The sequence below is a fragment of the uncultured Shewanella sp. genome, from assembly GCF_947497935.1.
Taxonomy (GTDB): Bacteria; Pseudomonadota; Gammaproteobacteria; order Enterobacterales; family Shewanellaceae; genus Shewanella.
In genome coordinates, this window is the sequence record NZ_CANMIO010000001.1 from 57,672 (window position 1) to 115,342 (window position 57,671).

47 protein-coding genes (2 of these 47 cut by a window edge) are annotated in these 57,671 nt (G+C 46.1%); 26 read left to right on the plus strand and 21 right to left on the minus strand.

The annotated features are described in order from the left end of the window. The 3 genes from lysC to Q1A86_RS00245 all read left to right on the plus strand — a co-directional run. Window positions 1-1,358, plus strand: the 3' portion of a protein-coding gene (gene lysC, locus Q1A86_RS00235; RefSeq protein WP_299801609.1) for a lysine-sensitive aspartokinase 3. 13 nt of this gene lie to the left of the window's left edge; the window shows 1,358 of its 1,371 coding nt (coding positions 14-1,371); its start codon lies off the left edge, out of view; the stop codon is at window positions 1,356-1,358. A 35-nt stretch (window positions 1,359-1,393) separates the two neighbouring features. Then, complete coding sequence (locus Q1A86_RS00240; RefSeq protein WP_299801611.1) at window positions 1,394-2,500, plus strand: succinylglutamate desuccinylase/aspartoacylase family protein; 1,107 nt, start codon at window positions 1,394-1,396, stop codon at window positions 2,498-2,500. A 245-nt stretch (window positions 2,501-2,745) separates the two neighbouring features. Beyond that, window positions 2,746-6,546 carry a S8 family serine peptidase gene (locus Q1A86_RS00245; RefSeq protein ID WP_299801613.1) on the plus strand — a complete coding sequence of 1,267 codons (3,801 nt, stop codon included), beginning with the start codon at window positions 2,746-2,748 and terminating at the stop codon, window positions 6,544-6,546. A gap of 69 nt (window positions 6,547-6,615) precedes the next feature. Here Q1A86_RS00245 and asnC read toward each other — a convergent pair whose 3' ends face one another. The 5 genes from asnC to Q1A86_RS00270 all read right to left on the minus strand — a co-directional run bounded on the left by asnC (window position 6,616) and on the right by Q1A86_RS00270 (window position 9,483). Further along, window positions 6,616-7,077: a transcriptional regulator AsnC gene (asnC, locus tag Q1A86_RS00250; protein ID WP_299801614.1), complete on the minus strand. Its 462-nt coding sequence runs from the start codon at window positions 7,075-7,077 to the stop codon at window positions 6,616-6,618. Window positions 7,078-7,441: 364 nt separating this feature from the next. Continuing rightward, a complete protein-coding gene (rluA, locus tag Q1A86_RS00255) occupies window positions 7,442-8,119 on the minus strand; it encodes a bifunctional tRNA pseudouridine(32) synthase/23S rRNA pseudouridine(746) synthase RluA (RefSeq protein ID WP_299801616.1) in 678 nt (225 codons plus the stop codon). Window positions 8,120-8,226: 107 nt separating this feature from the next. Next, window positions 8,227-8,517, minus strand: a complete 291-nt coding sequence (locus tag Q1A86_RS00260; RefSeq protein WP_220759107.1) for a hypothetical protein — start codon at window positions 8,515-8,517, stop codon at window positions 8,227-8,229. A gap of 44 nt (window positions 8,518-8,561) precedes the next feature. Next, complete coding sequence (locus Q1A86_RS00265; RefSeq protein WP_299801621.1) at window positions 8,562-9,101, minus strand: methyltransferase domain-containing protein; 540 nt, start codon at window positions 9,099-9,101, stop codon at window positions 8,562-8,564. Continuing rightward, window positions 9,073-9,483 (minus strand): hypothetical protein, encoded by a 411-nt coding sequence (locus Q1A86_RS00270; protein ID WP_220759109.1) that lies wholly within the window; start codon window positions 9,481-9,483, stop codon window positions 9,073-9,075. Before Q1A86_RS00270 ends, Q1A86_RS00265 begins: the two co-directional genes overlap by 29 nt. A 505-nt stretch (window positions 9,484-9,988) precedes the next feature. Between Q1A86_RS00270 and Q1A86_RS00275 the strand changes: the two genes are divergently transcribed. Continuing rightward, window positions 9,989-10,978 (plus strand): 2-hydroxyacid dehydrogenase, encoded by a 990-nt coding sequence (locus Q1A86_RS00275; RefSeq protein WP_299801627.1) that lies wholly within the window; start codon window positions 9,989-9,991, stop codon window positions 10,976-10,978. 75 nt (window positions 10,979-11,053) lie between these two features. After that, on the plus strand, window positions 11,054-11,791 hold the full coding sequence (locus Q1A86_RS00280; RefSeq protein WP_299801629.1) for a dienelactone hydrolase family protein: 738 nt from the start codon (window positions 11,054-11,056) through the stop codon (window positions 11,789-11,791). Between the two features lie 182 nt (window positions 11,792-11,973). Here the strand turns inward: Q1A86_RS00280 and Q1A86_RS00285 are convergent, their stop codons facing one another. After that, window positions 11,974-12,498 carry a DUF3332 domain-containing protein gene (locus Q1A86_RS00285; protein WP_299801630.1) on the minus strand — a complete coding sequence of 175 codons (525 nt, stop codon included), beginning with the start codon at window positions 12,496-12,498 and terminating at the stop codon, window positions 11,974-11,976. Between the two features lie 305 nt (window positions 12,499-12,803). Here Q1A86_RS00285 and Q1A86_RS00290 point away from each other — a divergent pair, with 305 nt between their 5' ends. The 4 genes from Q1A86_RS00290 to Q1A86_RS00305 all read left to right on the plus strand — a co-directional run bounded on the left by Q1A86_RS00290 (window position 12,804) and on the right by Q1A86_RS00305 (window position 17,623). Next, entirely contained in the window at window positions 12,804-13,547 is a 744-nt protein-coding gene (locus Q1A86_RS00290; protein ID WP_299801632.1) for a spermidine synthase, read from the plus strand. A 398-nt stretch (window positions 13,548-13,945) separates the two neighbouring features. Further along, window positions 13,946-14,515: an alkyl hydroperoxide reductase subunit C gene (gene ahpC, locus Q1A86_RS00295; protein ID WP_299801634.1), complete on the plus strand. Its 570-nt coding sequence runs from the start codon at window positions 13,946-13,948 to the stop codon at window positions 14,513-14,515. Between the two features lie 293 nt (window positions 14,516-14,808). Beyond that, complete coding sequence (gene ahpF, locus Q1A86_RS00300) at window positions 14,809-16,431, plus strand: alkyl hydroperoxide reductase subunit F (RefSeq protein ID WP_299801636.1); 1,623 nt, start codon at window positions 14,809-14,811, stop codon at window positions 16,429-16,431. A gap of 88 nt (window positions 16,432-16,519) precedes the next feature. Next, complete coding sequence (locus Q1A86_RS00305; RefSeq protein WP_299801638.1) at window positions 16,520-17,623, plus strand: membrane-associated sensor domain-containing protein; 1,104 nt, start codon at window positions 16,520-16,522, stop codon at window positions 17,621-17,623. An 83-nt stretch (window positions 17,624-17,706) separates the two neighbouring features. Here the strand turns inward: Q1A86_RS00305 and Q1A86_RS00310 are convergent, their stop codons facing one another. The 3 genes from Q1A86_RS00310 to Q1A86_RS00320 form a co-directional block, all read right to left on the minus strand. After that, complete coding sequence (locus Q1A86_RS00310) at window positions 17,707-17,904, minus strand: cytoplasmic protein (RefSeq protein ID WP_299802238.1); 198 nt, start codon at window positions 17,902-17,904, stop codon at window positions 17,707-17,709. Window positions 17,905-18,458: 554 nt separating this feature from the next. Beyond that, window positions 18,459-19,883 carry a cytochrome C biosynthesis protein gene (locus tag Q1A86_RS00315; RefSeq protein WP_299801639.1) on the minus strand — a complete coding sequence of 475 codons (1,425 nt, stop codon included), beginning with the start codon at window positions 19,881-19,883 and terminating at the stop codon, window positions 18,459-18,461. Window positions 19,884-20,286: 403 nt separating this feature from the next. Further along, window positions 20,287-20,703: a hypothetical protein gene (locus Q1A86_RS00320; RefSeq protein ID WP_299801641.1), complete on the minus strand. Its 417-nt coding sequence runs from the start codon at window positions 20,701-20,703 to the stop codon at window positions 20,287-20,289. A 482-nt stretch (window positions 20,704-21,185) separates the two neighbouring features. On the opposite strand from Q1A86_RS00320, the gene Q1A86_RS00325 reads away from it, so the two are divergent. Both Q1A86_RS00325 and chrA read left to right on the plus strand, forming a co-directional pair. After that, window positions 21,186-22,361: a glycerol-3-phosphate dehydrogenase/oxidase gene (locus tag Q1A86_RS00325; RefSeq protein WP_299801643.1), complete on the plus strand. Its 1,176-nt coding sequence runs from the start codon at window positions 21,186-21,188 to the stop codon at window positions 22,359-22,361. Between the two features lie 169 nt (window positions 22,362-22,530). Continuing rightward, entirely contained in the window at window positions 22,531-23,718 is a 1,188-nt protein-coding gene (chrA, locus tag Q1A86_RS00330; RefSeq protein ID WP_299801645.1) for a chromate efflux transporter, read from the plus strand. A 107-nt stretch (window positions 23,719-23,825) separates the two neighbouring features. Here the strand turns inward: chrA and fdhF are convergent, their stop codons facing one another. After that, entirely contained in the window at window positions 23,826-28,118 is a 4,293-nt protein-coding gene (gene fdhF, locus Q1A86_RS00335; protein WP_299801647.1) for a formate dehydrogenase subunit alpha, read from the minus strand. Window positions 28,119-28,415: 297 nt separating this feature from the next. Next, a complete protein-coding gene (locus Q1A86_RS00340) occupies window positions 28,416-29,408 on the minus strand; it encodes an ion channel (protein WP_299801649.1) in 993 nt (330 codons plus the stop codon). A gap of 322 nt (window positions 29,409-29,730) precedes the next feature. Here Q1A86_RS00340 and prfB point away from each other — a divergent pair. The 3 genes from prfB to Q1A86_RS00355 all read left to right on the plus strand — a co-directional run bounded on the left by prfB (window position 29,731) and on the right by Q1A86_RS00355 (window position 35,369). Beyond that, window positions 29,731-30,829, plus strand: a protein-coding gene (gene prfB, locus Q1A86_RS00345) for a peptide chain release factor 2 (RefSeq protein ID WP_299801651.1) whose coding sequence is annotated in 2 segments (ribosomal slippage) — window positions 29,731-29,805 and window positions 29,807-30,829 — 1,098 coding nt in all. Because the reading frame shifts where the segments join, the coding sequence is not laid out codon by codon here. A gap of 12 nt (window positions 30,830-30,841) precedes the next feature. Continuing rightward, the gene (gene lysS / locus Q1A86_RS00350) at window positions 30,842-32,347 is read left to right on the plus strand and encodes a lysine--tRNA ligase (protein WP_299801653.1); all 1,506 of its coding nucleotides are present in this window, start codon (window positions 30,842-30,844) and stop codon (window positions 32,345-32,347) included. 478 nt (window positions 32,348-32,825) lie between these two features. Next, window positions 32,826-35,369: an EAL domain-containing protein gene (locus Q1A86_RS00355; RefSeq protein WP_299801655.1), complete on the plus strand. Its 2,544-nt coding sequence runs from the start codon at window positions 32,826-32,828 to the stop codon at window positions 35,367-35,369. A gap of 17 nt (window positions 35,370-35,386) precedes the next feature. On the opposite strand, the gene Q1A86_RS00360 is transcribed toward Q1A86_RS00355, so the two are convergent. Further along, a complete protein-coding gene (locus tag Q1A86_RS00360) occupies window positions 35,387-36,007 on the minus strand; it encodes a pseudouridine synthase (RefSeq protein ID WP_299802239.1) in 621 nt (206 codons plus the stop codon). 188 nt (window positions 36,008-36,195) lie between these two features. On the opposite strand from Q1A86_RS00360, the gene nagB reads away from it, so the two are divergent. From nagB to Q1A86_RS00375, 3 genes are all read left to right on the plus strand, one after another. Further along, entirely contained in the window at window positions 36,196-36,987 is a 792-nt protein-coding gene (nagB, locus tag Q1A86_RS00365) for a glucosamine-6-phosphate deaminase (RefSeq protein WP_299801657.1), read from the plus strand. 218 nt (window positions 36,988-37,205) lie between these two features. Beyond that, window positions 37,206-37,742, plus strand: coding sequence for an SRPBCC family protein (locus Q1A86_RS00370; protein ID WP_367277866.1), 537 nt, complete (start codon window positions 37,206-37,208; stop codon window positions 37,740-37,742). Window positions 37,743-37,857: 115 nt separating this feature from the next. Beyond that, a complete protein-coding gene (locus Q1A86_RS00375) occupies window positions 37,858-38,529 on the plus strand; it encodes a nitroreductase family protein (RefSeq protein ID WP_299801660.1) in 672 nt (223 codons plus the stop codon). 109 nt (window positions 38,530-38,638) lie between these two features. Here the strand turns inward: Q1A86_RS00375 and hmpA are convergent, their stop codons facing one another. Continuing rightward, window positions 38,639-39,841 (minus strand): NO-inducible flavohemoprotein, encoded by a 1,203-nt coding sequence (gene hmpA, locus Q1A86_RS00380; protein ID WP_299801662.1) that lies wholly within the window; start codon window positions 39,839-39,841, stop codon window positions 38,639-38,641. A 326-nt stretch (window positions 39,842-40,167) separates the two neighbouring features. Between hmpA and norR the strand changes: the two genes are divergently transcribed. The 4 genes from norR to Q1A86_RS00400 all read left to right on the plus strand — a co-directional run bounded on the left by norR (window position 40,168) and on the right by Q1A86_RS00400 (window position 44,587). Beyond that, window positions 40,168-41,766 (plus strand): nitric oxide reductase transcriptional regulator NorR, encoded by a 1,599-nt coding sequence (gene norR / locus Q1A86_RS00385; protein ID WP_299801663.1) that lies wholly within the window; start codon window positions 40,168-40,170, stop codon window positions 41,764-41,766. Between the two features lie 13 nt (window positions 41,767-41,779). Next, the gene (locus tag Q1A86_RS00390) at window positions 41,780-42,097 is read left to right on the plus strand and encodes a cupin domain-containing protein (protein WP_299801665.1); all 318 of its coding nucleotides are present in this window, start codon (window positions 41,780-41,782) and stop codon (window positions 42,095-42,097) included. Window positions 42,098-42,221: 124 nt separating this feature from the next. Further along, the gene (locus Q1A86_RS00395) at window positions 42,222-44,159 is read left to right on the plus strand and encodes a U32 family peptidase (RefSeq protein ID WP_299801667.1); all 1,938 of its coding nucleotides are present in this window, start codon (window positions 42,222-42,224) and stop codon (window positions 44,157-44,159) included. 53 nt (window positions 44,160-44,212) lie between these two features. Next, window positions 44,213-44,587 (plus strand): PH domain-containing protein, encoded by a 375-nt coding sequence (locus Q1A86_RS00400; protein WP_220759134.1) that lies wholly within the window; start codon window positions 44,213-44,215, stop codon window positions 44,585-44,587. 73 nt (window positions 44,588-44,660) lie between these two features. Here Q1A86_RS00400 and Q1A86_RS00405 read toward each other — a convergent pair whose 3' ends face one another. The 6 genes from Q1A86_RS00405 to yjjX all read right to left on the minus strand — a co-directional run bounded on the left by Q1A86_RS00405 (window position 44,661) and on the right by yjjX (window position 50,903). Then, window positions 44,661-45,854: an AAA family ATPase gene (locus Q1A86_RS00405; RefSeq protein ID WP_299801669.1), complete on the minus strand. Its 1,194-nt coding sequence runs from the start codon at window positions 45,852-45,854 to the stop codon at window positions 44,661-44,663. A gap of 110 nt (window positions 45,855-45,964) precedes the next feature. Then, complete coding sequence (locus Q1A86_RS00410; RefSeq protein ID WP_299801671.1) at window positions 45,965-46,411, minus strand: SufE family protein; 447 nt, start codon at window positions 46,409-46,411, stop codon at window positions 45,965-45,967. Window positions 46,412-46,840: 429 nt separating this feature from the next. Next, window positions 46,841-48,052: a cysteine desulfurase gene (locus Q1A86_RS00415; RefSeq protein WP_299801672.1), complete on the minus strand. Its 1,212-nt coding sequence runs from the start codon at window positions 48,050-48,052 to the stop codon at window positions 46,841-46,843. A 96-nt stretch (window positions 48,053-48,148) separates the two neighbouring features. Continuing rightward, complete coding sequence (locus tag Q1A86_RS00420) at window positions 48,149-49,192, minus strand: NADP(H)-dependent aldo-keto reductase (RefSeq protein ID WP_299801674.1); 1,044 nt, start codon at window positions 49,190-49,192, stop codon at window positions 48,149-48,151. A 142-nt stretch (window positions 49,193-49,334) separates the two neighbouring features. Continuing rightward, on the minus strand, window positions 49,335-50,270 hold the full coding sequence (locus Q1A86_RS00425; RefSeq protein WP_299801675.1) for a bifunctional helix-turn-helix transcriptional regulator/GNAT family N-acetyltransferase: 936 nt from the start codon (window positions 50,268-50,270) through the stop codon (window positions 49,335-49,337). A gap of 93 nt (window positions 50,271-50,363) precedes the next feature. Beyond that, on the minus strand, window positions 50,364-50,903 hold the full coding sequence (gene yjjX, locus Q1A86_RS00430; RefSeq protein ID WP_299801677.1) for an inosine/xanthosine triphosphatase: 540 nt from the start codon (window positions 50,901-50,903) through the stop codon (window positions 50,364-50,366). A gap of 567 nt (window positions 50,904-51,470) precedes the next feature. Here yjjX and Q1A86_RS00435 point away from each other — a divergent pair. Together Q1A86_RS00435 and Q1A86_RS00440 are read left to right on the plus strand one after the other, a co-directional pair. After that, window positions 51,471-52,838 (plus strand): aromatic amino acid transport family protein, encoded by a 1,368-nt coding sequence (locus Q1A86_RS00435; RefSeq protein WP_299801679.1) that lies wholly within the window; start codon window positions 51,471-51,473, stop codon window positions 52,836-52,838. A gap of 130 nt (window positions 52,839-52,968) precedes the next feature. After that, a complete protein-coding gene (locus Q1A86_RS00440) occupies window positions 52,969-54,336 on the plus strand; it encodes an L-serine ammonia-lyase (protein ID WP_299801680.1) in 1,368 nt (455 codons plus the stop codon). 120 nt (window positions 54,337-54,456) lie between these two features. Here Q1A86_RS00440 and Q1A86_RS00445 read toward each other — a convergent pair whose 3' ends face one another. Next, the gene (locus Q1A86_RS00445) at window positions 54,457-54,900 is read right to left on the minus strand and encodes a GNAT family N-acetyltransferase (protein WP_299801682.1); all 444 of its coding nucleotides are present in this window, start codon (window positions 54,898-54,900) and stop codon (window positions 54,457-54,459) included. Window positions 54,901-55,045: 145 nt separating this feature from the next. Between Q1A86_RS00445 and Q1A86_RS00450 the strand changes: the two genes are divergently transcribed. Beyond that, window positions 55,046-55,333, plus strand: a complete 288-nt coding sequence (locus tag Q1A86_RS00450) for a hypothetical protein (RefSeq protein ID WP_299801684.1) — start codon at window positions 55,046-55,048, stop codon at window positions 55,331-55,333. A gap of 169 nt (window positions 55,334-55,502) precedes the next feature. Beyond that, window positions 55,503-56,801, plus strand: coding sequence for a dicarboxylate/amino acid:cation symporter (locus Q1A86_RS00455; RefSeq protein WP_299801686.1), 1,299 nt, complete (start codon window positions 55,503-55,505; stop codon window positions 56,799-56,801). 184 nt (window positions 56,802-56,985) lie between these two features. On the opposite strand, the gene Q1A86_RS00460 is transcribed toward Q1A86_RS00455, so the two are convergent. Further along, window positions 56,986-57,399, minus strand: coding sequence for an META domain-containing protein (locus tag Q1A86_RS00460; protein WP_299801688.1), 414 nt, complete (start codon window positions 57,397-57,399; stop codon window positions 56,986-56,988). Window positions 57,400-57,477: 78 nt separating this feature from the next. Here Q1A86_RS00460 and Q1A86_RS00465 point away from each other — a divergent pair, with 78 nt between their 5' ends. Then, a protein-coding gene (locus Q1A86_RS00465) for a hypothetical protein (protein WP_299801690.1) crosses the window boundary here: on the plus strand, window positions 57,478-57,671 show its 5' portion. Its footprint extends 22 nt past the window's final position; the window shows 194 of its 216 coding nt (coding positions 1-194); it begins with the start codon at window positions 57,478-57,480; its stop codon lies beyond the right edge, outside the window.

The window sequence follows — 57,671 nt, forward strand, 5'->3', positions numbered from 1 at the left end:
CTGTTGTTCACTTAAATGTAGCCAAGTTCGGTGGTACCTCTGTTGCCGACTATGACGCTATGCAGCGCTGCGCCGATATCATCATTGCTAACCCGAAAACTCGGGTCGTGGTGGTGAGTGCATCAAGTGGGGTGACCAATCAGCTAGTGGCGCTGACTCAGGCCGAAACCAGTGTTGAAGAAGCTAAAGCCTTGATAAAGAAGATCGCCTCGATTCAATATCAAATCCTCGATAAGCTAGGTAACCCAAGTGATGTGGCTGCAAAAGTGGATCGTATTCTCAGCCATATCTCGACCCTAAGTGAGCGCTTAAAGCTGACTCGCAGTAAGGCGGTGATGGATGAACTCCTGTCTCAAGGCGAAATGTGTTCTTCAGTGTTCTTTGCCGCCGTATTGCGAGAGAAAGGCGCTAACGCTTCGGCATTCGATGTACGCCAAGTGCTTAGAACCGACAGTCATCATGGACGCGCAGAACCGCAAATTGAGATGATCGCCGAGTTGGCGAAGCTGCACTTAGAGCCTTTATTATGCGATCAAGTTATCGTAACTCAAGGCTTCGTAGGCGCAGATAGTGATGGACACACCACAACGCTTGGCCGCGGTGGCAGTGATTATTCTGCCGCACTGTTAGCCGAGGCGCTGCAAGCCGATGCGGTAGAGATCTGGACCGATGTTGCAGGGATTTATACTACCGATCCTCGCCTAGCCCCTAACGCTCGTCCTATCCCAGAGATTAGCTTTAACGAAGCGGCAGAGATGGCCACGTTTGGCGCTAAGGTGTTACACCCAGCAACCATCTTACCGGCCGTAAGACAGAAGATTCAGGTCTTTGTTGGCTCGAGTTGGGCGCCGGAGCAAGGCGGAACTTGGATCCGTCATCAGGTTCAAAGTGAGCCTGTTTATCGCGCCGTTGCGGTTCGTCGAGACCAAACTCTGTTAAATCTTCATAGCCTACAGATGCTACATGCTCAAGGCTTTCTCGCTGAAACCTTTGCCACACTTGCACGGCATAAAATCAGTGTCGATTTGATTACTACTTCAGAAGTGAACGTGGCACTGACGCTCGATAAAACAGGCTCAGACTCTAGCGGTCAAGGCTTGTTGAGTGAGGCGTTGTTGCAAGAGTTATCACAACACTGCCGAGTTAGAGTTGAAGATGGCTTGGCCTTGGTTGCGGTGATTGGCAACAATATTGCGTCAACAGCTGGAGTGTGTCGCCGAGTATTTGAAGTACTTGAAACCTACAATGTTCGTATGATCTGCCAAGGGGCTAGCCCACACAACTTATGTATTTTGGTGGATGAAGCTGAGGCCGCTAACGTTATTGGTGCCTTACATGAAAACTTGTTTGAAGCCTAGTTAACAGTCTAAGTGAACAGGGAATTGAGTCTTTTATGAAATTTACCCAATCGAGCCTTAGAGTCGGCGAGTTGGCGACGGGACAGGAGCTGAGTGTTCCTGTTTACCGGATCCCTGCACAAGCTCATGACGCTCCAAGTGTGTTTATTCAAGCCAATGTTCATGGCGCAGAGGTGCAGGGGAATGCGGTGATTTTTCAGTTAATGAAGCAACTGGAAAAGATGGATGTCAGGGGGGAGGTAACTTTACTGCCCTTGGCAAACCCTTTAGGGATCAACCAAAAAAGTGGCGAGTTTACCCTTGGGCGTTTCGATCCTATCACCGGGGTTAACTGGAATCGGGAATATCTTGATCATAAACTCGATGTCGCCAGTTGGTATCAAGAACATGCTCATTTAGAAGACAAGGCCTTGATTCAGGCCTACCGCTTGCTGTTAATTGAGTCGTGTCAGTCTCATCTTAACAATGAGTGGGGCGTAACTACGGGCAAACGCCTTGCGGTAACCTTGCAGTCGATGGCTCATGCTGCCGATATCGTTATCGATCTGCATACCGGCCCTAAGTCGTGTAAGCATATGTATTGCCCCGAATATGATGTTGCCTCGGCAGCGTATTTCTCGATTCCCTTTAGTCTGGTGATCCCCAATGACTTTGGCGGTGCCATGGATGAGGCGGCGTTTTGCCCATGGTGGCAGCTGTCTGAATATGCGCAATCACAGGGTAGAGCACTAGATGTGCCGGTATCGGCATTCACTCTGGAGTTAGCCAGTCAGGAACGTATCGATATGGATGATGCCCTTAGCGATGCCCAAGGGATCTTGGCTTACTTAAGCCATCGCGGTGTGGTTAGTGATGAGGTTGACCCTGCAAAAATGCCAAGGTATGGCTGTTATCTGAAAGATTATAAGAAATTTCACGCGCCAACGGCTGGTCTGGTTGAGTACAAAGCTGAGCTGGGGGAGTCTTTGCAAGCGGGTGAGGCCTTAGCAAATATCTTAAGGCTGGATCTGTATGGCACAGATAAGGAGTTCACTGCGCTCACTCTTAAGCAAGACTGTGTGCCTATCCTGCATTTTGCCTCGGCTTCGGTCTATCAAGGTACAGAGCTTTATAAGGTGATGACGAATCTGTTTGAGCTGTAGTCCGTAAGTTTGTCTTTACGGATCCCCTCCAAATTGTATCACTCTTAGTATTATTTGTTATTAAGTGTAACTTAATTGCTGTTGATTCGTTTGGTGAGTGTTTTTATTGTGCTACTAATGCTCTCGCCATAGTCATATGTTCTTTCTATTGACTCTATGGCATTGCATATCTTCTGTTAGAAGTTATTTGGCGATTATAAAGCAGGATAAAACAATAAAAACCAGGTGTTTTAAGGAATTGACAAGTGAAAACAAAAATTGCAATTGCAGTCTCTACTGCGTTGGTAACTATGTCTGCTAGTGCGTTAGCAGTAGAGTCAGATTACCATCAACAACTATCTCAAACTCAATCAGCTACAGCAAGATCGCATATTGCTGTTGTAGATTCCAAGTCTAAGTCGTACTCGGAAAACCAAGTAGTAAGAAATAACGCTATTTTTACCCCAGAGCCTAACTTGGATTCAGGTGTTTATCGATACTTCGTTCGTTTAATCGAAAGTCCTGTGGCTCTGTACCAAGGAGGAATTGAAGGTTATAAAGCGACATCGGTTGAAAAGGTTCAAGGCAAGAATAGAAAACTCGATGTAACGAGTGAGAGTGTAAAGTCCTACCGTTCTTATTTAACCTCACGTCAAGATAGCGTGATGCAAAAAGCCACTGCCATATTAGGCGAGTTAGATATTAAGCAGAGAACGACTCTCGCTTATAACGGTTTAGTCGTTGAAATGACACAAGAGCAAGCTGCTCAATTGGCTAATGTTGCGGGGATCGCCAATATTCAGCGTGAGATTTTACGCAAACCTATGACAGATGCAGGTCCCGCTATTATTAAAGCTCCAGCAGTCTGGAGTGGTGAAGCGACTGGCACTGAAAGTCAAGGCGAGGGGATGATAGTTGGTATTATCGATACCGGTATCAACACCGACCACCCCTCTTTTGCCGATATAGGCGGTGATGAATATGATCACAATAATCCATGGGGAGCTGGTGTTTACTCTGGCGACTGTGCTGGTGACTTCCCCGAGCTTTGTAACGACAAGCTGATTGGGGTTCATAGTTGGCCGGCAGTGACGGCAAGATATTTGGATTATGATATCGATGTACCTGCAAACGGTGAAGACCACAATGGTCACGGCTCACACACTGCAGGCACGACAGCGGGTAATGTATTGGTTAATACCAATGTACCTGACGTCGATGGCGGTGACACTGGGGTAATTTTTGAGTCGATGTCGGGGGTTGCACCCCATGCAAATATTGTATCTTATCAAGTATGTCTTCCTGGAGAGGATGATGATATAGATTTTGCAGGCTGCCTACCTTCGTTGACAGTTTTAGCCGTTGAGCATGCGATTGAAAATGGTGTTGATGCGCTTAACTACTCTATTGGTGGTGGTTCAAGTAATCCTTGGAATGATGCCGATGCCCTGGCATTTTTGTCAGCCCGCAAAGCGGGTATTCATGTGGCCACCTCAGCGGGTAACTCAGGACCTGGCCCTGAAACCGTCGGTTCTCCTGGTGATGCGCCTTGGTTAACCACAGTTGCTGCCTATACTCATGATCGTGATTTCTCTGAAAAGAGCATAGGGAGTTTCGTTGGTGGTGATACCGAAGCGCCCAAAGCACTTACAGGTAAGGCAATGACTGGTGAGTTCACCGGTGCGATTGTTTATGCTGGTGACTTTGAAAACAGTAATGATCCAGATAACGATCCCGCTCAATGTTTAGAACCTTTTCCCGCTGAAACCTTTGCCGAAGATACCATTGTTGTATGTGATCGCGGCGCGATAGCCCGTGTTGATAAAGGCCGTAATGTGCTAGCTGGAGGCGCTGCAGGTCTAGTGCTTGCAAATTTACAAGGTGGAGCTGAAAGCGTTGTTGCTGATGCCCATGTACTACCTGCTATTCATATTGATGCAGATAAAGGCGATTCACTTAAGGCTTGGTTAGCCAGTGGCGCTGAGCATAAGGCGACAATCACTGGGACAGAAGTTATTCACGATGACAAATTTGCGCGTATTGCTGCTAGATTTACGTCTCGTGGCCCAAATAAGTCGGTTCCAGATGTGATTGCCCCATCAATTGCTGCGCCGGGCGTGAGTATTTTTGCCGCTTATGCTGACGAGCAATCTGGTGGGTTTAAACAAAATCCGAATCCTAGTGATTACGGCTTCTTGAGCGGTACATCGATGGCCAGTCCGCATGTTGCAGGGGCTCTGACTTTACTTGCGAGTATCCATCCGGAGTGGACCCCAGCTGAAGTTCAGTCGGCGTTAATGCTGACAGCCAATCAAGAGACATATAAAGAAGATGGTGTTACGGCATCAGATTTCTTTGACATGGGCGCTGGTTATGCCGATGTTGAAGCCGCAGCTAAAACTGGGCTAGTGATGGATGAAAGCTATGTTGATTATGTTAAAGCAGATCCAGCTTTAGGCGGCCAACCATCACAGATTAACTTAGCGACTATCGCCAACGCTAAATGTGTGGGTGAATGCAGCTGGACTCGTACCGTAAAAGCGACTAAAGATGGTACTTGGACGGCAACGACTATGGGAGTGGCTGACGGCTTAGTGCTTAATGTTATCCCTGCAAGCTTTGAGCTTAAAGCGGGTGAAACTCAAGAGCTGACCGTTACCGCAGATGTGTCTGCGGCAAGCAATGGCTGGAATTTCGCTAACATCAAGCTGATGGCAGAGGGGATGCCGGAGGTTAAACTGCCAGTTGCGGTTAAAGGTCATAGTGATAACTTACCTGTAAGCTTTGCGATTACAGCTGGCCGTAGCGAAGGCAGCATCACCTATGCTGGCTTTACTTCGAGTGAGCTAACCGATATTACAGCTGGTGTGTATGATAAGTCTTCAGATCTTGTTGACCCAATTTCTTTAAGTGTGCCGGAAGACGGCTTTGACTATGTGGCTATGAACTTTCCTGCATTAGCGAATGTTATCGTCTCAATCTCATCAGAAACCGCACCAGATGTCGATCTGCGTATCTTGGATAGCAGCTTTAATAAAATTGGTAGCAGTGCTGGCCCAGACTCTGACGAGTCGGTTGCATTTACTAATTTGCCTGCAGGTGTTTACTACTTAGCTGTTGATGGATATAAGGCTTCAACACCAGGCGGAAGCGATGATGTGACCATGCGAATCACTTCTGTTTTAGCTAATGAAGAGTCACTGAGTGATGATGTTTCTGTGGCAGTTGAAGAGTCTGAAGGCGAGTTTAGTCTGACTTTCGATTGGGATAGCGATAATAGTGTGTCTGGTATTGTTATTTTGGAGTCAGGTGACAAGCTTCATCAAGTGCAAGTCCCTATTAGCATTACCCGTAAAGACGATGTCTCTCATATCCATAGCTTATCAGATGCGATGGTGGCGGGTGTAGCGAGTCGAGTTAGCTTTAATGTTGCACCTAACTTTAGTGATGCGGATAAAGCGTACTCGTTCACAGCGCAGATGTCTGCGGGTCATAAGGTTGCGAACATCTCTAATGGTGGTACCCAAGAGGGCAATACTATTACTTGGAGTGTGGTCCAAGAGGCGTCATCTGGCGAAGCTTTATCTGTAGGTTTCGACTTGATCCCAACGAAAGCGGGCTTAGCTTATGCTATGAAATTGACCAATGAGCTTGAAGGTAACATGGTTGAGGAAACGGTGAAATTTGGTGTTAGCGAAGTCGCTCCGGTGGCTAGGGTTGATGCGCCAAGCTGGGCTGTCGAAGGCATGGTTGTGAATGTTACTGGTTCAGCTTCTTACGATGGTAATGATGATGAGTTGACTTATGAGTGGCTACAGACTGGCGGATTACCCGTTTTATTTGATAAGAAAGCCGAGTCGTTTAGTTTTAAAGCACCGAATGTAGCTAGCGAAGGGGCTATTTTGTCATTCGAACTTACAGTGACCGATAGTAACGGTAACTCAGATAGTTCGACTGCAATCGTGTCAGTAACTGAAGCTAAAGAGCTGGATAAAGGTGGTTCTGTAGGCTGGATGGGGCTATTGCTTCTACCAGTAGTATGGATGCGTCGAAAATTGAAAGCTTAAGGCTAAAGCACTAAAGTCATAAACAATAAAAGGCTAACATGAGTTAGCCTTTTATTTATTAAAAAATTATTAAGGCTTAACCTCCCGTACGATGGGATTTTGTAAAATAATGAGTGTTTCGGTCGATTGGATCTCATCGATAGATTGGATACGATTAATCAATACATGCTGTAGTCCATCGATAGATTGGCACATAACCTTTACAAACATACTGTAGTTACCAGTGGTGTAGTAAGCCTCAACGACCTCTTCTAGAGCATTGAGTTTAGAGATGGCGGCAGGGTAGTCTCCGGCACTCTTTAAGTTAATACCGATAAAACAGCATACATCGTAACCTAAGGCCTTAGGGTTCACAGTGATCTGTGCGCCAGTGATGATCCCCGCCTGTTTCATTTTCTCAACGCGAACATGTATGGTGCCGGCACTGACCCCGAAGCGTTTAGCTAACTCGGCGAAGGGCGTTCTGGCTTCTTTCATTAATGCTGACAGGATTTGATTGTCGAGCGAGTCTCTTTGAAATGGGACTTCCATAATAAATAGGTCAATTGCTTATTAGTTAGCTAACCAATTTACGTATTTTTTGATGGATATTCTACTGATTTATCAGAGAAGTGAGTGACTGGCTCACCTTATATAAAGTGACCGTGCTAAATATAACCATTGCTCTTCTAGCTTTAGCTCATTGTTGATGAACATATTGAGGTTAGGATGAATAGCAAGTGATGGCTGTGAATAGGAAAAGAGGGAAGTGAAAAGAGTAAAGTCGAAGCTAAGTTATCAATGGCCTCATTCTCTCTATGTAGGAACTTGGCCATTTGATAAGATTAAATCGAGTAGTTTGGTACGTCGCGATTTAGGCGTTCGCAGCTGTGAGGCCACTTTTTAACCGCAGAGGCTATTGCTCGCCCTCTGCGTCCATAAAGGGCGCATCACAACTAAAGGTCATTTTCTCTTTAGTGTAAGGATGAGTAATGGTTAGCGATTGCGCGTGTAACAATAGACGCGGTGCGAGTCGTTTGGCTAACGGGTCGGCGTAGAAGTTATCACCTAAAATTGGGTGTCCCAGCGCCATCATATGGACACGTAGCTGATGAGAACGACCTGTGATCGGGGTGAGCTTAACTAAGGTTGAGCGTTTGCCATAGCTGATCACTTCATAATGAGTCTGTGAAGGCTTGCCTATCTTATGGTCCACTTTCTGTTTTGGACGGTTTGGCCAGTCACAAATAAGCGGTAAGTTAACTGTGCCGTGTGTCTCTTTGACATGACCCGCAACCCTCGCATAATAGGTCTTTTCGGTTTCTCTTTCTCTGAATTGACGCTTGAGCTCCGACTCGGCGCTGCGCAGCAAGGCTACCACTATGACGCCAGAGGTCGCCATATCTAGGCGGTGGACGATTTTTGCATTTGGAAATTCGGCCAATACTCGGGTGTAAGTACTGTCAGCATGGGCTGGATCTCGCCCGGGAACAGATAACAGACCCGACGGCTTATTAACGACCATAATGTCTCTGTCTTGATGTAAGACTTCAAGCCAAGGCGATGTGGGAGGAGAGTAGACGAAATCTGTCATGATTGAACCTTATTAAAAATGCGCGGCAAAGATACCTCTTAGGCCGTTCTTCATGCAAGCAGATTCGAGATAATCCGTAACAACTCGTCTGTATCATTAAGAAAAGACTATGAGAAGCCTTCTCCGTTAACATGCATGATGGCAAAGGTCCAAACCACAAATGCCAGTGCACAGTGGATCAAGGCATAAAAGGATTGGTCTAGGCGGCCCATGCTTCTGGCATCCCAGATCAGGTAGAGATGTAACAAGATAATGATGGGGAAAAGGGCTAATAACGGGTATAGGCTTAATACGCTGGCATCACCAAACACTAAGCGGCTGAGCAGTGCCCAAACAACCATAAACCCAGTGATCATCGGTGGCATCGCAATGCGATACTGTTCAGGGTATGGGAACATGCAGGCCTCCATTGCTTGCCATTTTATCTCGATGGATATTACTCCTAAGGCTTTTGAGCAATAAGCTGTGCCTTATAGCTCGCCTTGGGTAGTTCTCCGAATAGATCTTCAGCGTACTGGAGAGTGTGCCAATTGGCAAATATTGCTCGTAATTCATCCGCTTTGAGTAAGAAGTTGGGATTTTTCGGTCGACCTATTTGCGCTTGCTGTTCGGTAAAGGTTTCATAAATAATCAGCCCTTCAGGCTTGATACAATTCATGATTTGCTGGAAGAGAGGGCGGTGCAGATAATTAAAAACCAGTACAATATCGTAGTGCTCGGCGGGGAGGTTCGGCGCGCTGCCATCTTCGAGATCCCACTCAAGTAACTCGATATTGCTATCGTCTGCGGTGACATCTAAGCCAGCTAGATTACGGTCGAGGTAGCTTACATGGCAGCCTCTGTCGCTGAACCATTGGCCATTGCGACCGCTACCACAGGCTAGATCGAGTACCTTACAACCGGGTGTTAGGTATTGAGTGAGTGCTGAATACTGAGTAATAAGCGCTGCGGCATTAGCCTTTAACTTCTTTTCTTCCACCAATTCTGCGTCCATGTACTATTGAAAAGTGTCTAAGCCCAGCTGGGCCATGAGATACGACTACTGATAATAACACGATAGCGATCAGCAGCTCTGGCTTGTATGTGGCAAAGGGGATAAATAAACCGAGTAAGCCGAGCTTTACCAAGGTTAATACGCCCTTTAGTTGGATAAGCCAGCGCCAGTCACGCACAATTTCCCAAGCCATCATGGCTGCGCCTGTAGCCATGGCCATGATCCAGTAGACTAGCCATTGCTCTTGAGGAACGTGCAGTAAAATGCCACCGCCAGCTCCTGTGATCCCCAAAATATGCAAAGCGCGTAGGGCTGTCTTAGAAAGCCGTTGGACCATAAATTGTTTTTCGGTGAGTTCTTTTCTGGCCATATTTAAGGAGTCTTGAGCTGCTAGGTTGGCGTAAATCTTATCAGGAAATGACCATTTGAAAAGCGCTGAGAGATCACAAGCTCAGCTTTATGGACAGTTTTGATTATTTTGACGGAGATAATACGGGCGATGCAGCAAATTTGTGAGGCAGATATCGATACCTCTTTGTAGATAGTGTTAAGCTAGCGCCTATATGCTTACTCCTTGCTATTATTGATATTTTCATGCTCAGTCAATAATGGCTTCGATCTGAACGGCGGAGATAATTTATCCTTAACTCCTTAGCAAAGCCCTCAGAATAAGCTGGAAAGCGAGCTGTCAGGAGCTCGCTTTTTCTTTGCCTGTCATTTGCAGTCCCCACTCAAATCCATCGTTCTTTGCTGTCTTTTTTGCATTTAACATCTATATATTTAGAGGCAAAAAATAACCCTAAGGTGACTACTTTCTAATAGCGATTGGTATACACTGTTGAAGTTTCCCTCCTCATTTAGATAAGGTTTCTACAATGAAAATAGGCTTCTTTAGCGCTAAACATTACGACACCCAGTATTTTGATCGCACTAATGCCGCTTTCAGTGCCAACATTGAGTACTTCGATTATCGCCTTTGCATGCAAACGGTTAAGTTAGCCGAGGGCTTTGAGATCGTGTGTGCCTTCGTCAATGACTCACTGTGTGAAGAGGTGTTAGTGGAGTTAGCACAAGGTGGCACCAAGATTATTGCCATGCGCTGTGCAGGCTTTAACAATGTCGACCTAAAAGCTGCCGAGCGTTTAGGGATGAAGGTGGTGAATGTGCCAGCCTATTCTCCTGAATCTGTAGCAGAGCACACAGTGGCACTCATGCTGACCCTAAACCGTAAAATTCATAAAGCATACCAGCGCACCCGAGATGCGAATTTCTCATTGGAGGGCTTAGTCGGCTTTAACATGCATGGCCGCACCGTAGGTGTCATAGGTACGGGTAAGATTGGTCTAGCAACTATCAAGGTGCTTCAAGGTTTTGGTTGTAAAGTCGTGGCTCATGACCCCTACCCGAACCAAGCGGTTATCGATTTAGGTATCGAGTACTTGTCTCTCGAGCAGCTTTACCCCATCTGCGACGTGATTAGCCTGCATTGCCCATTAACTCAAGATAATCACCATCTGCTCAGTGAGAACAGTTTTAGCCAAATGAAACCCGGCGTCATGGTGATTAACACTAGCCGTGGTGGTCTGCTAAACGCCCTCGATGCAATGGAAGCGCTAAAATCTGGTCAGCTTGGCTCATTAGGTTTAGATGTCTACGAGAATGAGAAAGAGCTTTTCTTCGAAGATAAGTCGAGTGAGATCATTCAAGATGACGTCTTTAGACGCCTATCGGCATGCCATAACGTGATTTTTACTGGCCATCAGGCATTCTTAACCGAGGAAGCCTTGAGCGCCATTGCACATACGACACTGACCAACGTCACTCAGCTACTAGCGGGAGAACATTGCCCCAATCTGCTGTATTAAAATATCCTCATCGTTTACTCGCCGCAGATGTGGCGAGTGACAGTTTAATTACCAGCGTCTAAGGAAAGAGAGCCGATGATCATTACTCACGAAGTTCATGATATTTCGACCGCGACAGGTACCATGCGGACCTACCTATATCGCCCAGATTGTGAAGGGCAATTCGCCACCATTATTTTTTATTCAGAGATCTTCCAGCAAACTGCGCCGATAGCCCGCGCCGCAGCGATCCTCGCCGGTCATGGTTTTGTGGTGTTGGTGCCTGAGGCATTTCATGAGCTAAACCCTATCGGTACCGTACTTGCGTACGACGATATAGGTAAAGATAAAGGTAATGCCGACAAATTTGCTAAGCGGCTTGAAGATCATGACAGCGACACCGAGGCGCTGGTGGACTTTGCTCGCAGCTTAAGTTTTTGTAGCAGTAATATTGGTAGCATGGGGGTGTGTATTGGCGGGCACTTAGCCTACCGTGCGGCGCTTAACCCTGATATTCAAGGTGCCTTCTGTTTATACCCAACCGATATCCATTCCAACACCTTGCCTTGTGATAAGGGCAATGACTCCTTAAGCCGAACCGGCGATATCGCGGCGGAACTGGTGATGGTGTTTGGTAAGCAAGACCCTCACGTATCCAGTGAAGGGCGAAAGCTGGTGTACAACAAGCTTGAAGCTACCGAGGTTAAATTTAACTGGCTGGAAGTGAATGCCCAGCATGCCTTTATGCGTGATGAAGGGGATAGGTATGATCCCGCGCTGGCATTGCAGATGTATCTGCAGGCGGTAGCATTTTTTCAACGAACGCTTAAGTAGCGCAGAAAACTCATATTGAAAACCAATATTTAAAACGAATGCTCAAAGCAAATGTTCTGGCATAGTGTTGAAAAGTCATATTAAAAATGCGCATCGCTTCCATTAAAGCAAATAAAAAAGGGCCAGTATTACTGGCCCTTTTTAAATCACGGAGTAAGCATTATTAATGATACCGATAGGTATTAACCTTGCTGGTAAGCCGCAAGCTCATCTGTGCTTACGCGAGCGATGAAAGTGTTATCTAGATAGAAATCAACATGCTCGTCTTGCTTAACACCAGACATAACCTGCTGGCTGCCATCTTCATAAACTAATGTCATTGCCAAGGTATTTTCGTCAGTCGCAACCATTGAAGCACTCGTTAACTTAACGTTTTTTAGCGGAGCTGTGGTTAGGTCGCCATCAATATGTTGGTTTACTTTGAAAATCGCTTCAACTGGCATATCAACAACAGCAGGTGAACGGCCCGTTATTGGGTTAGTACCCGTCCAGAACTCGATGCTGTTAAGGATAAATAGATCGCCTGTTGCCGCGAAACCATAGATAGGGCTCATAAGAATGAATAGGCCAGCACGACCGTAACGATTGTCTACTGCACTTAGGTTAGCTTTAGTTACCATGGCACTTAGGCCCATTTGTCCCATACAGCCGGTAAGTTGAGTGCTTAGGATTGCAGTTAGCGCGACTGCAGAAATTGTCTTTTTCATGGATATTTTCAAGTGATTTTAGAATTGCGCAGATTGTATGTATCGACAAAAAAGGAAATGAGATCCAGGTCGCAACTCTGGGTTGGAAACTTGTTTTGTTTGTGGCGGCTTTGGTGGTGATTGTTTGCTTGGTGTGGTGCTTGTGTTTATATCTGGTTTGCTGCTGCTTTTTGTCGGTAGCTGTGTGTAAATTGTTGTGTCGAACAGGTAGCCATCCATGCGAGTGTCTTTAACCGCAGCATTTTATTGAAGCGGGTTTTTTCACGTTGTTTGGGTATAATAGCGCCCCAATTGTCGGAGCGCTCATGTCAGATTTTCAAGTTTTACACCAAACCCAAGATGAATATGGTCCACTTATCGTCCTCGAAGATAAGGAAACAAGGATCCTCGCTTTTGGCGAAAATGATGAGCAGAGTAAGTTACTCAAGGCTACGCCCCACATCCCACAGCACACCTATGTGCAAGCCATGCTACTGGTGTTGCTATATAGCCAACCTAAGAGCGCTATCGTACTCGGTCTTGGTGGTGGTGGACTTATCCATGCACTGCGCCACTTCGATGCAGGGATTAAGCTCACCGCTGTTGAGTTACGTGCAGATGTGATTGAGCTGGCTAAACGTTACTTCCAACTGCCGCTCAGTAAAAAGCTTAAAGTGATCAATCAAGATGCCAAGCTATTTCTTGGATCTGGCGATCATAAGCGGGTCGATGTGATCTTTGCCGATATTTATAGCGCAGAGGGTGTCGATGCAGCTCAGGTGTCTGAGTCCTTTATTGCGCAATGTGCCGCCTTGATTAAGGCCGACGGTTATCTAGTATTGAACTGTTGGAAAGAGCACAGCCAGAACCGTGAACTGCTTGCTTACCTCAATATGCATTTCGTCGAGGTGCGCGCCTGCCTAACGGGTAGTGGTAACTGGGTGGTATTTGCGGGTAAGGCTAAGCGAGAGATAAGTGCTAGCGGTCTAAAAACCAAGGCGCAGGCGTTATCGCAACAACTGGACTTTCAGCTCGGCAGATCCCTGACACGATTCGACGTTTGGCAATAAGCCAAATCTATATCCAAGGCTGAATTCAAAGCAAAAAGCTGAATAATGCTCTGTAGATATTGGTTTTAGTCACTTTATCCCGCTAACTCGTGTAAGTGTTAGCGGGCTTAACCTAAAACACTTAATCGATTTTTCCTTAATGCGTGCCTAAAAGCGCAATTTTTCCTCAACTTCCTTCTTCATAGTCATACCTAACTGCTTAATATCGCTGACTTGTTAATCCTATTCGGAAAATTAGATTAGAATGATAGCTTTTACCCGTTATCATAAATTTCCGACCTCCGTTACTATTCTTCCATCGAAAACGAACTGGCTTTAAGAGACTCATCATCACTCATTCAGTTTGTTGAATTTAAAGAAATAGTATTTTCAACTTTAATTTTAAAACGGAGCATTACATGCATCAGTCAATCATCAACTCTACAATCAAGCCATTCTCTGCAACTGCTTTTCACAAAGGTGATTTCCACCCAGTGACTGAGCAAGATCTTCTAGGCAAGTGGTCTGTTGTTTTCTTCTACCCAGCTGACTTCACATTCGTATGCCCAACAGAACTAGGCGACATGGCTGACCATTACGAGAAGCTACAGTCTATGGGTGTTGAAGTTTACTCAGTATCGACTGACACTCACTTTACTCATAAGGCATGGCACTCAAGCTCTGACACAATCGGTAAAATCCAGTACCCAATGATTGGCGACCCAACTGGTACTATCACACGTAACTTCGGTGTGATGATTGAGGAAGACGGTCTAGCACTACGCGGCACATTCGTTATCAACCCTGAAGGCGAAATTAAAGTTGCTGAAGTACATGACCTAGGTATCGGTCGTAGCGCAGCAGAGCTAGTACGTAAAATCCAAGCGGCTCAGTATGTAGCGACTCACGATGGTGAAGTTTGCCCAGCAGCATGGCAGCCAGGTGAAGAGACACTAGCTCCTTCAATTGACCTAGTTGGTAAGATTTAATCGGTAAGATTGAATTAGTTAAAAGATGATAGCGTGTTAGCGAGCCCCATCTCTCGCTAACACAAGTCATCAAGAGAACTCATCTCCACGGTTCAGCCTAGTGTCCCCCTGTAATCTAGGCTGAACAATCTCTTACTGAACTGATATTTAAAAGAACAATCGCCAGACCGTACACACTTTTTATTTTCTCTATCATTTTTTATTTTTATCGCGAGTGCTAGGCATGCGCCGAGGGTTATTGCTGCCTGCAAAACGCGGATCTCAGATTAGCTTTAAGATATTTAGGAGTCATCATGTTAGATGCAAACGTAAAGAATCAACTGAACACTTATTTGCAGAACCTCAAGCATCCAGTTGAGCTGCTTGTGTCTGTTGATGACAGTAAAAAAGCCCAAGAGCTTAAATCACTCGCGGCGGATATCGATAGCTTGTCTTCACTTATTTCGGTGAAAGAGCAATTAGGTGATCGCACCCCGTCGATGTCGGTGATTAACCCAGCTTTAGCTTCGCAAATTACCTTTGCGGGTCTGCCAATGGGCCATGAGTTTACCTCACTAGTACTGGCGCTTTTGCACAGTGGTGGCCATCCAATTAAGCTTGAAGCCGATGTGATTGAGCAAATTCGTCAGCTACCGGGTGAATATCGCTTCGAGACCTACGTTTCTTTAAGTTGTCAGACTTGCCCTGAAGTGGTTCAGGCGCTGAACATGATGGCGGCGATTAACCCCAATATCACTAACGTGATGATTGACGGATCCTTGTTCCAAGACGAGGTTAACGAGCGCAATATCATGGCGGTGCCATCTGTGTACTTAAATGGTGAGCAGTTCTCTATGGGCGCCATCAGCACGGTTGAGATCTTAAATAAGCTTGATGTAACTGCCGCTGGTCGAAAGGCCGAGCAGCTCAATGAGAAAGAGCCATTCGAAGTGTTAGTGGTTGGTGGTGGTCCTGCGGGCGCATCGGCAGCAATTTACGCGGCACGTAAAGGCCTGCGCACGGGCATTGTGGCCGATAAGTTTGGTGGTCAAGTTGCCGAAACCGTTGGCATCGAGAACTTTATCTCAGTTAAGGCGACCGAAGGTCCTAAGCTGGTGGCGAATCTTGAAGCCCACGTACATGAATATGATGTCGATATCATGAACAATCAGCGTGCCTTAAGCCTTAAATCTGGCGAGTTATTTGAGCTGGAATTGGAAAGTGGCGCGGTGCTTCGTAGTAAAACGGTATTGCTTGCAACGGGGGCGCGCTGGCGTGAAATGAACGTCCCAGGTGAGCAAGAGTATCGCGGCAGTGGCGTAGCATACTGCCCACACTGTGATGGCCCGCTATTTAAAGGCAAGCGTGTTGCCGTTATCGGCGGTGGTAACTCTGGCATCGAAGCGGCAATCGACTTAGCCAATATTGTCGAGCATGTTACTGTACTTGAGTTTGATACGACGTTGCGTGCAGATGAAGTGTTGCAGCGTAAAGCAAAGTCGATGGGCAATATCGATATCATTACTCAGGCGATGACAACCGAAGTGACTGGCGATGGTAAGCGTGTTAATGGCCTTAACTATACCGATAGAGCAACGGGCGAGAGTCATCATGTAGAGTTAGCAGGTATCTTTGTACAGATAGGTTTAATGCCAAACTCAGAGTGGCTAAAAGACACTATAGATATGACGGCGCGCGGCGAGATTATTGTCGACGGTAAAGGCGAGACTTCGGTTCCCGGTATTTTTGCCGCAGGTGATGTGACCAACTCAGCCTACAAGCAGATCATTATTGCCATGGGGAGCGGTGCTACTGCGTCACTCGGCGCATTCGATTACCTTATCCGTCACAATGTGGATGAGTCTCATACAAATAAAGTTGAGGGCTCTACACATAAGAAAGTTGAGGACTCTAACAGTGATAATGTTGCAGCTTAAAGCGATTACTCGTTAATATGAAGCCAGCAGATGCTGGCTTTTTTATTGGACGAGTTACAGAATAATAATGATAAGTGAAGAGATCCTTTTGAAGTCATATAAGTACGAAACCAAGTTAAAGAAAGAAACCTTCACTATTTTAAAGCGCGGCACTTTATGGGCAACCTATGTCAGTTGCGTACTGCTATCTGTTGTGTTGTTAAATAGCTATTTTTTTGATGCTTCTTATCTTGAACTTTATTCGTTGCAATTTAAGTTTATCCCGCTATTTATCGTGCTTTTACTGGGCTTTATGACGATAAAGCTCGCTGGATTTGAAAACGTGGGAGTAAGGCAAACATACCTCTATTTAACCTTGCTGGTTAGCGGTTGGGGTTATGTGCTTTATGGTTTAGCTCTGCTATCTGCCCAGAACATGCCGGGCATTGAGTCTTTAGCCGATATACTGGTGTTAGTGTTTGCACTGGCACTGTTTTCTAATCGAAATGTGATGGTATTAGCCATATTTCCTTTTTTAGCCTTTAGCGCTGCCTATCACTCTATACAGTATTCTCAGGTACTGGTTTACCCGCTGACTAAATTTATATGTTTTTTTGGCATCATATTATCGGGCCAAAAAATTATCTCGGGTTGGTTTTTCAAAGCGGTGAGTCGTAACATTGAAAAAAAGAAATTGTTACAGCAGTTTAAGCGCCTAGCTATGATTGATGGCTTAACTAATATCAGTAATCGTCGCCACTTTGACGAGGTATTATCTCAAGAGATAAAAGCGTCACTTAGAGGTGAGCAGCCACTATCAATGATCATGGTCGATGTGGATTTTTTTAAACCTTTAAACGATAGCCTAGGCCATCAAATTGGCGATAAATACTTAAAAAAGGTCGCTAGCGTGTTAAATAGCGTTGTAGAGCGGCCTAGAGATCTGGTTGCCCGTTACGGCGGAGAAGAGTTTGTGGTAGCACTTCCTGATACGGACTTAAAGGGCGCCATTAAGGTTGCACAAAAGATTAAGCAGGCAATAGCCGATGCAGAACTTGCACATCCAAGCTCATCAGTTTCAAACTACATAACGGTTTCGCAAGGCATAGCACAGTGGCACAAGGGGCTGGAGCAGAATCAGCTACTAGAGGTCGCAGATCACTTGTTATACCAAGCCAAATCTACGGGGAGAGATCGCTACCTTTCAGATTAAAAATTTTATAGTCACGCCTTCACTGTAAAAGCGCTCTCAGAGTAGGGAGCTCTCTGAGAGGAACTTAGTCTGTAAACCGTCAGTTAGGCCGTAGTGTTAATATTGTGGCCAATATTACCCACAGGCGCCTTCGCCACTTCAGGGGCAGCCGCATTGATCAAGCTTAATGCAATCTCCCCTTGAACTTCTTGTTGATCTTTAGCCATTTGAGCGACTTTTACGCCAACGCTACCATGACTCATGTTCGGTTCAATATTGGGGGCAGACAGTGAAATAGCCATAGCGGCCTCGATAAGTTGATTACTCATTAATGTTACTCAGTTATCGGCGCGGCACATCATCGCTTGAGGGGTGTCGTGTTACAGAGTGTATCTTTTAAAACAAGGTCCTAGGTTCGAGGAAGAACAAAGACGGAAAAGAAGGTGCTAGGAAAAACAAACGGCTGAGACGGTTCAAGCAAAGACGATAAGAGCCGGACGGCAAGCGGCCTAGGGAAGGTGACTGCGTCACTTACGGAAAGGAAAAGCAGGTTAGAGGGCCTAGGAAATGCAAAGAAAGGTCCTAGGAAAAAGCTGAGACGGGAAAGCATCTTCTTTTCTGTAGGTTGGGCTTTAGCCCATCAAGCTTACGATTTTATGTGCCAGTGTAGACGGCATAAATGCCGACCGACATTAAGCCATACAGCAGCAAAGGTGCTGTTTTGCTTTTGATTTTGCTAGCAGTTTCCTAGCAGGGCGTAGCCCGTCCTCGCAGCGTAGCGTCCTAGGATCTAGGTCCTTGTTTAAGAAAACCAAGGCCTCAGCTTAACCACAAGCTAAGGCCTTCGCTGAGCAAACTATGACTTTGCAGCTTGAGCCTTCTCAATACCCTTGCGAATAAGGGTAATGATAAAGGTCAACACGATAGAGCTTAAGATAAGGCCAATCGCTAAGGCCACATTCTGCAACGCCGTAGGGTCGATTGCTAACATGCCACCTAGGCCTATCATCATAATGCCCGACATTAGCTTAAGAGTCTGGCCCTCTTTCTCTGTGAGCTTGCGCTTACCCAGCGATACACTGAAGGCGATAACAATACATGCCAGCGGGATAACATAAACCACGTTGTACATCACCAGATACATATAACGCTCAAACGTATCTAAGTCATGCATCGATAGCACGCTGGTGTAGATCATCGGAAAGCCTGCGGTGCAGAGCAGCTCATAGGCATTGGCTAAGATAGATAACACCACAGTACCGGCAATCATGGCGGTCATGCTGCTGGCGCTGGTTAATTTGCCCATGCGTTTAATTAGGCCGGTTCGATTTTCTGCCGACATAGATAGGGTGACTTCACCCTTGGTAAAGAAGTAGTCTTTTATGTTCACCGCGCCAGCTACCAGCGCTAACATGCCTGCGCCGAGAATAATCCAGCCACCATCACTGCCTGCACCGAGAAGTTGGAAGATATTGAGCCAAGCGCTCATAAAGATGAAGTAGATAAAGCCTGAGAAGAATACGAAGATCCCGCCGACAATCAGCATACGGGTACGGCTCTTGGCGTTAACCATAATTGAAAGCAAAAATAGCAATACGAAGAAGGCACAAGGGTTAAAGGCGTCGACTCCCGCTAGCACCACTGTAAGTAAGGGGAGTGACATCTGCTCGGGGTGGACCACGCCTACCAGTGGTAGCTCAACAGGTTGAACATCTGAGCTGGCGATTTCGCTGGTGCTACCAAGGCCAAGATCGCATGTTCCTTCAGCACCGTCTTTGCCATCGCTTTCATTACATGTAGCAAATAACCCGCCAGCTGCTGGTGCAGCTGTGTACTTACCCTCTGCTTCTGGAGCGAGTTTTCCACCCAGTGAAACATAGTATGACTTTACACGCTGCACTAAAAACTCACCGGTAACAGCCTGGCTGGTATAACCGACCACCGCTTTTTCACCGCTGGCAAAATAGGGAACCGAGCGCGCCTCTGTGCCTGTCTGTTTGGCGACCTCTTGCCATACTTCCATGGTGTCTGGCGCTGTGATCATATGATCTTCAACTTCTAACCAAGGATAACGCTCGGGCAAGCTGTCGATAAAGGGGTGAGCCTCGGCGCAGTGGGGGCAGGTCTTAGACCAGAAGAAATAGAGTTTGACCTTAAGCTCTCCCTGAGCATTGGTGTAGTGCCAGATATTGTTTGTGGTTGTCGATTCCGTAGTGGCAAAACTGGGGAGAGAGAGACTCGATAGTAAAAGGGCAATAAAGAGAATAATAGACTTATGCATAGGAACTCCGACAGACTGATTGGCCATGAGTTAAGCGTTTTTCGTTACTAATACTCTATATTAATGATTCGTAAATGCTAAATTAATGTGTCGTTTTTGCAGCGGGAATCTCGAATCAATGACTTTTGGGAACTAGGGCCAATTTTCTGCCGAATAATTAAACTTTCTGCAATAATTGCAACAGCTTGATTAAGCTTTCATTGATGTAAGCGTTTATAGGGGAATGATTGCAAGCGTGTAGGGGGATTTTGTTTAATAATAGTGGCTTATTCTTTCTGGCTGAGTGCCGTTATAAAAAAGCACTCAGCATTAGGTCGCTCATTTTGTAGTGAATATGTTATCGCCTTGCCTGGTTTGCATCACAGGGATCGCTTTTAGCGCATATAGCCATTGAGATGGTGGTTTACTCGGCCTTGCCTGCGATCTGAATAATTTGGTCGTCAGTCTCATCAGGGCACCAAGCAACGGATACGCTTCGAGTTATATCATTACTTGCGGTTAATATTCGAGTGATAACTGGTACAGAAAAGTTCGCTTTGTTAAGCTGGTTTTTGACTCTTTCGATGCGACGTTCTGCCAGCCACTTATTGTATTTTCGCTTCTCTTCAGTCGATTGATTCTGACTAACGCTAAATTCCAATAATAAATAGCCTGTACCTGCCTGAGTATCTAGAGCAAGCTTATCGAGCAAAGAGGCGTACTGGCCTGCAAAATAGGAGCTATTTTTAGCGTAGGGAACATCAACAATGTGAGTCTTATTATCACATTGTGCAACCGCGCTTCCTGCGAATAGTAAACAAACCGCGACTATAGATTTCATCTTGAACATCCTTGATAACATAAAAATCTTTTGAAAAAAATCACACCATTAAAACTGTTGGTACTTTTAAATTCGAGGAGAATTTATGCCATTACTAACTGAAATGCAATCATCTTTAGATTAATAATTCTAATGATGAAATAAGTGCTTTTTTGGCGTTAATTCACCGATGAAATTGCCCTTGATTATTTTGGGTAGGAAGCAATGTTAGGGACTACATATAGCAATGGTGATTTAGCCCGCTTGATAGTTGCCTTTGACTGGAATGATTACTCAGAATCCTTAATAGAAGTGATTACTAAAAATGCTTGCTAGGTTCCATCGATAGAAAGGGGCAATTAAAGCATCGATTTTTTTCATTAACACAAGTATGTTGGAGTCATGCGTATTGATTACCGAATAGGCTTATCTAGAACTCGCTTGAGCATACAGATAGTTTATTGTTGTGAGAGCAAAGCAAGATACCTACTTAAGGAGTTGCAATGGCGACAGTCGATCTTCTAGTCATAGGCGGGGGCATCAATGGTGCTGGTATTGCCCAGTGCGCGGCGGCCGCAGGCTTCAGTGTGCTACTGCTTGAGAAGGAGACGATTGCAGCCCAGACTTCCGCCAATTCCAGCAAGCTCATTCATGGTGGGCTGCGTTATTTAGAGTCTGGCCAACTGCCGTTAGTGAGAAAGTCTCTGGCTGAACGCAAGGCCCTGCTTAAGCTTGCTCCTAGCTTAGTTAGTCCTATCCCATTCTATATTCCTGTATATGAAAATAGCCGTCGTAGTCCTTGGGCAATAAGAGCTGGGCTTAGCTTATATGCCCTGTTGAGTGATTTCGATGCACTTGGGCAATTCAAATCTGTTCCCTCTGTGCGTTGGTCGAAAATTAATGGACTCAAACTCAAAGGCCTCAAGGCTGTATATCAATATTGGGATGCGCAAACCGATGATAAGTTGCTGACCCAGGCCGTGATAAAGAATGCGCGCTCTCTTGGGGCTGATGTACTCGAGTATGCTCAATGTACCCATATTGAACATCTACAACGGCACTGTTTAGTGCGATATCAATATTCCGCCATGGAGCACGAGGTCGAGGCGCTTGCCGTGGTGAATGCAGCTGGTCCATGGGTTAATCAAGTGCTTGAAACCGTTTCGCCGCCGATAACCTCTATGCCAATAGAATGGGTGCAGGGCAGCCACTTACTGCTCGATATCCCTGCCAATGACGGTATTCTCTATCTAGAGTCTTGTTTCGACAAGCGTGTCATCTTCGTGATGCCCTGGAAGGGACTCACTCTTATCGGCACCACTGAAACGGTTTTGGCGTCGCTGGGTAGCCAGCCAAGGGTGACCCCAGAAGAGGTGAATTACCTACTGGGGATCTATAGTCATTACTTTTCCTGTTTTGGCGATGTAGACGCGTTAAAGGGGCGGGTGCTTGAAAGCTTTTGCGGAGTGCGAGTATTACCCAAACAGGCGGGTAAGGCATTCGATCGCCCAAGAGACACGATACAGAAAATCCAACCAAGTCATCCCAATCTACTCAGCCTCTATGGCGGTAAGCTGACGACATACAGAACCACGGCAACTGAAGTCCTCGACTGGTTAGAAGCAACGATAGGTAAGCGCCAGAGCTTAGCAGATTTTGATACGTTGCGGCTCGATTGATAGTTTACATAGGAGTCAATTGCGATAACGAGCTCCTTGTTAAGCAGCCTTTAAATGTTGCATTTTGTTACTGTGATTTGGGTTTCATTAAACTGTAACATTAATGTCATATTGTGCGGCAACTACTGAACAAATCAGCGCTGTTTCGGGCGCTTAAATATGGATAATTATGTTTCAAATTTTTCTTCGTTTCTTTTCGTTAGGCTTAGTGTCATTTGGTGGGCCAGCGGCGCATATCGGTTACTTTAGGCAAACCTTTGTACAAGAACTTAATTGGCTTGATGATAAACATTACGGCAGTTTAGTTGCTTTAAGCCAGTTTATGCCAGGGCCGGGCTCAAGTCAGGTGGGCTTTGCTATTGGTTATCACCGTGGTGGACTCTTAGGCGGCATTGCAGCCTTTCTAGGTTTTACGCTTCCCTCGTTTATCTTGTTATTTTTACTGGCTGTAACCAGTAGCCAGTGGCTCGATTATTCATTTACTCAAGGTATTATTCATGGCCTAAAACTGCTCGCCGTAGTGGTGGTAGCGGATGCGATTTGGATCATGTTCAAGCAGTTCTGCCAGCGTAAGCAAGCTAAGTTGCTGATGGTGATGAGCTGTGTGGTTATCTTGCTACAGCCTTCGATGTTAATGCAGTTTGGTTTGTTGATCGCGGCAGCAATAGTGGGGCGCAACTATCTGTCAGGGCTGTCAGAGGAGACAGTACAGACTTCTGCTGTTGCCCAGCAGAGCGTTAAGCTTAACTTCTTCTGGTTGAGCATCTTCAGTGGATTATTGATTGCTTCTCTCGTGATGATTGGCTTGTCGAAGTCATCTGGCATTGCGAGTTTAACTGAGTTGTTTAGCCAGTTTTATCAAGTGGGCAGCATGGTGTTTGGTGGCGGACATGTGGTGTTGCCACTGCTGCAGTCGAGTGTCGGTGACGCCGTGAGTAACGATCAGTTCTTAACGGGTTATGCCTTAGCTCAGGCTGTGCCCGGGCCTATGTTTGCCTTAGCGGCATTTTTGGGCGCTGAGATCTGGATGCAACAACCGCTCGTTGGCGCCCTAGTCGCTACCCTCGCTATCTTCTTACCGGGATTTTTATTGATGCTGGTGGCGCTCAAAAGCTGGCATGCCATTAGCGCTAGGCCACAGGTAACTGGCGCAATCGCGGGTGTGAATGCTTGTGTGGTGGGGTTCTTGCTGGCTGCGCTGTACAACCCCATCTTTACTAGCGCTGTGTTATCGCCGCTGGATATGGCTCTGGTGGTCTTAGGCTTTGGCTTATTTAAAGTCTTTAAGCCAAATATCTTTATCTTAGTGGCAGGCTTTGGTGTTACTGGCGCGCTGATTGGGGCGTTTGTGGGTTAGTTGTAACCTAGGCTTAATATCCAATAAAAAGGCGGTAAGAGCATGCTCTTACCGCCTTTTTTGTCAGCCTTACTCGAATAAGGCTTGTTTGAATCAGTCGCGTCGAGTTAGATGAAAGCGACTTCTTGTTCAGCCACTTTTTCCGCTTTAACGGCACAAACCTTAAACTCTGGGATTTTCGCTACTGGATCGAGCGCATTATTGGTGAGTTTATTTGCAGCCGATTCAGCAAAGTGGAATGGTAGGAACAGCACACCCGCTTGAGCACGTTTCGTGACAAAGGCCTGGATCTCAATTTCACCACGGCGAGTGCTCAGCTTTAGCATGTCGCCATTATTCACCGATAATTTCTCGGCATCAAATACCGAGATCATCACCTTGGCACTACCTAGCTGGTTAAGGCCTTCGGTTTTACGGGTCATGGTACCAGTGTGGAACTGCTCCAATAAGCGACCAGTCGATAAGATCAGCGGATACTCGTCACATGGCATTTCAGCGGGCAGGCGGTAATGCACTGCACGCATCTTACCTTTGCCGTGTGTAAACTGAGAGGTGTGCAAAATTGGCGTACCCGGATGCCCCTCTGCAGGACAGGGCCATTGCAGCCCTAGACGGCCATTTTCAGTTAGGCTATCGATCACTTTCCAAGTAATACCACGATACTGTGGTGTGACTTCGGTGATCTCATGCCAGATCTGCTTCTCGCTCTGGTAACCCCAGTCTTCGCCCATCTTGCTGGCGATAAGCCCGATGATCTCCCAATCATTCTTGGCTAAGCCCGGCGGTGTTACTGCGGGTAGCAGCTGCTGAACGCGGCGCTCAGTATTGGTAAAGTGGCCTAGCTTCTCGGCAAAGGCGGCTGCAGGCAGGACTACATCGGCAAGCTCGGCAGTTTCGGTTAGGAAGATATCCTGCACCACAACAAACTCTGCGGCAGCTAAGCCTTGCAGTACGTGCTTTTGATCCGGATCGCTTAGCACTGGGTTTTCACCCATCACATATAGGCCCTTTAGCTCGCCGTGGGTGAGGGCATGCATCATCTCGGTGGCTGATAAGCCAATATCGGCACAGAGATCGTCCTTACCCCAAGCTTCACGGAATCGCATCTGCACTAGCGGGTCATCAAGCTTCTGATAACCACTGAAGTAGTTCGGCAGCGCGCCCATATCACAGGCGCCTTGTACGTTACTCTGGCCGCGAAGTGGGTTAATCCCCGCGCCTTTAAGGCCAATATTGCCGCACAGTAGCTGCAGGTTCGATATCGCGGTGACGTTATCGTGGCCTGAAGTATGCTGGGTGATCCCCATCGCATAGTAGATGGCCGTTTTCTTTGCGGTACCGATAAGGCGCGCCATTTCGATAATATCTTTAGCGCTAACACCTGTGATGAGTTCGGCGTTCTTTGCACTGTAATCAGGGCTCATCACTTCATCATAAAGCTGACTAAAGCCTTCAACTCGTGACTGAATGTAATCTAAGTCATGCCAATCGTTCTTGATGATCTGTTGCATAATCGCGTTAAGCAGCATCACATCAGAACCCGGTCTTTGGGCCACATAAAGCTGGGCTTTATCGGCAATAGAGACACGCTTTGGATCGGCAACAATTAATCGTGCGCCATGCTCTTTCAGTGCTTGCTTGATTTTTGAAGCGATAATGGGGTGAGCGCTTTCGGTATCTGAACCAAGGATAAAGATAAGATCGCTATCTTTGATACTCGGAATATCGTTAGTCATCGCGCCACTGCCAAGGCTTTCGCGTAGGGCGGTTACCGTCGATGCGTGGCAAAGGCGGGCACAGTGGTCAACGTTGTTGTTGCCAAGCACGCTGCGGAAGAATTTCTGGAAAACGTAGTTATCTTCGTTAGTGGCTTTTGCTGAAGAAAGGCCGGCAATCGCTTTGTCGCCATAGACTTGTTTTATCTGGGCAAAACGTTGAGCAACTACGGAAATTGCTTCATCCCAACTTGCTGGGACTAACTCACCATTTTTACGAATAAGTGGCGTGGTTAGGCGCTTATCACTGCCGACAAAGTCGAAACCGAATCGACCTTTTACGCACAACATACCTTCGTTTACCGGTGATGACGTATCGCCACTGATCTGCAAAATCTGGTTCTTCTGCTCGTCGACATGCATGTTCACTCGGCAACCGATACCGCAGTAAGTACAGATGGTGGATACCGTCTTAAGCGGTGCCTTTTGCGCCGTGGTTAAACCTTGAGTCTTATTGCGGGCATCGACTAATGCACCCGTTGGGCACACTTGCACGCAGTTACCACACTGTACGCAGTCACTGTCGTTCATCGAGGCGCTAAAGCCGACACGCGGTGCTCTGCGCTCATCACTGTCAGATAAGCTGGCACATGAAGTTGGAATGGCTTGGTAATGATCTTTGGCAAACGAGATGGCGTTATGACCACTGGCACTGTGACAGATCTCTACACATGAGCCACAGCTGATACAACGGTTGGCATCGAAAGTGATAAATGGCGCACTGCTATCGATGCTAAAGTGCTGCGCCGTGCTGGTATCTAGTTCTGAAGCCTTAACCTTGTATTCGGTAGCGTAGTCGCGCAGCTTACAATCTGTGTTGGCCTGACAGGCGCACTCTAGGCAGCGCGCGGCTTCTTTCATGGCTTCATCAGCTTCAAAGCCTAGCTCGACCTCACTAAAATTTAGTGCTCGTTGCAGCTTATCAAGCTCTGGCATTAGGCTACGAGCTTGCGCCGGGTTCGATGGATATAACGCATCAGCTTTGAATGACTTAAGGCTGCTGGTTTTGGCCGCTTTAGTCGAATTAAATGGCTGTTTGACTAGCTCGCATGTGAGGCCTTGAGACAGTAGCTTCTCGATAGCATCGGCAGCCTTGCGGCCATCGGCTACGGCGGCTACCGCGGTAGCAGGCCCTGTACGAGAGTCACCAATCACAAATAGCTTATCGAGCCCCGCCGATTGACCGGCCGACATGGTGTGCTCACAGCCTTCGAAGGTGTTCCAGCGCGTCAGCGCTACTTCACCTGTGGCTAACTGGCTCTGAGGATGCTCAAGAAAGTCCATATCTGGGGTTTGTGAAACCGCAGGGATCACGGTATCGAACGCTTCGACAAAGGTTTCACCAGTCGGTCTCGGGCTGCGACGCCCAGAGCTATCAGGCTCACCAAGGGCCATCACTTCAAAAGTGACGCTGGCCACTCGGCCGTTGTCATCGCTGTGATTCTCAATCGGGTTGGTCAAGAAGTGGAACTTAATCCCTTCTTGCTCGGCCTCATGGATCTCATAGTCTTCTGCTGGCATTTCGTCGCGAGTACGACGATAAACCAATGTCACATCCGCGCCATCACGTTTTGCGGTGCGCGCGCAGTCGATTGCGGTGTTACCACCACCAATAACGGCAACCTTTTTGCCTGTGACGTATTGCTTGTCTGTGCAGTAATCTTTTAGGTAATCAACGCCTAAATAACAACCATCGAGATCAATACCAGGATAGTTCATTGGCACGGCTTTTTGCGCGCCAATGGCTAAACAGACCGCATCAAAACCTTCAATTAAGCCGTTAAGGTGGATATCGCGGCCAAGGCGCGTGTCGGTTTGAATATTCAGACCGTTTTTACACAAAAGCGCAATCTCTTTATCGAGAATGGACTTAGGTAGTCGGTACTCTGGAATACCGTAGCGTAACCAGCCGCCTGCTTGTGGCATAGACTCGAAAATCGTTACGTCATGGCCATTGTTAGACAGGTAATAACCCGCAGAAATACCTGCAGGACCACTGCCTATGATGGCGACCTTCTTGTTGGTTGCCGGGGCCTTTGGCGGCACATACGGGTTTTCACCCTCTAAGTCGAGATCGGCTGCGTGGCGCTTTAATTGGCGAATCGCCACAGGCTCATCGACTAGGCCACGGCGGCACTCAGTTTCACAAAAAGCGGGGCAGACACGGCCAATAGACAGTGGCAAAGGTAAGGTCTGCTTAATGACTTTAACCGCTTCGCTGTGGTCACCTTGAGCAATATGGTACAGGTAAGACTGCACATCGACGCCAGCCGGGCAGGCTGTTTGGCATGGCGCTTCACAGTCGGCAAAGTGATTTGACAATATCACTTGGAGAGCGGCCTTGCGCTGCTTGCTGAGTGCGGCAGACTGGGTAATGACTGTAATATTTTGCTCACTGATGTCGGCCACTCGCGTCTCACAGGCGCGCACATTGGTGATGCTGTTATCATGGCCAACTAGCTCAACATGGCAAAGGTTACAGTGCTGCTTGCTGTCGTTAACTAAGGCGCTAGCGCTGCTTTTACATAGATTCGGAATGGTAATATCTGCGCTTAGCGCGACATCGAGTAGGGTGTCTTGTTGATTGGCAACTAATGACTTGCCATCAATTATTATTTGTTTCATCGCATGGGCCTTTATTTATTGGGTCACTGCTGGCACTTAGCGCTGGGGTCGGAGACCTTGACGTAAGCCCTGCACTCACTGAGACGGACTAGGCGAAATCTTATTTTTCTGAGTATACCTGCGGCCTTTTTTTACGCTGACAATGCAGGTTAAGTTTTAACTAAAATTGCTGATTTGCTCACAGGTGATACCTGAAGTGTGCGCGATAATTATTGTGGCTGGTCTAATGTGTGATCAAGATCGTTGAGCGGATGGAGAGAGGTGTTAGGGCTAATTTTTAAATTGATTATCAGAGGTTTACCGAGTCATCTTCTTGACAAATACCACCACGAACAGCGCGATAGTAAAGCTGCCAGTAAAGGCCTCGAAAGCGGCTATCGCTCGTGAGAAGCCTATGGGGGTAAAGTCGCCATAACCTAGGGTGGTGAAGGTGACGACCGAATAGTAAATGCAGTTCAGAAATAGCACGAAGTTAGTGCTGAAATCATTATTTAGGCTAAAGACCTGTAACTGATCCTCGTATTGTAGCCCGGTAAAGAAGTAGAGCACGGCACTGATGAGAATGAGGATAAGTGAGAAACCAACGACTCTTAGAGGCGCTTCGCCGTAGCCACAAAAGAGATCGATCGTCTTAGAGATAATGCGTTTAAGACAATATTTTGGCATCTGGTAGCGGCGCATGGTGAGTTCTTTGCGAATATATTGGCCGGACATGGCAAATAACCCCTCTCTATCGGCGGCTTTTCGTAAGTCGCGATAGATCTCTTCGGCCTGCTCTAAATAGTCCATGGCCCTTTCTGTATCCCCCGATTTTTGGGCTGCTCGGGCGAGTCGCTCTTGGCGTAGGGTATTTCCCGTGTGCATATTTTCAATTTTGGCACCGAGCCACTTAACCCCTAGCAGGTTGCAAGCCTCCAAATTTGCGCAGTGTACAGTCGCGTCTCGTAGATCGGCCTTCATTAGGCTGGCGTTTTCAAGCTTGATATTAAACAGGTGAGCGCCGCTTAAGTCGGCGCGATAAAGCTCGGCGTTACTCAAATCGAAGCCGACTTTTTGCTGGTGGCGTACCAGATCGATATTAGCGAGTTTGGCGTGGTTAAGGCTGATACCTCTTAACTGCCCGCCTTTACGAGCAAATTCTTCAAGTTTATGAATATCATCGGGCTTGTTCTTGATGATTTTAGGATCATGCCAATAGCACAGGCCTGAGTCTCCTGCGACCTCTCGGCAGGTATGTTGATTATTTTCATGGTAACGGCATTGGTTAGTCGTTTGGCTATCTGTGGTCATAAATAGCGTTAACCATCAAAGTGGTTTGAGTCATCGTCTGGGTAATATTGAGTATAGAAGTGCTGAGTATAGACAGCCAGATGAAGCATAAATCTTCAAGGTTTCTTCTGGAGCTATGGTCGCAGTGAGTGGCCCTGTTTGGCGGCGGAATTATGGTTTTTAGTCCTTGAGCTGTGATTGATGAATAAAATTGCTACTTTGTGAGCTTTTGCCGCTAGGTTTCAAGCAAAGCATGGGTTAAAATAGCGGGTTTCCATCCGTAGTAACGTAGCTGTTAATGCTTTTGGCCATTAACGCTTAGCAATTAGAAGTTGATTAAATCATGTTTGAAGTAAATCCAGTTAAATTCAAAATCAAGGAGCTCGCTGACCGTACCGACCTTCTTCGGGGGTATCTTTGACTACGATGCTAAGAGTGAGCGTCTAGAAGAAGTCAGCCGAGAGCTTGAAAGCTCTGAAGTTTGGAATGATCCAGAAAACGCCCAAGCCTTAGGCAAGGAGCGTGCAGCACTTGAAGCGGTAGTGAAGACTATCGACGATATGGACAGTGGCCTAGAAGATATTGAAGGGTTACTAGAGCTAGCCGTTGAAGAAGATGATGAAGAAACCTTTAACGACGCCGCTGCGGAATTACAGGGCTTAGAGAAACGCCTTGAGGAACTTGAGTTCCGTCGTATGTTCTCTAAACCACATGATGCTTCAGATTGTTATTTAGATATTCAATCAGGATCGGGCGGAACAGAAGCGCAGGATTGGGCCAACATGGTGCTGCGTATGTTCTTGCGTTGGGGTGAAGCCCACGACTATAAGCCAGAACTGATTGAAGTCACTGCGGGTGATGTTGCCGGTATTAAAGGCGCAACAGTGAAGTTTACCGGTGAATATGCCTTTGGTTCACTGCGTACCGAAACCGGTGTACACCGTTTAGTGCGTAAGTCGCCATTTGACTCGTCAGGCAAGCGTCACACCTCTTTCTGTTCGGTATTCGTTTACCCAGAAATTGATGATTCGATTGAGATTGATATCAATCCGTCGGACTTAAGAATTGATACCTACCGCGCCTCGGGTGCTGGTGGTCAGCACGTGAACAAAACCGAGTCGGCAATTCGTATTACGCATTTACCGACCAACACAGTAGTACAATGTCAGAATGACCGTTCACAGCATAAGAACCGTGATGCGGCCATGAAACAGTTAAAAGCAAAGCTGTATGAGCTAGAGATGCTTAAGCAGAATGCCGACAAGCAAGCCGCCGAAGATGCCAAGTCAGATATTGGCTGGGGCAGCCAGATCCGTTCATACGTGCTCGATGATGCACGTATTAAAGATCTACGTACCGGCGTTGAAAACCGAAATACCCAGAGCGTTTTAGATGGCGATCTGGACAAGTTTATTGAAGCTAGCCTGAAATCTGGCCTTTAACGAGAGAAGAAGATGACTGAACAAACCCAAGACGAGAACAAGTTAATTGCAGAACGTCGTGCAAAACTAGAGCACATCCGTACGAACTGCCCTGCAAACGGTCACCCGAACAACTTCGATCGAAAACACAAAGCGGCAGACATTCAAGCTGAATTTGGTAACAACACCAAAGAAGAGCTTGAAGGCATGGGCATTGAGCGTTCAATCGCTGGCCGTGTTATGGCTAAGCGTGGTCCATTTTTGGTTATCCAAGATGTGAGCGGTCGTATCCAGGCTTACGCTGGTAAAGACGTTCAAAAAGATCTTAAAGAGAAATTCCAAGGTCTAGATATCGGTGACATCATCGGTGTCACAGGTCAGCTACACCTTTCAGGTAAAGGCGACTTATATGTGAACATGGAAGAGTACCAGTTGCTAACTAAGGCACTGCGTCCACTTCCTGAAAAGTTCCACGGCCTAACTGACCAAGAAACTCGTTACCGTCAGCGTTACGTTGACTTAATTGTTAACGAAGATTCTCGTGCAGCCTTTATCATGCGTTCTAAAGTGGTTTCGGCTATTCGTAACTTCATGGTGAAGAAAGAGTTCATGGAAGTTGAAACCCCTATGATGCACAGCATCCCAGGTGGTGCTTCAGCACGTCCATTCGAGACGCACCACAATGCGCTTGATATCGCTATGTACCTACGTATTGCACCTGAGCTATACCTTAAGCGTCTAGTGGTTGGTGGTTTTGAGCGCGTATTCGAAATCAACCGTAACTTCCGTAACGAAGGTCTGTCTCCACGTCATAACCCAGAATTCACCATGATGGAATTCTATATGGCGTACGCTGACTTCAACGATCTAATGGATCTAACTGAAGAGATGCTAAGCTCTATCGCAACTGAGTTATGTGGTTCTCCACAGCTTCCATACGGTGAGCATACAGTTGACTTTGGTGGCCCATATGCACGTTTAAGCATGTTGGATGCTATCAAGAAGTACAACCCAGACAACGCAACAATCCAGTCTATGACTTACGAAGAAGTTAAAGACGTTGAATTTATGCGTGACTTGGCTAAGAGCCTAGGCATGACTGTTGAGAAGTTCTGGACTTGTGGTCAGTTACTAGAAGAGATCTTCGGTGAAACTGCTGAAACTCAATTGATGCAACCTACTTTCATTACTGGCTACCCAGCGGATATCTCTCCACTAGCACGCCGTAACGACGATAACCATTTCATTACTGACCGTTTCGAGTTCTTTATCGGCGGCCGTGAAGTGGCTAACGGTTTCTCTGAGCTTAACGATGCTGAAGATCAAGATAGCCGTTTCAAGGCTCAGGTTGATGCTAAAGATGCGGGTGATGACGAAGCGATGTTCTACGACGCTGACTACATCACAGCACTAGAGCACGGCTTACCGCCAACAGCGGGTCAAGGTATCGGTATCGACCGTTTAGTGATGCTATTCACTAACACGCACACCATTCGTGACGTGATCTTATTCCCAGCGATGCGCCCACAGGCAAACTAATCGCGGGAATAATAGGTAATACCTGTTAGAGTTTAAAAACCAGCCACTTGGCTGGTTTTTTTATGTCTGATTAGTATGAATACCGATATCTGTGATAGAGAGTGCTGATTAAAGATTAATCTGACAAATTAATTGATGTTCATCAAGTTAATCTAAGTCGATTCCCTGTATTTTGTCGGGTTGCTAAATCGCAATGCTAAACACAGGTTATTGACGTTGCAGACAATTCTCGTTTGTTCCCCTCTGTTTAGCGCATGGCAAAGTAATCATTTAGGCTAATTATTCGCAATTTTATCTTCAGTTGATTTTTGGTAGTTTTATCTAGGGCTATTCTTTATTTTTTTGGGCTTAAATACTAAAGTTAAGCCTGATTTTGACGCTTTTAATTGTAAAGTATTTTTACACTCTATCGTCATAGGGACTTAGGTAAAGAACAGACTGCTTTGAATCATCATGGAAAGATTAATAGGACATAGAGTTGATTAATATCACAATAACGCAAGCACAACTGGGTGAATGGCAGCAATCTATCGATTTGCTGGCACGAATAGCCCAGTGCGGGGCCGCGTTATTACAGGTAGATCAAGACGATAAGTTTGTCCCTCTATGCTATGCCAATATTAACCTTGAGCAGCTAGGTAAACTGCAGCTAACTCGAGAGCAGGTCTACCGCTGCTCAGAAACTCTAGGGTCAGAATCCATAGAGCAAGCAATGTCATGTGAAACCTTAGTTTCACTCGATACCTCAATCCAGTGCTTACTACCGATTAACTGGCCTGCAGGAGCTTTATTTGGCTATATCTGTATTAGTCCACTCTCTGAGGTCTTAGCTGAACCCTCTAATTCCTCTCAAGCTAAACAGGCTGAGACTCGTCGATTATTGAAGTTATGTGCCGACAGCATAGAGCTGGGGTTGGCCGAGATCTATCGCCAGTTTAAACGTGAAGAGAATAGTGCTCGCGATGTTAACCACTTGGCCACTCCGGTGAGTTTGCAGGCCTTTATCGATTGTATGAAAGAGCATGTTTGGATGAAAAATGCATCCGGACGCTACATCCTAGTTAATCATAGTGTAGAGCTTGCATGGAATCGTCCTCGAGAGCAGATCTTAAACCTCACCGATGAGGATCTATTTGAGGATCGTTTAGCTAAGCATTTTGTTGCCAGTGACATTGAATCCATTCGCAAAGGTGTTGAGGTCTCAACTGGTGCATGTGAGGGCTTAGACATTGGTGATGTTGAGTCTTGGCTGGAAACCACTAAGATGCCGGTTATTAATGATGATGGTGAGTTAGCTGGGATCATCGGTATTTCACGCAATATCACTTCCCATAAAGCGGCAAAAGACCAACTTGAACTCGCTTCCCGTGTATTTGAAAACTCGGCTGAAGGGGTAATTATTACTGATGTCGATGGAACGATTGTCAATGCTCATGGTGCCTTTGGTAAGATAACAGGTTACAGCAAAGAGGAATTGTTAGGGCAAAACCCGCGTGTACTTAACTCTGGACGTCATGAGAAAGCCTTTTTTACCAAAATGTGGGGGGATTTACTCAGTAATGGTAAGTGGCATGGTGAGATCTGGAATCGTCGTAAGAGTGGCGCTATCTTTCCGCAGCTACTCAATATCAGCGCCGTTTATGATGAAGAGCATCAGATCCGTTATTTTGTGGCGGTGTTTAATGATATTTCGGCGCAAAAACAAAGTGAAGCTGAACTGGCTAAAATTGCATTTCATGATCCGCTCACTAAGTTGCCTAACCGTATGGCACTGAGTAAAGGGTTAGAGCAGGAGCTAAAGCAGGCTAAGCACAATAATAAACGCCTTGGCTTAGTGTATATCGATGTCGATCTATTTAAGCAGGTCAATGAAAGCTACGGTCACCCCATAGGTGATGAGGTCTTGTTAGAGCTTAGCCATCGTTTTAGGCAAGGATTAGGAGATTTAGCCACCTATGCTCGACTCGGCAGTGATGAGTTTGCGGTTATTCTGCCTAATATTGATAGTAATGATGCCTTATTATTGCGGATTAATAATTTGCGCAAGGTGTTCGATCAGCCGTTTATACTCGGTGAGTATGGTCAAGCGCGGCTCACTGCGAGTATGGGAATAGCAATCTATCCTGATGATGCTCAAGACTCTAGTGGATTACTGGTTAATGCCGAAGTGGCGATGCACCGAGCCAAACAAGATGGTCGCAATAATTACGCCTTCTATACCGAGTCGTTAACTCAGGAATCGGTGGAGAAACTTAAATTACAGAGTGCGCTGCATGACGCATTAGAGTTAGAGACTTTCCATCTGGTCTATCAGCCAAAGATTAGCTTTAGTACGGGTGAGGTTATTGGCTTTGAAGCATTAATGCGTTGGGACGACCCTGTATTTGGCAATGTTTCTCCGGCTATCTTTATTCCGCTGGCCGAAAAGATTGGATTAATTCAAGATATTGGTCGCTGGGTGTTAAAACGTGCCTGCGAGCAGGGACAGCGCTGGCATCAGCAAGGTGTAAGCTTTGGTCGAATTGCGGTCAATGTCGCCGGACAGCAAATTCAGCGCAGCAGTTTTGTCGATGAAGTAGCCGAGACCCTTAAAGAAACGGGTCTGCCTGCGACGAGTTTAGAGCTCGAGGTGACAGAAAGCTGCATGATGTCAGATCCTGAGCTTGTGAGCCAAGATCTCGCCAAACTGGGTGAGATGGGGGTTAAGCTATCGATTGATGATTTTGGCACTGGCTACTCGTCATTGAGTTATCTTAAAAAGCTGCCTATTCATAAGCTTAAAATCGATCAGTCTTTCGTTGCGGGATTACCTTTTGATACTCACAACACCGCGATTGCGAAGGCGATTATTGCAATGGGACATGCCTTGAACCTAAAGGTGGTTGCTGAAGGGGTGGAAACCCAGGAGCAAGCGGACTTCTTAAAAGAGAGCTTGTGCGACCATGCTCAGGGGTATTTCTATAGTAAACCTAAGCGAGTCGAAGAGCTTTCGGCATTCTTAATCGCCGACACTTCGAGTTAATGTTTGAGTAGAATCGTCTATGACTCGAGGTTTACTGCTGCATCTATGCTAAAACCAGAAACGGGGCTTACCTCACCGGGCTGCATCTGATTGAGATGAATGGCACCAATTCTGACTCTTACCAATCTTAATGTCGGCAGGCCAACGGCGGCGGTCATCTTCCTTATTTGACGGTTTTTGCCTTCACTGATGGTGATGGAAAGCCAGCTCGTCGGCCCATGACGCGCATCGCGTACTTTTCTGCCTCTATCGGGAAGATTCGGCGCGGGTACTAGCTGACTGACTTGGCAGGGTAAGGTTTGATATTTAGCGCCACTTATTCCAATTTCAACTCCTTGTTGTAGCAGGGCTATCTGTTCCTGCTTTGCCTCTCCATCCACTTGGACATAGTATTCCTTTTCCACCGTTTTACTGCGGATAAGGTGGCTCTGCATGCCATCGGTTGTCAGTAGCAATAAGCCTTCAGAATCATGGTCAAGGCGGCCAATCGCCATGGTTTTTTCGGGGAAGTCATAGAGCTCACCGAGTAATGGCTTACTCTTACGTGTTTCAGGCACGAATTGACTTAAGAAACCATAGGGTTTGTAGATCAAAAAATGTTGATGCGCATGCTCGGAAGGGTTATCGACAACAGACATAGTAAAGACTCGAAATAATGGAGCTGGCATTATAGCCTAATCAGGAGCTTAGCTTAACAGGCAGGCCATGGCGTAACCTGCTTAAATAATAGCTAATGACAGCGTTGTCATTTAAGGTTATAGTAATGTTACATAGTTAGCGATGGGTCAGCTTGCTAACGACTAAGAACACATATTGGATCTAGTTTATGCAAATCGTAATATTAAAAGACAGTGCGGCAGTTGCTGAATATGGCGCAAATATTTTTATTAAGCAGCTGCAGAAAAAGGCTGATTCGGTATTAGGCTTAGCAACAGGCTCGACACCGGTATCGCTATACCAAGGTTTGATAGCGGCTAATAAGGCAAAACAAATATCTTTTGCTGGGGTAAAAACCTTCAACCTAGATGAATATTTAGGGTTGGAAGGCACGCATCCACAGAGCTACCGTTACTTTATGAATGAGCAGCTTTTCGATCATATCGATATCGATAAGTCGCAAACATTTGTGCCTCCGGGCGATGTCGCTAATCCGATTGAAGCTTGTCAGGGTTATGAAGCGCAGATTGCCGCGGCTGGCGGCATCGATATTCAATTGCTGGGTATCGGCCGAAATGGTCATATCGGCTTTAATGAGCCCTCGTCTGGCTTGATGTCGCGTACTCGAGTTAAGACTCTGACCAAGGCGACCATTGACGATAATGCTCGCTTTTTCAAAGAGGGCGAGTATCAGCCACATCTATCGATAACCATGGGGATTGGCACTATCTTAGATGCCAAGAAAGTCGTGTTACTGGCAACCGGTGAGAATAAGGCCGATGCCATTCTTGCTATGGTTGAAGGTGCATTAACCGCGGCTTGCCCCGCTTCAGCGCTACAGTTACACCAAGATGCGGTGTTGGTGATTGATGAGGCGGCGGCTTTTAAACTGACAGATAAAGATTTCTATAAGCATATCGAAGCCGAGAATCAGAAACTAATGGCGAGACTGGGCCTTTAATTTGGCGTTAATAGCGTATTCAACAATACTCACACAAGGGACAAGCATGGCTTGTCCTTTTTTGTATCTCTTATTTAGACGGGTTTATCTATCCCCATAACGGCATGGGGTAGCGGGCTAGATTTGTCACTCTATTCATTTATTGCTTATTCTTAATTTACCTTGCATCTCGGTGGAACTGCTCTGCGGTGCTCATTGCTTAATAAGAGTAAATGATTATGTTTAAGAAATTCCTGTTGCTGCTCCTTGTGATTATTGCATTGCCTTTCATTGTTGCCTTGTTTGTCGATAAGAATTACTCGGTGGCGACTCAAATCACCATAGATAAACCCGTCGCAGAGGTATTCGATTACGTCAGATATTTAAAAAACCAAGATAACTATAGTGTGTGGGCACAGATGGATCCGAATATGCAAAAAAGCTATCGTGGTATAGATGGCATGACAGGTTTTACTGCTAGCTGGTCGAGTGACAAAGAAGAGGTTGGAGTCGGAGAGCAAGAGATCATTCGAATCGATGAAGGCAAACGCATCGACTATGAACTTCGCTTTTATAAGCCATTTGAATCTACCGATTTTGCCTATATTGAAACAGAGGCGATTTCGGATAATCAGACACGAGTGACCTGGGGTTTTGGCGGGCATTTAGATTACCCGATGAATTTAATGTTCCTGTTTATCGATTTTGAGGGCATGATTACTAGTGACTTAAGCCAAGGTTTGCAGCAGCTAAAGACGGTAGTAGAAGCTCAGTAGAAATAGGCTCAGTAGAGTTAGCTCAGTAGTCAGTAGAATTAACTCAGAAGTTTGCACGATTGCTACCGCAATTAAATGATTGAAAACAATAATTAAAATGAGTTGAAGGTAAAACATGACTGAAGCACATCACCCTCTTAATGACTTTATCGAATACCCCCAAGCCGAGATGCTCGAGCGTGCCGATGCAAACTATAAACAGGTGCAGCGACGCCATTCTATCCGCAAGTTCTCTGACCGAGCGGTTCCTAAAGAGATCATCGAAAAGTGTATTCTTGCAGCGGGCACCGCGCCTAATGGTGCCAACCATCAGCCTTGGCATTTTGTCGCTATTAATAGCCCTGAGATAAAGGCGCAAATTCGTCATGAGGCCGAGGCTCTTGAGCAGGCTTTTTACGCCGGACGTGCAGGGGAAGAGTGGTTAGATGCGCTAAAACCCTTAGGCACCAATGCCGATAAACCCTATCTTGAACATGCACCTTGGTTAATTGCCATTTTTAGTAAAAAACGCACGGAGGAAGAGGGCGAGCAAAAGACTAATTACTATGTGCATGAGTCGGTGGGGATCGCCACCGGATTTTTAATTCAGGCGCTGCATAATGCGGGTCTTGGCACCTTGACCCATACGCCAAAACCTATGTCATTTTTAAGCAAGGTGTGCGGCCGAGATAATGCCAATGAACGGCCGTACATGTTGATTATTGCGGGGTACCCAGGTGACGACGCCACAGTGCCTGAGCATGCTCTGCAGAAAAAGCCGCTTGCTGAGATCTGTGATTTTATTTAAGCACTTTACCTAAAAAATGGTTTTGAACTTCTTCAGCCAGCAATAAAAAAATGGACGCCAAACGACGTCCATTTATTAATTTGGGCTAAACCTACTCGCTCGTGGCTGATTATAGATCTGCGTGTGGGCCAAACACTTCATAATGAATGCGGTTCTGACTCACTCCAAGCTCAAGCAGTTGCTGCTTGGCAAACTGCATAAAGGCAATTGGGCCACAAAGGTAGTAATCACCATAATCAAGCGGCAGTGACTCTTTGAGTGCTGCAAGATTCATAAAGCCCTGATGGATATTACTTTCAGATGTAACATCGTTGGCTTTGGCAATATCGCGATACCAGGTGTGATGTTGCAGGTTAAGGCGTTGACTCAGTGTCTCCACTCGCTGGTTAAATGAGTGCTGCTCAACACTTTCGCAGGCGTGCAGGTAGAACACGGGGTTAGCAAATGACTTCGACGCCAGCATCTCAAGCATTGACTGCATAGGCGTTACGCCTACGCCTGCCGAGATTAGCACAACAGGTGCTTCGCGCTCCTCATAGTGGAAATCGCCAGCAGGAGGGTAAACATCAATGCTATCACCTATCTGAACATGGTCATGCAAGTAGTTAGACACTACGCCAGGGATAGCGGCCGCTTCTCTTTTCACTGAAATGCGATACTGCTTACCATTAGGCTTATCAGATAGTGAGTATTGGCGCATCTCTTGGTATTCATGGTTACTTGGTGCCACGCTCACACCAAGGTATTGGCCTGCTTCAAAGTCAATAACGGCGTTACCATCTTTTGGAGCAAGCACAAAGCTAGTCACTAGCTCAGACTCTTTATTTTTTTCAATAACAGTGAAGGCTCTTGCGCCCTTCCAACCGCCAGCTTGGCTCTCACTTCTATGATAAAGGGTGGCTTCTCGGTCGATGAAAATGCCAGCTAACACACCATAGGCGGCGCCCCAAGCTTCTTCTACATCAGGAGTGAAGGCATCGGGAGCTAATTCGCGCAGCGTCTCTAAAAGATGATGGCCAACAATAGGGTAATGCTCTGGCTGAATATTAAAGCTGGTGTGCTTATGGGCGATGCGTTCTACTGCACCACTTAATGCGCCTAAGTTGTCGATATTTTTGGCATAAGCAGCGACAGCGTTAAATAGGGCCGCTGGTTGACCACCTGTGTGCTGGTGACTCATGTTGAAGATATCTTTAAGCTCTGGATTGTGAGCAAACATGCGCTTATAAAAGTGTTCAGTAATTGCAGTGCCTGCTGACTCTAATAATGGAATGGTGCTTTTTACAATGCTGATATGTTTTTCAGATAACATCTTACTATCCTTAATAAAAATCGATACGAGTCTAGACTTAACGAGTTCAGAATAAATGAAGCTAGACTCACTACCCTAAGTGAATGACGTTGTCGTTTGTAGTCTATTTATTGGTAACAATACTTATAGATATATACATATAGCGATTTACGTGCCAACTTTTACATCCCTGTATATTAGAGGGTTTTGGCGACGAAAATCTATTTCTGTAGTCAATTAGACTCCAAGTTCTGTAGTCTAATTGACTCTAAGGAGCGTTTTTTGTTGCTTTGAGCGCGCCGTGATATGGTAGCTAACATCGATTATTTATTAGGTTGATATTGTTTGTGAGCGAGATTTCTTCTTCATCCTTGATTGAGTTAGCACTGGATCTGACCAATAGTTTAGCGACAAAAGATAGGTTTGAGCGTCTACTCAGTACGGTAAGGCACACCATTGCATGTGATGCAGTGGTATTGCTGCATGTTCAAGGGGAATTTTTAAAGCCCTTAGCCTTGCAAGGGCTGACAAAAGAAACCTTAGGCCGACGTTTTGAAATAGCGGCACATCCAAGGTTTGAGCAGCTTTGCGCATCATCAATCCCCTTGCGTTTTGCTAGTGATTGCCCGCTGAACGACCCTTATGACGGTCTAGTACTCGCTCACGCCGGTGATTTGCCTGTGCATGCTTGCATGGGCTTGCCACTATTATCTGATAACAAGCTGATAGGTTTGTTAACGCTCGATAGTATGAGTCCCAATGTCTTTGATGATATTCCCAAGCGAACCTTAGATATTATCGCTGCGATGTCAGCGGCCACATTAAAAACCGCCATATTACTGCAACAGTTAGAGCAGCATTCCAAACATAACCAGCAAGTTGTGGCCGAACTGACCCATGAGGCACTAGTAAAAGATGGGGGGGAATTGATTGGTGAAAGCCAGATCATGTTGAAGCTAAAGCGTGAGATCAATATGGTCGCCGCCTCTAACTTTTCAATCTTAATAGAGGGGGAAACGGGCGTTGGTAAGGAGTTAGTAGCTAGAACCTTGCATCGACAGTCTAGCCGTTGTGATGGCCCATTAGTGTATGTGAACTGCGCAGCGCTACCGGAAAGCTTGATTGAAAGTGAGCTATTTGGTCACGTAAAAGGCGCGTTTACGGGGGCAGATCGTAATCGCGTTGGTAAGTTTAACCTTGCTAGCGGCGGAACTATTTTTCTCGATGAGATAGGCGAGTTACCGTTAGCCGTACAGAGCAAGTTGCTACGAGTACTGCAAAACCAAGAGATCCAAGTGGTGGGTAAAGATGCGATAGAGCATGTTGACGTAAGAATTTTGGCGGCAACGAACAGGCAATTAAAGGTTGAGGTTAAGGCTGGGCGCTTCAGAGCCGATCTCTATCACCGCTTGAGTGTCTATCCGGTTGCGGTACCGCCGTTAAGGTTTCGCGAAGGCGATATTAGTTTATTAACGGGTTATTTTATTGAGCTCACGCGACGAAAACTCGGGATTAGTCAGCTCACGTTAGAGGCCTGTGCGATAGATATGCTAAATCAATATGACTGGCCAGGTAATGTGCGCGAGCTTGAACATGTTATTAGCCGAGCTGCTTTACGGGCACGCAATGATTGTGTCTCACCGATAGTGCGTATTGGCATTAACCACCTTGCGCTAATGCTACCCGCGGCGAAGGTCAGTGAGCCCTTTGATGCTGATGCTAAGAGTGAGGCGCAAGACCATGGACCCAGGATGCAAGGTGAGCTGAACCTAAAGCAGCAAACAGATGATTTTCAGCGTAAGCTGATATTACAAATCCTGACTCAGCAAAATGGCAATTGGTCGGCAACGGCCAAACAGTTACAGATGGATCGAGCTAACTTGAATCGGCTCGCTAAACGTTTAGGGGTTCGTGTGAGTAAGAGCATTGTCGTGAACGCAACATAAAAGGAGCTTGGCTATGCAAAAGCAAAACCTATTTTCTACTCTCCCAAGCGACTTAATTGAAGAAGCGTTTGAGCCGATTGTAGAGCAAGGCGACCTGTTAATTGAACGTATCATCTCTAAAGCACATACCACGCCAGTGGGGGAATGGTACGATCAAGCGCGCAGTGAGTGGGTGGTGGTGATGCAGGGCGCGGCCAAGCTTGAATTTATTGATGGCTCGCTAGTTGAACTTAACCCGGGGGATCATCTTAATATACCCGCCCACGTTAAACATCGAGTGGCGTGGACGAGCGAAGAAGTTGAGACCGTCTGGTTAGCCGTTCACTATTAATCGCGATTAAGACCAATAGCGAATTGGTTAAAAATTGATTTTATATTAGCTAAGGCCAAAGCTCGGCCTTTTTGCTATAATCTTCGCCCAAAATATCTGTGTTAACCCTTTTTGAGTGATTTTTATGAGCAATGTTGGCATCTACAACCCAGAAGATAAGGCGACTGACGAGGTGCATTCTCCATTAGAGATGCAAAATAATCGTCTAGAGCTGCTGGCTCCAGCAAAAAATGCTGACTATGGTATCGAAGCGATCCGCCATGGTGCTGACGCGGTTTACATTGGTGGCCCAGCGTTCGGTGCCCGTGCCACAGCCGGTAACAGCGTCGAAGACATTGCTCGTCTATGTAGCTTTGCTCATCAATATCACGCCCAAGTGTTTGTCGCTATCAATACCATTTTGATGGATGACGAGCTAGATGCGGCGCAAAAACTCATCTGGGAAGTGTACGAAGCGGGCGCCGACGCGTTAATCGTGCAAGATATGGGCATATTGCAGCTCGACCTACCGCCGATTGCATTGCATGCCAGCACACAGATGGATAACCGTAGTCCAGAAAAGGTCGCTTTCTTAGAGCAGGTGGGTTTCTCCCAAGTGGTACTGGCGCGTGAACTTGGTTTAAGCCAAATTCGCGATGTTGCCGCTAACACTAATATGCAGATTGAGTTCTTTATTCACGGTGCATTGTGTGTCGCCTTCAGTGGCCTGTGTAACTTGAGCCACTCATTCAGTAACCGCAGTGCTAACCGTGGTGAATGCTCGCAGCTGTGTCGTTTACCTGCAGATCTTAAGACTCGTCAGGGCGAAGTACTCGCGCAAAATGAGCACCTATTATCCCTTAAAGATAATAACCAGACAGACAACTTAGAAGCCTTGATCGATGCGGGCGTACGCTCGTTTAAGATTGAGGGGCGTCTAAAAGATTTAAGCTATGTTAAAAACGTCACTGCTCATTATCGTCAAGAGTTAGACAAAATCATTGCTCGCCGTAGTGAGTTTGTCGCTTCATCTCATGGTCGCTGTGAGCACACTTTTACGCCGGATCCTGAAAAGACCTTTAACCGTGGCAAGACTGATTACTTTGTCCATGAACGCAGCCAAGGTATGAATGACTTCCGCTCGCCAAAATATATTGGTGAAGAGGTCGCAACCGTTAAGCATATTGGTAAAGACTATATTGAAGTGACTTCGAATGAGACCTTCAATAACGGTGATGGCTTGTGTTTCTTCCCAAGCGATTACGCCGAAGCTAAGCAATCTGATGACAAGCTAAAAGGCCTGCGTGTTAACCGCGCCGAAGGCTTAAAGCTATTTGTACTGCGTATGCCTAAAGAGCTTAAAGTGGGTATGACGATTTACCGTAACCACAACCAAGCCTTTGAGACGGTACTGGCGAAAGAGTCTGCTAAGCGCATTATTGGCGTCGATTTAGTGCTAGCCGATACAGATGACGGCGTATCGCTGAGCATGACTGACGTTTATGGCCACACAGCTACGCAGTCATTAGCGGTTGAGAAAACAGCGGCAACCGATATCGAAAAAGCACAGCAAGGCCTGCGTAAGCAGCTTTCAAAGCTGGGTAGTACCGACTTTAAAGCTCACAATATTTTAATTGAAACCGCCGAGACTTGGTTTATCCCAACATCACTGTTAAACGGCCTGCGCCGTGATACGGTTGCGGCATTAGAGCTTGCACGAGTGGAAGGTTATCAACGTCCTAAGGCGTGGAAATATAACCAGGATGCGGTCTATCCGGTTAAGCATCTGAGCTACCTTGGCAACGTGGCAAACGAGCAAGCTAAAGCTTTTTATCAGCGTCATGGGGTGATTGAAATTCAAGATACCTATGAGAAGAACGGCATCAATGAAGATGTGCCTCTGATGGTGACTAAGCACTGTTTACGCTTTAACTTTAATCTTTGCCCTAAAGAAGTGCCGGGGATCAAGGCTGATCCTATGGTATTAGAAATTGGCAAAGATGTGCTTAAGCTAGTGTTCGACTGCCCGAAATGTGAAATGATGGTAGTGGGTGAGAACAGACAAGTTCGCAGCCCTGATTAGATCCATCGCACGTCGGCGGATCAAGTTTACTCACACTATTAAGGAAAATAGACATGGGATTATTAGATTCGCTGATGGGCAACGCATCAGAGGTTAACCTCGAAGAGTTAACGCAAGAGCTTAGCCCAATTATGGCTGACGACGAGTCGTTAACCTTGGCCTACAAGGTTATTCGCGACATGTTCGTGTTCACCAATAAGCGCCTTATCTTAATTGATAAACAAGGCGTTACCGGTAAGAAGGTGAGCTACCATTCGGTGCCCTATAAGTCGATAACCCATTTTGAAGTGGAAACCGCTGGCACGTTTGATATGGACGCCGAGTTAAAGATTTGGATCTCTGGTCAAAAAGATCCTTTAGTCAAAGAACTAAAGCGTGGCACTGATGTGGTCGGCATACAAAAGACCATCGCTAACCTGTCTTTGTAGGCTGTTATCAATAAAGTAGGCAGCTAAAACATCAATATTACAGCCTGGTATATTCAGCTTGATATATTGAACTTTAGCTGCGACTTTGCCACTGCCAACTAGGCTTAGTTAATATATCCTGCCCGACAATTTCTGTTTGCCCCAACTGCTTATCTAGCTCAATAACATTACAATCTTCAAATTGGTTTAACGCGTTAATCAATCGATTGGCATGGGACACAATCCATAACTGACAATGCTCAGATGCTTTGGCGATTAACCGCGAAAGTGCTGGCAATAAGTCTGGGTGTAAACTGGTCTCAGGCTCATTGAGCACCATTAGTTCTGGTGGCCTTGGCGTAAGTAGTGCCGCAACTAATAATAAATACCGTAAGGTGCCATCGGATAACTCAGATGCCGATAACGGCCTAAGTAGGCCATGCTGGTGAAACTGAATACTTAGGGTGCCGTTAGACTCATAACTAATCAGTACATGTGCGCCGGGAAAGGCGTCACTGACGGCATCATCGAAGGCTTGTTTATCGCCTATTTCAAATATGGTTTGAATCGCCGAAGCGAGATCTCTGCCGTCATGATGTAACACAGGTGTTTGCGTACCGAGCAGAGATTTTCTCGCTGGCGCATCGCTATCACTTCTGAAATGATCGTAAAAACGCCAGGCACGGATATTGTCCCTAAGACGTATTACCTCGGGTGTGCGCTGTGGATCGGCAAGTTCAGTGAAAATACTGTCGCTATGCTGCATTTGCACATTGAGGGTTTGCCAACCGGCTTGTTTCTTTTGTTCTACTTGGTGCTCAGTTCGTGTCTTAACTAGCGCACCGCGGCGCTCTAGTAATACGCTTGCAGGGCGATATTGATTACCGACCCATATCGCTTCGCGCTTAATTTGCGGATCTAAGCCAAACAGCGTGGTGGAGTCGGGTTTAGGTAAACCCAACTCAATTAGGTAGCTAAATTCATCACTGGCAAAGCCTAGCTTTAAGCGTTTTACCTGTTGGCGTACTGTGGGCTCAATATCCACGTCACCACTTAGCATTCGCTTTGAGATGTTTTCCGGACCAGCCCAAAAACTCGAATCAAGCCCCCCTTCTTGCGCCAGCGCGTTGACCACGCCACCTTGGGCCGTTTGAGCGAGTAAACGAAGAGCCTTATATAGATTCGACTTACCCGAGCCGTTAGCGCCAGTAACTAAGTTCAGCTGCGATAAAGGGATCACCACTTCGCGTAGTGAACGGTAGTTTTGAATAGCTAAGGTGGTCAGCATATTAAACTCTTATCCTTTAAATAGGTTCAGAGGGCACTTAGTGACTAGCACTTAAAGAGTGGGAGCATTGTTTCGATGGCTCTGGAAAGTAGCGTTAATGGTTTTCAAGCTTATTCCGCGGCGAGCTTTATTGCTTTTGCGAGTGCGAGTAAACCATTAGTGCGAGAGGGGCTGAGCTGGCCTTGCAGTCCAAGCTGAGTAAAATAGTCGTCAGGGCTAAATGCGGAGATCTCACTGCTGCTCTTGCCATTACAGGCGATTAATAGCAGGGCGACTAGGCCTTTTACGATGCGAGCATCGCTGTCGGCAAGGAAGTAATGTTTGCCATCAATTTCACAGTGATACAACCAGGCGTTACTCTCACAGCCTCGCACCTGAGCGCTATCAACCCGTAAGTCGTCATCGAGCTTGGGTAGACTTTTACCTAATAGCATAATTTGACGGTAGCGCTCCTGCCAGTTACCCGCTTGCTCAAATAATGCCACAGTTGCTGCGGTATCACTCTCATGGGCTAATGCTAAAAACTGCTCTGCAGTAGGCTTTACTTGCTGACTCATACACGACCTAATTTGAATTAATAATATAATAAAAACGTGCTTAGTTTTTATAGAACCTAGAACCTAGAGCACTCGTAAACTCGCTGCTAGAGCGGACTTCGTCCTGCTATACAACCAAGAGCCTACATTTTTGCCTTAATGTAGGTTGGGCTTTAGTCCATCAGCTTTGCAGTTTACCCTGCCTGTGCTGACGGCATAAATGCCGACCTACTTTAGAAGAAGGGCTTAGGTTCTCGGGCGTTCGCAAGCTCACTTCTAGGACGGCCTTCTTTGATGCTCTTCTGCTTTTGCCTTTCTGGCTTTATCCGTCTTGGCTTTTCCTAGACCTTTCTTTCCAAGCTCTTCCGGCTTTACTCGGCTGTTACTGTCTCTGCCTATACCGTCTTGGCTTTTCCTAGAACCTAGAACCTAGAACCTAGAACCTATCTTTTACAACAACAACTCTTTCACTGACTCCATCGCCTCAATAAAGCGGTCGATATCGGCCATATTAGTATAAACCCCAATCGAAGCGCGGCAGCAGCCTTTTAAGCCTAAGCTTTGCATCAGTGGCATAGCGCAGTGATGGCCACAGCGCACGGCTATGCCTTGTTGGTCGAGTAAAATGCCTACATCTTGATGATGTTCATCGGCCAGATTAAAGGCGACGGCGCCAAGGTTATCCTTGTGAGCACCGTAAAGCACCACATCGCCCATGTTTTGTAGCGCGTCTTGCAGGTAGTTAAGCAACTCTTGCTCTTTAGCATGGATCTGCTCGCTTGGCAGCGCCTCGATGAAGTCAATCGCCGCACCTAAGCCAATCACTTCTGCTATCGGTGGTGTGCCTGCTTCTAAGCGGTTGGGCAGAATATTAAACTCTGTTTGCTCGAAGTTGACGCTTTTAATCATCTCGCCGCCCGTAATCAGTGGACTTAACTTGTCCAGAATATCGAAGCGGCCATAGAGCGCGCCTATGCCCGTTGGACCATACATCTTATGGCCAGAGAATACATAGAAGTCACACCCGATACTTTGTACATCGACACTCATATGGGCGATAGCCTGAGCCCCGTCGACTAAGGTGATGGCGCCAACTTGTTTGGCTTTGCTGACTAGCTCTTTGACTGGGTTGACTGTGCCCAGCGCGTTCGACACATGACTTAGGGCGACGATGGCTGGCTTTTCAGCGAGCAAAGCATCGAAAGCATCAATGTCTAGTCGGCAATCTGTAGTCAGCGGAATCGGTCTTATCACTGCGCCGGTGCGTTTAGCAAGCTCTTGCCAAGGCACAATATTGGCGTGGTGAGCGGCGCTATCGATAAGAATCAGGTTACCTTGCTGTATCTGAGCCGTTAAGCCGTTAGCGACGGTATTGATCGATTCGGTCGTGCCATGGGTAAAGATGATCTCTTCACGTCGATTGGCATTAATGAACTGGCGCAGCTTGTCACGTACCGCTTCATACTGGCTGGTGGCACGAGCTGATAGCTGATGAGCTGCGCGATGCACATTGGCATTATCATGCTGATAATAGTGATTCATGGCATCGATCACTTGCTGAGGTTTCTGACTGGTAGCCGCCGTGTCTAGATAGCATAAAGGGTAGCCGTCATTAGACTGAGAAAGAGTTGGGAATTGTGACCGCAGCGTTGAGAGATCCATTAATTGATCCGAGGTTATCGATAAAATAAAAAGGCGCTCAGATCTTGTAAGATCTAAGCGCCTAAAGCAAGGTTAGACGACTAAAATAGCCTGTTTTTATGGGCAAGGCAGGCGATAGAGTAGTGCTAACTCATCTAAGCGTCGCATTAGCTCTGGTGAAATACTGCAGTTTACACTGTCGATATTCTCTTTAAGCTGCTCAAGATTAGTGGCGCCAATGATATTCGACGCGACAAACTTTCTAGAGTTTACAAAGGCTAATGCCATCTGCGCCGGGCTCATATTAAATTCGCGGGCTAACTCGACATAAGCTTTAGTGGCGTCAAGTGCCATTTGGGTGCCGGTATAACGAGCGAAGCGCTTAAACAGCGTCATTCTCGCACCTTCTGGCCATTGGTCATTGAGGTATTTGCCCGACAAAGCACCAAAGGCTAGAGGCGAATAAGCCAGTAATGGCACTTCTTCACGGTGGCTTACCTCTGCCATTCCCACTTCATAGCTGCGATTGAGCAGATTATAGGGGTTCTGCACCGAGACGATTTTAGGTAAATCATGTTTCTCGGCTAAACGTAGATACTCCATAAAACCCCAGGGCGTTTCATTAGAAATCCCGATATAGCGGATTTTACCTGCCTTAACCAGAGAAGCTAGCGCTTCTAAGGTGTCGATAATCGGCGTTTGCTTCTCGTGTTCATCTTGCTGCTGATAGCCAAGCTCACCGAAGAAGTTGGTGTTTCTATCGGGCCAATGAACCTGATACAGATCGATAGTATCGAGTTGTAAGCGTTCGAGGGAGGCGTCGACCGCGGCATGGATATTGCGCCAATCTAACGCCATATTCGGGCGGATATAATCACTCTTACCGCCAGGTGCAGCGACTTTAGTGGCGATAATGAGATTATCGCGATTACCTCTTTGCTTAAGGTAGTTACCTAGAATTATTTCTGTTTCACCTTGAGTTTCAGCCTCTGGTGGCACAGGGTACATCTCAGCCGTATCGATAAAGTTAATGCCTTTACCGATAGCATAATCGAGCTGTTCGAATGCTTGTGCTTGGGTGTTTTGAGCGCCCCAAGTCATTGTACCTAAACAAATTTGGCTAACGTTTAAACTTGAATGGGAAAGACGTTTATATTCCATAAAAACTCACTTATACGTGAATACACTTAATCTGAGGCTAGCAATATTTAATGATAAAAACCATAAACTTATGATTGTATTACATGCTTAAGCCTACAAATAGGCCCGCTTGAGGCTAAAAGCAATCATATATTTAGCAGGATTAATTGACCTGCCTTAGCATCGCGATTTCACAGGCATCGTGGCCGGTATCACCTAAGGGGCCATCGAGATGCTTAAAATCTAAAGACTCATAGAGTTTGATCGCCTCGATTAAGTTCGCCGTCGTTTCTAAGTAACAGGACTCATATCCCTGCTCGCTGGCAAAGCGTAGCCCCTGCAGAGCCAGACGCTTGGCAAACCCCTTGCCACGCACTTGGGGCAGGAAGTACATTTTTTGTAATTCACAAATACCTTGTTGTCCAGTTAGTGGCGCTATGCCAGCGCCGCCAAGGATCTGACCTTCAAATTCTATCACCCAGTAATGGGCATCATTGGCTTGATAAACCTCAGATAGGGAATCGAGGGTTGGATCGGCTACGCCGTAACCTTTGTCGGCCGTGAGCCCATACTCTGCCGATACCTGACGGATAACTTCAGCGATTTGTACATTATCTCTGGCCTCAATGCTTCTGATGCAATACCCCTGCTGCGACTTAGACTGGATTACAGCCTTGTTGTATCGCGCTAAAGAGGTTTCTAATTCTACGATATGTTCTTGGGGAAGCTGGGCCATAATCTCCGTAAAAAGCTGGTTTTGCTGCTCATTAAGCTTAATGAGTTGTCTCTTTCCTTTGGGGGTAATTTGCACCACTAGACTGCGGTTATCTCTGGGGTTCGATTGCGACTTGGCAAAGCCCTTTTCTACAAGTTGACTCACGGCTCGGCTGGCGTTGGATTTATCGATATTAACGATGTCAGCGAGTTGCTTAATGGAGTAACAAGTCTCACCTAACTCAATTAAAGTATGTGCTTGAACTGGAGAAAGAGGCTGACTGCCACAAACGGCGTCTAACAAACCGAGTTGGCGAATAAGTTGCCTGGAAAGGCGGCGCAGCTGAAAAGCGGCGCAGGAGCTATTAGGCTGGGCTTGATTCATCGAACAGGTCTTATTTAGTTGCGAGTAACACCTAACTTACGAGGACTGTTTTTTAAAATCAAGCACCTTAAGGAAAAAGTAATGCAGTTATTGCTAATTCATATACAGGTGAGGGTGTAGCATCGGCGCCATGGCAAGAATTATCGCTTGAGTATAGTTACCTTGGCGAGTGGCGTGACCTTGGGTGAGCAAGGCTATCGCTCCACCTTTTTGTTTGATATTGACGGTATTGAACATGCTGTCCATTACATGACCTAGCTCTTGGCCCTGAGTTAAGGCTTGATAAACGGGCATGGGTAAGGGCAGTTGTGCCCCGCGGCCAACACTGACTTGTGCCTTATGGGCGATAGCAATATAAGCAAAGGTTGCAGGGCCATGCTCAAACAGGTCTACGCCACCTTCCATCGCCATATAGTAGTCAGCTTGATAGTTATCTTGGCAATACTTGACGCGGTTGATTGCGCCCTGCTTGGTTTCGGCTTCGGTCATAGGCTGATCGGCAACCAGTGATGGTGCATCCACACCTTGACAGTCAATCTGCTTATCGGGAAACAGAGTCGCGAGTGCACTTTCTGCTGCGCCGACTTTTACTGGATTCTTTGAGCCAACGATGATGCTTATTATCTCTTTCATTTTGGTTATCTTTTCTCGCGTAGCCAACACTTTTGTCGCAATAGTTTATTGTATTTTATCCGTATTTTCACCACCAAAGATGGGCGTTAGATAAGGCATTCGCAGCATGGATTTAACCTGAGTTAACTTGGCTTAACTCACGCTCAAAAAAAATTAACAAAATCGTCCATTAGTTTAACTAATGCGAGGGTAAATTTCGCCTTCAAATGCTGTGACCCAATTCAAAAACAGACATTGAATTGACTGTTTGTGTCGGTAAATTTGATTTTTTGCGATCTATGCCCGATGTCAAGTTTTCACTATTCGAGGTTGTACATGAGTAATTCATGATTTACGTAAAGTTAATGTTAACTTAAGGTTCGATTGGGTTGCGCCGATAAAGATCAAATGAAAACTTATTACATGATTTAGGAGATCTAGCTCTCAATTTGATTAGGATTTGAAAATCAATTACAGAATGTGAACCAAGATCAATATTTGGCGCAAGCATTAGGATACTCTTAACCTCGAAATTACTCCTGAGATCAAAATTAAACGGTGCCTTTAAGCACCTTTAAGGTAACAAGAATGCAAAAAGACGCGATCTGTACCCAAGAAGTGGTACAAAATGATACGGCAACGACTAAGTCAATGCCTTGGACACGTCAAGATACGACTTGGATGTTGAGTTTGTTTGGTACAGCCGTTGGTGCCGGAATTTTATTCCTACCAATCAACGCTGGTATGGGCGGTTTTTGGCCGCTAATGATGATGGTTGCTATCATTGGTCCAATGACTTACCTCGCTCACCGCGGTTTGTCACGTTTTGTTTGCTCTTCAAGCAAGCCTGGCAGCGATATCACCCACGTAGTAGAAGAGCACTTCGGTGTGGGTGCGGGCAAAGCAATTACTTTGCTTTATTTCTTTGCTATCTACCCAATCGTTTTGATCTACGGTGTAGGTATTACTAACACGGTTGAAAGCTTTATCGTTAACCAGCTAAATATCTTTGTGGAAATTCCACGTTTGGCTGCTGATGGTGCACCTATGCTAACTGAAGCTGGCGTGCAGATCATGGATAAAGTGTCTGGCGTACCACGCTGGTTACTATCTGGTGGTTTAATCATCGCTATGATGTCTGTAATGGTAGCTGGCGAGAAAATGATGCTTAAAGTGACTCAGCTATTGGTATACCCATTAGTTGCTATTCTTGCATTCATGTCGTTCTACCTAATTCCAGATTGGAAAATGGACGCATTACAAGTTGTACCACAAGCGGGTGAATTCCTAGGTACAGTTTGGTTAACTATTCCAGTATTGATTTTTGCATTCAATCACTCGCCAGCGATTTCACAGTTCTCTGTATCGCTAAAACGTGAGCATGGCGCAAACGCAGCACGTAAAGCAGACGTTATTCTACGTAACACCACTTTGATGTTGGTTGGTTTCGTGATGATGTTTGTTATCTCATGCGTATTAGCACTATCGCCAGCACAGCTTGCAGAAGCTAAAGCGATGAACTTGCCGATTCTTTCATACTTGGCAAACGTACATGAGAGTGGCTTTGTAAGTTACTTCGGTCCATTCATTGCTTTCGTTGCGATTATCTCTTCTTTCTTCGGCCACTACATGGGTGCGACTGAAGGTATGAAGGGCTTAATTACTAAGCAATTACGTTCTAGTGGAAAAGACGTTTCTGATTCTAAGTTGAACAAGTTTATCTTAGGTTTCATGTTCTTCACTATTTGGGGTGTGGCAATTATTAACCCAAGCATCTTGGGTATGATTGAAGCATTGGGCGGTCCGATCATCGCGGCTATCCTTTACCTAATGCCAATGTACGCAATCTACAAGGTGCCAGCGTTAGCAGCGTACCGTGGCCGTTTAAGCAACGTCTTTGTTGTGGTTGCTGGTTTACTTGCAATGACTGCAATCCTATTCGGATTAATGTCTTAATAAAGATAAGAGCTGGGCGCTTAAAGATTGCATGCGAGCATCTTAAAGCGTCCAGTTTTTTATTGTTCCATTTGTTTGACAAGGCCAGGAATTCTCCAGGCCTTTCCTCTTTTTTCCGAGGTGATTTTTAATGTTTAGCGCATTTGATATTTTTAAGATAGGTGTGGGTCCATCGAGCTCTCATACTGTCGGGCCGATGAAGGCCGCCAAAGAGTTTATCGATGATGTTCGTCAAACGGGTCAATTTGAACAAGTGACTCGTTTAGGCGTTGAGATTTTCGGTTCTTTATCGTTAACCGGTAAAGGTCACCACACTGATATCGCGATTATTGTCGGCTTAGGTGGTAACTCACCAGAGAGCGTAGACATCGACGCGATCCCAGGTTTTATTGCTGACGTTGAGCAAACGAAGAAACTGCCAATGGGCAGCGAAAAGCAGCTAGTAGACTTTGGTCACGACGCAGTCATTTTCCACAGCCACGCATTACCATTACATGAAAATGGCATGATGCTACACGCCTACAATGGTGATGAGCTTGTACTAAGCAAAACTTACTATTCAGTTGGCGGTGGCTTTATTGTTGAAGAATCAAAATTCGGCAAGGAAGTTGAAAACCCTGTAGAAGTGCCATATCCGTTTAACTTTGCAGATGAGCTTTTAGCAACCTGTAAAGAAACTGGCTTAAGCATCAGCAGCATCATGTTTAAGAATGAATTGTGTTTCAACAGTGAAGAAGCGATTTACGATGGCTTTGGTGCAGTATGGTCTACCATGCATCAAGCAATCGAAAAAGGCTGCCAAACTGAAGGCGTGCTAGCTGGCCCGCTAAAAGTGGCTCGCCGTGCTCCTGCACTTTACCGCCAATTGCTTACTGGTGAGCGTCTATCTAGCGACCCAATGGAAATCGTTGATTGGATCAACGTATTTGCGATGGCAGTAAGCGAAGAAAACGCTGCTGGAGGCCGCGTAGTAACATCTCCAACTAACGGTGCAGCGGGTATTATCCCTGCGGTATTGGCTTACTATGATAAGTTCATTAAGCCAGTTGGTAAGCAAGAGTACACTCGCTTCTACCTCGCTGCGGCTGCGGTGGGTTCACTATACAAGCGTAATGCTTCTATCTCTGGTGCCGAAGTGGGTTGTCAGGGTGAAGTTGGCGTAGCCTGTTCTATGGCGGCTGCCGGCCTTGCTGAAATCATGGGTGCTAACCCAGAGCAAGTATGTATGGCGGCTGAAATTGGTATGGAGCATAACCTAGGTCTAACTTGTGACCCTGTTGCTGGTCAAGTACAGGTTCCATGCATCGAGCGTAATGCGATTGCCGCTGTGAAGGCGATTAACTCATCACGTATGGCGATGCGCCGTAACTGCGCACCAAAGGTGAGCTTAGATAAAGTTATCGCGACCATGTATGAGACGGGTAAAGACATGCACGTTAAGTACCGTGAAACCAGTCAAGGCGGTTTGGCGATTAAAGTAACCAGCATCTGCGGTTAACTTTTTATTGTCAGGTTTTATCTGGCATTAGCAGCAAAAAGGCCATCAGTTGATGGCCTTTTTCATATCTAATCTGTGAGCCAAATTAGGCTCGAAATATTAGTATTCTCGGATGAAAGCTTACTTCTCTTCGTACATCAAGTAATAGCTTTGCTCCATCCCTAGTGCACTATAGGTGAGTTGGGCATTAGTGTTTTCTTTCTCTACATAGAGTCTAAAGCTGGCGGCTCCGCCGTTCTCGGCTGCGAGATCTTTCACCGCTTGATAGAGCTTAGCGTAGAGCCCTTGGCGACGATTCTCAGGACGAATATAGACGCTCTGGATCCAGTAATAATCTTTTGCACGCCAGTCGCTCCACTCAAAAGTCACCATCAAGGAACCAGCAATTTCACCATTGACTTCAGCGACAAGATAGAAGCCTTTTTCTGGTGATGTCAGTAAGGTATTAACACCTTTTTCTAGCACTTGGGTATCTAAGGCTAAACCTTCAGTTTCTTGGGCCATAGCTTGGTTGAAGTTTATTAGGGCTTGTAGGTCTGCCGCTTGACCTTTACGTATCATCATATTTTATGGTCCTTTTTTGGGAGCACTTTAACACGATGTCAGTTGCTAGGCTGCTATTGAGGTGTTTTTATTTTGTGATTTCTCATTCGACTAAAGTCTAACTCTGCTAAACTTTTTTTATGACCCGAGTACAAGTGGAGTCGTGATGAAAAAGGCGCAATCTACAAATTTAACAGCCTCAACAAGCCAATCTCTACGCAGACGACAAGCGCAGCCGATTAAGCATGGGTGGCACTTTGTTCTGACGCTGCTAACACTGGGGATTTGGGGGCTTGTCTGGTGGTGGCTAATTTTGCGCGCCGAAGGCAAGCCGCTTTTTTCAGGCTTTGATGATGCCTATTGGAGCTATCTTATGGAGCGGGATCAGCCTCCAGCTGCACTGCATCGGATGCACTTCTCTAAAAATAAGGAAACCGCAAGATTTGACGCTTAAAATTATCGATTCCTTAGTGCGCTAGCGATTGTTGCTGTGACTAATCAATGGAATTTGCCAGCGTGATATAGATCATCTCCCGCTATTGAAGCATATGCTAAACTGCCGCGTTATTTTTTGAACTAGTAATGTGCTGGTAGTCCTCCTTCAACCGTTTCAAGGCTTAAATATGTCAAATCAACAAACTTCACTTTTGAAAAAAGTGTGGTCAAGCTGGATGTCTGTTCCCCTTTGGTTACAGATTATGATTGGTATGCTGTTAGGTATTTTTACTGGGGTTAGCTTGGGTGAACAGGCGACCTACTTGAAGCCAATTGGTACTCTATTTGTTAACACTATCAAGATGTTGATTGTACCATTAGTGTTCTGCTCCCTTATTGTCGGCGTGACCTCTATGCAAGATACCGCCAAAATGGGACGCATTGGTTTCAAGTCGTTCGCTTTCTACTTAGGTACCACTTCTATTGCGATTACCCTAGGTTTAGCCGTCGGTCACTTTATGCAACCTGGTGTTGGCTTAGATATGGTGGCACACGAATCTGCAGAAGTGGTCAAGCAAGCTCCGTCTGTGATGCAAACCTTGATTGATATCGTGCCAACTAACCCGATTGCTGCACTTGCTAGTGGCCAAATCCTTCAAGTGATTGTGTTTGCCGTGGCCCTTGGTATTGCATTGGTGCTGATTGGCGAACATGGTAAACCAGCAATTAAGGTGTTCGAAAGTTTAGCTGAGGCCATGTACAAGCTAACTGACTTGGTAATGAAGCTTGCACCATACGGCGTATTCGGCTTGATGGCTTGGGTGGCCGGTGAGTATGGTGTCGATATGTTGATGCCGCTGATCAAGGTGATTATTGCAGTTTATATTGGCTGTTTCCTACATGTTGTTGGCTTCTACAGCTTTGTTCTCGTCGTGTTCGCCAAGCTGAACCCTGTGCAATTCTTTAAAGGCATTAGCAATGCAATTGCGGTTGCTTACACCACATCTAGCTCTGCGGGTACGCTACCAGCAAGTATGAAGTGCGCGAGTGAGTACTTAGGCGTTAATAAGAAGATCTCAAGTTTCGTATTACCGTTAGGCACCACTATTAACATGGATGGTACCGCACTTTACCAAGGTGTGACTGCGCTGTTTGTGGCACAAGCTTTTGGTATCGATTTAACTTGGGTTGATTACATTACAATTATCTTAACCGCAACGCTTGCCTCTATCGGTACTGCGGGTGTGCCAGGTGCGGGTCTGGTGATGTTGACGCTAGTGTTAACTACAGTTGGCTTACCACTTGAAGGGGTTGCATTGATTGCCGGTATCGACCGTATCTTGGATATGGCACGTACCGTAGTAAACGTTTCTGGTGATTTGGTTGCAACGACCGTGATTGCTAAGTCTGAAGGCGAGATTGACGTTGAGCACTATAATGCTAACGCCGAGGAAAGTGCAGAGATGGCTGAAAAGCTAAACTCTTAACAGTTAGCTTTCGCCTAGAGCAGATGCTCATGACATAGATTGTCATTAAAATATGAGCAATAAAAAACCGCCAATAGGCGGTTTTTCTGTGTCTGGAACACTTATGACGATTTGCCAAGGATGGCTTTCTTAAAACGGTAAATCGTCGCTGTGTCCGCTATAAATGCAGAGCTAGCTTAGACGATTACTTTTTGCTTAGCACCATAACGGTTTTGTTTTCGGCATCTTTTAGCAGAAGTTTACCCTTAGCCATTTGGGCTTGAGTGACTTCAGGCATGATTTGCATAACACGTTGCTCTTGTGCCATTAGTGCATCAACACAGGCTTTCATCGTGCTACCCGCAGGCTGTAGCTGTAGAGACTGGCCAGCTAGCACATAATTACCAAAAAAGTTATTGCAGCTATTGTTGCCTGTTAGCTTACCATCTGCTGCAAAGATTAATTCTGCTGGGCTGTAATCGATGACAGGTTGGCCATTCGCTGACTCAATATGCCATGTGCCTTCAATCGCTAAATCCTCTAATTGAGTCTGAGGAGTCGACTGACAAGCAGTTAAACCCAATAGCAAACTTGCTAGGAATAAGGATTGTTTTATCATGTTCGGGATCCATAGTAGTTAATATCGATATACTGTGAGTAGTTTATACTAAAATCAACATAAAGAAGGCGGCATATAGTGCAAAAAAGTGTAATTAAACCCTTAAAAATATTGCATTGGCTAGGTTTAAGCATGCTGTTATCTGGCGTTGGCATCTATTTTTTATCTAATCTGTCGGAGCAGGTTGAAGGCATGGTACTGATTGCCAGTCTGTCTGGCCTTGGTATGGTGATGATGTCACCTTTCCCCATAGCGCTGTTTTTAGAGTGGGC

Bases quoted from the DNA above. Each gene is read 5' to 3' on its own strand.
- Q1A86_RS00240 (WP_299801611.1), top strand. From the start codon at position 1,394: ATGAAATTTACCCAATCGAGCCTTAGAGTCGGCGAGTTGGCGACGGGA.
- asnC (WP_299801614.1), bottom strand. From the start codon at position 7,077: ATGGAAGTCCCATTTCAAAGAGACTCGCTCGACAATCAAATCCTGTCA.
- rluA (WP_299801616.1), bottom strand. From the start codon at position 8,119: ATGACAGATTTCGTCTACTCTCCTCCCACATCGCCTTGGCTTGAAGTC.
- Q1A86_RS00260 (WP_220759107.1), bottom strand. From the start codon at position 8,517: ATGTTCCCATACCCTGAACAGTATCGCATTGCGATGCCACCGATGATC.
- Q1A86_RS00270 (WP_220759109.1), bottom strand. From the start codon at position 9,483: ATGGCCAGAAAAGAACTCACCGAAAAACAATTTATGGTCCAACGGCTT.
- Q1A86_RS00275 (WP_299801627.1), top strand. From the start codon at position 9,989: ATGAAAATAGGCTTCTTTAGCGCTAAACATTACGACACCCAGTATTTT.
- Q1A86_RS00280 (WP_299801629.1), top strand. From the start codon at position 11,054: ATGATCATTACTCACGAAGTTCATGATATTTCGACCGCGACAGGTACC.
- Q1A86_RS00285 (WP_299801630.1), bottom strand. From the start codon at position 12,498: ATGAAAAAGACAATTTCTGCAGTCGCGCTAACTGCAATCCTAAGCACT.
- Q1A86_RS00290 (WP_299801632.1), top strand. From the start codon at position 12,804: ATGTCAGATTTTCAAGTTTTACACCAAACCCAAGATGAATATGGTCCA.
- ahpC (WP_299801634.1), top strand. From the start codon at position 13,946: ATGCATCAGTCAATCATCAACTCTACAATCAAGCCATTCTCTGCAACT.
- ahpF (WP_299801636.1), top strand. From the start codon at position 14,809: ATGTTAGATGCAAACGTAAAGAATCAACTGAACACTTATTTGCAGAAC.
- Q1A86_RS00310 (WP_299802238.1), bottom strand. From the start codon at position 17,904: ATGGCTATTTCACTGTCTGCCCCCAATATTGAACCGAACATGAGTCAT.
- Q1A86_RS00315 (WP_299801639.1), bottom strand. From the start codon at position 19,883: ATGCATAAGTCTATTATTCTCTTTATTGCCCTTTTACTATCGAGTCTC.
- Q1A86_RS00320 (WP_299801641.1), bottom strand. From the start codon at position 20,703: ATGAAATCTATAGTCGCGGTTTGTTTACTATTCGCAGGAAGCGCGGTT.
- Q1A86_RS00325 (WP_299801643.1), top strand. From the start codon at position 21,186: ATGGCGACAGTCGATCTTCTAGTCATAGGCGGGGGCATCAATGGTGCT.
- chrA (WP_299801645.1), top strand. From the start codon at position 22,531: ATGTTTCAAATTTTTCTTCGTTTCTTTTCGTTAGGCTTAGTGTCATTT.
- fdhF (WP_299801647.1), bottom strand. From the start codon at position 28,118: ATGAAACAAATAATAATTGATGGCAAGTCATTAGTTGCCAATCAACAA.
- Q1A86_RS00340 (WP_299801649.1), bottom strand. From the start codon at position 29,408: ATGACCACAGATAGCCAAACGACTAACCAATGCCGTTACCATGAAAAT.
- lysS (WP_299801653.1), top strand. From the start codon at position 30,842: ATGACTGAACAAACCCAAGACGAGAACAAGTTAATTGCAGAACGTCGT.
- Q1A86_RS00360 (WP_299802239.1), bottom strand. From the start codon at position 36,007: ATGTCTGTTGTCGATAACCCTTCCGAGCATGCGCATCAACATTTTTTG.
- nagB (WP_299801657.1), top strand. From the start codon at position 36,196: ATGCAAATCGTAATATTAAAAGACAGTGCGGCAGTTGCTGAATATGGC.
- Q1A86_RS00370 (WP_367277866.1), top strand. From the start codon at position 37,206: ATGTTTAAGAAATTCCTGTTGCTGCTCCTTGTGATTATTGCATTGCCT.
- Q1A86_RS00375 (WP_299801660.1), top strand. From the start codon at position 37,858: ATGACTGAAGCACATCACCCTCTTAATGACTTTATCGAATACCCCCAA.
- hmpA (WP_299801662.1), bottom strand. From the start codon at position 39,841: ATGTTATCTGAAAAACATATCAGCATTGTAAAAAGCACCATTCCATTA.
- Q1A86_RS00390 (WP_299801665.1), top strand. From the start codon at position 41,780: ATGCAAAAGCAAAACCTATTTTCTACTCTCCCAAGCGACTTAATTGAA.
- Q1A86_RS00395 (WP_299801667.1), top strand. From the start codon at position 42,222: ATGAGCAATGTTGGCATCTACAACCCAGAAGATAAGGCGACTGACGAG.
- Q1A86_RS00400 (WP_220759134.1), top strand. From the start codon at position 44,213: ATGGGATTATTAGATTCGCTGATGGGCAACGCATCAGAGGTTAACCTC.
- Q1A86_RS00405 (WP_299801669.1), bottom strand. From the start codon at position 45,854: ATGCTGACCACCTTAGCTATTCAAAACTACCGTTCACTACGCGAAGTG.
- Q1A86_RS00410 (WP_299801671.1), bottom strand. From the start codon at position 46,411: ATGAGTCAGCAAGTAAAGCCTACTGCAGAGCAGTTTTTAGCATTAGCC.
- Q1A86_RS00415 (WP_299801672.1), bottom strand. From the start codon at position 48,052: ATGGATCTCTCAACGCTGCGGTCACAATTCCCAACTCTTTCTCAGTCT.
- Q1A86_RS00420 (WP_299801674.1), bottom strand. From the start codon at position 49,192: ATGGAATATAAACGTCTTTCCCATTCAAGTTTAAACGTTAGCCAAATT.
- Q1A86_RS00425 (WP_299801675.1), bottom strand. From the start codon at position 50,270: ATGAATCAAGCCCAGCCTAATAGCTCCTGCGCCGCTTTTCAGCTGCGC.
- yjjX (WP_299801677.1), bottom strand. From the start codon at position 50,903: ATGAAAGAGATAATAAGCATCATCGTTGGCTCAAAGAATCCAGTAAAA.
- Q1A86_RS00435 (WP_299801679.1), top strand. From the start codon at position 51,471: ATGCAAAAAGACGCGATCTGTACCCAAGAAGTGGTACAAAATGATACG.
- Q1A86_RS00440 (WP_299801680.1), top strand. From the start codon at position 52,969: ATGTTTAGCGCATTTGATATTTTTAAGATAGGTGTGGGTCCATCGAGC.
- Q1A86_RS00445 (WP_299801682.1), bottom strand. From the start codon at position 54,900: ATGATGATACGTAAAGGTCAAGCGGCAGACCTACAAGCCCTAATAAAC.
- Q1A86_RS00450 (WP_299801684.1), top strand. From the start codon at position 55,046: ATGAAAAAGGCGCAATCTACAAATTTAACAGCCTCAACAAGCCAATCT.
- Q1A86_RS00455 (WP_299801686.1), top strand. From the start codon at position 55,503: ATGTCAAATCAACAAACTTCACTTTTGAAAAAAGTGTGGTCAAGCTGG.
- Q1A86_RS00460 (WP_299801688.1), bottom strand. From the start codon at position 57,399: ATGATAAAACAATCCTTATTCCTAGCAAGTTTGCTATTGGGTTTAACT.